This is a genomic window from Ligilactobacillus araffinosus DSM 20653 (genome assembly GCF_001435375.1).
Taxonomy (GTDB): domain Bacteria; phylum Bacillota; class Bacilli; order Lactobacillales; family Lactobacillaceae; genus Ligilactobacillus; species Ligilactobacillus araffinosus.
Window position 1 is genome coordinate 1 of sequence record NZ_AYYZ01000004.1, and the last position, 57671, is coordinate 57671.

Genomic DNA, 57671 nt, shown 5'->3' on the forward strand with positions numbered 1-57671 from the left:
TTCTGTTTCTGTTTCTGTTTCTGTTTCTGTTTCTGTTTCTGTTTCTGTTTCTGTTTTAGAATCGGCTGCCGGTTGAGCTTTGTCAAGTTCAGTATCTTGCGCTACTTTTTCTTCTGTCGAAGTTGTTACTGGTTGTTTTTCAGCAACTGGTTGTTCCGTTTCTTCTTTAACAATTTGAGTTGAGAAGTTTTCACCATCAGGTGATTCTTCAACTTTGATAGTTTCATCATCTGAAATTGATTGTTTTTCATCAGCAGCTTGATCTTGTTCAGTCGGTTCCAACGACTGGTCTTCATTTTCAGATTGGGCCTCATTTTCAATTTCATTCGTGGAAGATGACTCCTCGGCTTGTTCTGCTTGAGGCTTTTTGGCTTCATCTTTAACTTGATCAGTTGAATCCTCAACCTTTTCATCTTGTTTGACTTTTTCATCATCATCGCTGGTAAAACCAAACGCTTTCTTTAATTTATCAAATAATCCCATTCAGTCTCAATCCTTTCTAAATTACGTCCGCAAGCGATACGGAAACCATCTTAGAAACTCCAGATTCCTGCATCGTTACTCCATAAAGAACATCGGCTTGCATCATCGTTCCCTTCCGGTGAGTAATAACGATAAATTGCGTTTCATCATCAAAGTTCTTCAAGTATTGCGAATACCGGGCAACGTTAGCATCATCTAATGCGGCTTCTGCTTCATCAAGCACCGCAAACGGAACTGGACGAACTTTCAAAAGCGCAAACAACAAAGTGATCGCCGTCAATGACCGTTCACCCCCGGAAAGCAAACTTAGTCGTTGGGCTTTCTTACCCGGTGGCTGTGCGGTAATTTCAATTCCAGTATGTAAAAGATCATCCGGAGCAGTCAACGTTAAATACGCTTTTCCGCCACCAAAAATCTGTGGAAATAACGACGCAAAGGCCGTTGCAACCTGATCAAAGGTTTCTTTAAACCGGGTCTTAACTTCATTATCCATTTCATCCATACTCTGAACCAACGTTTCCTTCGCGTTGTTCAAGTCGTTTTGTTGCGTATTTAAGAATTCAAACCGTTCGTTGACCCGTTCAAATTCATCAATGGCACCCAAGTTAACTTCTCCAAGTTCGTCAATTCCCCGTTTCAAGAGTTTCAAATGGCGCTGAACCTCATTCAGATCCGTTTCTTGAGCTTCTTGAACCGCCTTTTCAAACGTCATTTCATACGTATCAGTCAATTCTTGAAGGTGCTGTTCAAGTTTCGTCGTTAACCGACCAAGCTGTAAACTCGCCTTGCGCTGATCATCATTTGATGCCTGTTGCAATTCATTTGCCCGCCGTAAGCGGCTTTCCGCATCAGCAACTTGATCATGCAGCTTATCCCGTTGAGCTCGCATTTGATTAACTTTTGCGGTGTATTCTGCATGTTGCTTTTCAATTTCAGCTTGCTTTCTGGCCAACTCATCTCCATGCATATCATTTAACGATTGCTGGCTTTGAATCCGTTCAAGGGATTGCTCTCCCTGATTAAGTGCCCGATTAAGCTGATTAATTTGCGTTTGATATTCATTAGCTTGCAACTGAGCATTGGTCAGCCGTTCATTCACAAGCAATAATCGTTGCTTAAATTCATTTAACTTCGCCGAACTTTCCTGTTGCGTCGACCGCGCATCTTCATTGAACCGCTTTTTATCATCTAATTCAGTCTGAAGTTCTGCAATTGACGTTGTTAATGATTCAACTTGCTTTTTCAATTCTGTTTGACGAGCAGCGGATTTTGTTCCATCCAAATCCTGTAATTGTCGTTGCAACCGTTCTTGACGATGATGCTGCTCATCAAACCGTTGCTGAATTGTAGCAAGGTTCTTTTGCATTGTCGTCAACTGCTGATGCAAATCGTTGACCTGCGTTGCATTTTGCTGATCCTTAGTAATTACATCCGCTAATTGTCGCTTAAGCTGCTTCCCATGTTCTTCAAGCTCGCTTAGTTTGGTCTGCATCGTCTTTAATTGCTCTTTTAAAATCGTGCTTTCCTGTTTCTTTTGAAGCAAACCATTGCGTTGAGTGCGGTTTGCGCCCCCGGTCATTGAGCCACCAGGATTTACAACTTCACCCTTTAACGTGACCAGTTTTACGCGGTGATTGACTGCTCGCGCAATCCGAGTTGCTGCATCAATATCCTTGACGATCAATGTCGTTCCAAGCAAATACTGGATCACATTTCGATTAGAAGCATTAAAGGTTACCAAATCACTTGCAATACCGATCATTCCGGAATCATTTTGAGCTTGTTGAAGCAGCCGTGAATCAATCGAGCGTGCCCGCATCGTCGTTTGCGGCAAAAATGTCGCCCGTCCTAATCGTTTCTGAGTTAAGAACCGGATTCCAGCCTTCGCTGCATTTTCATCCTTCACAATGATGTTTTGCAACTGACTTCCAAGAGTAGTTTCGATTGCTTGAGAATATTGTTGGTCAACGTTGATTGCTTCCGCAACCGAACCAACGATCCCCTGCAATTGGTTCCGCTGTTTCAAAATCTCACGAACCCCTTGGTAATAACCAGAGTAATTATGGGCAACGCTTTCTAATGCTTCAAGCCGCGCTTGGGCCTTTTGCATAATTTCACTTGCTTGATACCAGCTTTGCCGCTGCTGATCGATCTGCGCATTTAACTTTGTCCGCTTTTCGCGATACTCTTCAGCTTGGCATTCAGCCTTTTCAAGGTTGGCCTGCCACTCTGCCGTTTGCGCCTTGACCGTCGTTAATTGATCTTCAAGCGGCTTGGTTTCTCCTTGGACCGTTGCCAACTGATTTTGAACCTTGTTCAATTCTGCTTGACGTTGTGTTTCGCTTTGTTCCAACACTTGAATTTCATTTTCAGCTTGCATTTTTTGCTGAGTTTGCTGATTAATTTGATGAGTGATCTCAGCAATTGCCCGTTCAAGTTCTGCGGGTGCAAGTTTTTGATCCGCACTCAGGCTTTTAATTTGATGTTGCAGGTTTTGTTTTTCCTTCTTCAACTCTTCGATCCGCTTTTGAGCCGTTATCAGTTTTTCTTGAAGCGTTGCTCGATCCTGTTGATTTTCATCGATCTGTTTTGTCAAGCTTTCGATTTTTTCAATTTGAAATTGCCGTTGCTGTTCGGAAATATCCTTCTTGCCGGCAAGCCGCTCCCGTTGCTGAGTTAAAGTAACTAATTGTGTTTGAATTTGATCAAGCTGATTTTCAATCGTTTGCTGTTGCTCGTGCAATTGAGCTGTATTTTCTTCTTGATCAAGCGCCGCCTGTTTATACTTGGCTAGTAGTTCCTTAGCCTGCTTTAATTGCTGGTCAAGTTCAGCTTTTTGCTTCCGGCCCTGCTGAATTTCAAGCACCAGTTCGTTTAAGTGATAATAGTCAAACTGCTTCTTTTGTTCAACATAGTCCTTTGCAATGCTTGCCTGTTCTTCAAGGGGTTCCCGTTGGCGCTTCAATTCCGTTAAAATATCAACGACCCGGTCTAAATGATCCGCGGTCTCTTTTAATTCTTTTTCGGCTCGTTCCTTTTCTTTCTTATACTTCAAAACTCCGGCAGTTTCTTCAATCAAAACCCGGCGATCTTCAGGCTTACTATTAAAAATTGACTCAACTCTGCCTTGGGAAATAACCGAAAATGATTCCTTTCCCAAACCGGTATCCATGAAAAGGTTGACGATATCTTTTAATCGCACCTTTTTGCCATTTAAGAGAAATTCGCTTTCACCACTACGATAAATTCGGCGAGTAATTCGCAACTCATCTGGTTGGTCAGGCAAAAAACGGTCGGAATTATCAAATTCGATTTCAACCTCCGCCCGGTTCAATGGAGCACGGGTTGCCGAACCGGCAAAAATAACATCCGGCATTTTACTTCCCCGCAGGCTTTTGGCTGACTGTTCACCTAAAACCCACCGAAGCGATTCAATGATATTACTCTTTCCACTTCCGTTAGGACCAACAATTCCCGTAATTCCAGGCTGAAAGTCAATTTCAGTTTTATCTGCAAATGATTTAAAACCATTGATCGTTAATGATTTTAATTTCAACGCATTTCCTCCATCTCATCTACTTAACTTGGAATTTTTTCAACGCTTCAAAAGCTGCCGCTTGTTCAGCTGCTTTCTTCGTATGGCCAATTCCTTCACCAATTTCATTGCCGTTATACAAAACTTTCATCTTGTAAGTGCGATCGTTATCCGGTCCCTTACTCCAAATTTCTTGATATTGAATATCACATTGACCGTCTTTTTGTAAGTATTCTTGCAAAGCCGTCTTGTGATCAAAGAAGGTGTTGAACCATCCCATATCAAGTTTAGGAAAGACAACTTCACTGATAAACTTGACAACAGTTGGTTTGCCTTGGTCAAGATACAATGCCCCGATAAAAGCTTCAAAGATATCACATAGAAGTGATGGCCGTTGCCGCGCATTGTTTTTCTCTTCACCTTTTCCCAGTCGAATAAATTCATCAAAGTGGCATTCCTTGGCAAATTTACTAAAACTGTCTTCACAAACCATTGCTGCCCGCAAACGGGATAATTTTCCTTCCGGCATTTCAGGGAATCGCTTAAAAAGGTACTCTGAAACACAAAGCTGCATTACCGCATCCCCTAAAAATTCGGTTCGTTCATAGTAATCAAGTTTTTCTTTTGGATGTTCATTGACATATGATTTATGCGTAAATGCAGCATCATAATAATCCATGTTTTTAATCGTAATTCCATAGTTTTCTTTTAAATGTTGAGCTAAACCAATTATCATAATTTCTCCTTATCTTTTCTAATTATCGATAATTACTCCAATGATACATTATACCATATCAATGTCCGTTTCAAATTCAATCATCCAAGTACAAGAAAAGAGGTTGTGGTACTAATCACAACCTCTTTTCTAAATTATCTACTTCATATTTTCTTTGATGTATTGAACAGCATCACCAACAGTATTCAGCTTTTCCGCTTCTTCGTCAGGAATTTCAGCGCCAAATGCATCTTCCAAGTCAAGGATGAATTCAACAAAGTCAATTGAGTCAGCATCCAAGTCTTTCTTAAAGTTCAATTCGTTTGTAATTTTATCTTTTTCAATTTCAAAATGATCAGCCATAATGCCGGCAATCTTATCAAAAATTTCTTGTTCGCTCATGAACATCCCTCTTTTCTATTAATTTATGAAATATAATTTAACACTTTTAATTCAAATTTGAAAGAATTAATTTTGCTCTTCATCTTGCGTTTGAAATGCCGTTTTAAACTTACTCAATAAGTTTTCATTCAAAATTGTTCGAATCTGTTTCATTGTATAGTAAACCGTTTGAGCATCACTTGACCCATGAGCCTTAACAACAGGAGCTTTGACTCCAAGCAAAACCGCACCGCCATACCGTGATGGGTTGACCCGGTCCTTAATCTTCATCAAATTTGGCTTGAACATTAATGCGCCAAGTTTACCAAATAAATTTGCATCCTTCACACTATCCTTTACCAGGTGCATTACTGCTGAAGCAGTTCCTTCGATTGCTTTAAGAACGGCATTTCCAGTAAAGCCATCCGCAACCGCAACATCGCACACTCCATTCGTTAAATCCCGGGATTCAACATTGCCCACAAAATTCAATGACGGATCTTCACTAATCAATTGGTATGCGGCTTGCGTTAATTTACTTCCCTTATGGGGTTCGGTTCCGTTGTTCAAAAGTCCGATCCGGGGATTTTCAATTCCGCGAACCGTTTGAGCGTAGAACTTTCCCATCACGGCAAATTGATGCAAATATTCTGGCTTATTATCCGCATTGGCTCCGCTATCAAGCAGGTTAAATCCTCCTTGAGCTGATGAAACAACCGGTAACGTTGAAAGTAGACCTGGCCGTTCAACGCCCTTGATCCGTCCAATCAAAAGTAAGCCGGCAGCAAGCAATGCCCCCGTGTTCCCGCATGAAAACAAAGCATCTGCCTGCCCTTCCTTAACCGCCTTGGCAGCTAAAACCAATGACGATTGTTTCTTACGCCGAATCGCCTTTACTGGTTCATCATTCATGACGATTACCTCATCAGCCTGTTCAAAACTGATTCGGGTTTGATCCTTAACTAACGGCTTAATCTCGTCAACTTTTCCAAACAATACAAATTCCATATCTTCAAAGGCATCGCGAGCTTTTTCGACCCCTTCAACAACACTTTGTGGGGCGTTGTCGCCGCCCATCGCATCAACTGCAATTTTCATCTTCTAATCTCCTCCATTTCTAATCTAAATTATCACCGTGATTGCGATGATAATTTAAATAACGAATCAACGCTTGATTTTCTTCCTTTGTTTCAAAATCCGGTTCATTGATTATCCGATGAGCCTCTTCCTGGGCAATCTGCAAAATCTTTAAGTTCGCAACCGGATCGCCCACTTTAAATTCCGGCAATCCAGCCTGAGCAGTCCCAAGAACATCTCCTGGGCCCCGAAGTTCGAGATCACGTTGTGCAATTACAAACCCATCAGTCGTTGAGATCATCGTTTTCATTCGTTCCTTGCCATAATCACTATTCGGATCAGCAATCAAAAAACAATATGATTTACGTTGACCCCGACCGACCCGACCGCGCAGCTGGTGCAATTGCGCCAATCCAAACCGATCAGCATCAAGAATCATCATGATCGAAGCATTCGGCACATCGACCCCGACTTCAACAACCGTTGTTGAAACCAGAATATCATATTCATGATCTTTGAACTTTTGCATGACCAATTCCTTTTCATCCGGTTTCAAGCGACCATGCAACAGCCCAATTTTAAACCGGCCATTGAAATAATCTTGAAGCTTTTGGTAAACTTCCTCGGCATTTTGTAAATCTAACATTTCAGATTCTTCAATTAACGGGGACACAACGTATGCTTGAGCGCCGTCATTCAACTGTCGTTCCATGAATTTCAACGCTTCATTCATTTGTTTTTTTCGTAGCCACGCCGTTTCAATCGGCTGCCGACCTTGCGGTAATTCATCAATGAGCGAAACGTCCATTTCACCATATGTGGTAATCGCCAACGTCCGTGGAATCGGGGTTGCCGTCATTGCCAATACATCCGGGTTATGCCCTTTTTCGCGCAACTTTTTTCGTTGATTAACCCCAAAACGGTGTTGCTCATCTGTAATGACTAACCCTAAATTCTTAAAAACAACATCGTCCTGGATCAAAGCATGAGTTCCAACCACAATTTGAAGATCATTATTCGCCAAATGCTTCAACATTTCACGCCGGGCGGTTACCTTGCTAACCGTTGTTCCCGTCATTAAACCAACGTTAATCCCCAGTGGGGCAAACAACTTGCTTAATTTTTCAGCATGCTGCTGCGCCAAAATTTCGGTTGGCGCCATTAATGCGGTCTGATAACCTGCCGTTACCGCTGCATACATCGCAATGGCCGCAACAATTGTTTTCCCAGAACCAACATCTCCCTGTAATAGCCGATTCATTTTTAAAGGTTCGCGCATATTACGACAAATCTCGTTGACGACTCGTTTTTGCGCATTTGTTAACTCAAACGGTAATCGACCAATAAACTGTTTTAATTTTTGGTTGTCATAGTTGATCGTAATTCCTTGATTTTGACGATCTTCTTTTTTCAGCATCTGTAATCCAGCCTGAAAACGGAAAAATTCTTCAAAAATTGCGGATCGCCGGGCCAAATCAGCTTGCTTTTTATTTGTTGGAAAATGCATATCATGAATGATCTGCTGCCGCGGTTCTAACCGGTACTTATTGCGCAGCGAAAGCGGTACAAGGTCGCAAATTACATCATGATATTGATCATATGCAAGTTCAATCAGTTTTTGCACTTGATTAGCCTTCAATTCCTTTGAAGCCCGGTAAACGCCCTTAAAATCATTTTGCTGCCCAACTGGAATGATTTTCATTCCTGTAAAACTTTGACGTTTAGCATTATACCGACCATAAACTGCGAGTGAAGCTCCCAATTGAACCTTTGATTTCAAATACGGCTGGTTGAAAAAGGTTACCATGATCACTTGATGTTCCACTAACAAACGGAAATTTAATCGATTGCGACGTCGCCCAAACCGAATCACGGTCGGTTCCGAAGCCACCGTTCCCTTTAAGGTCACCTTTTCTTGTTCACTAATTTCAGATAGATCTTTAACTGCCAAATCATCATAACGAAACGGATAATCAGTAAGAAGGTCATCAATCGTTGAAATGCCGAGTTTATTCAATGCTACTGCCTTTTTAGGACCAACACCTTTTAACATTGTCACCGGATCATTTAAACTGCGCGCCATTCTGCTGATTTCTCCTTTCCGTTCCTGAATATGGAAGGAGGCTGTCCAATCGTCCAGCCTCCATTTGAATTTTTAAATTTTATTATTCAATCGAAATCAAATATGGGTAAATCGGTTGATCACCTTCATGGATTTCGATTTCATAATCTTCATCCCATGATTGAATCTCATCGGCAATTGCTTGAGCTTCGGCTTGATCAGCATCCGCACCGTAGATGATCGTGATCACTTCACTATCATCATCAAGCATTGCTTTCACCATCTCAAGCGTTGCTTTCTTACGATCCGGATCAGTTACCTTGATCGAACCATCAACAATTCCCATATAGTTATCTTTCTTGATTTCTTGACCATCAATTGTTGTATCCCGAACAGCAATCGTTACCTGTCCAGAAATCACATCATCAAGGGCTTCTTCCATTGTAGCCACATTTACATCGATATCTGCTTCCTTATTAAAGTTGATCATTGCGCTCAATCCTTGAGTAATTGAACGGGTATGAACAACCTTCACGTTTGCATCCGCAACATCGGCTGCCTGTTCGGCTGCCAAGAAAATATTCTTGTTGTTTGGTAAAACAATTACCTTGTCTTTGCCCGTCGCATTAATGGCATCAACAATGTCCTTTGTACTTGGATTCATCGTTTGTCCGCCTTGAATAATTTGGGTTACACCAACGCTGTGGAATAATTGAACAAGGCCATCACCTGAAGCAACGGCAATAATGCCATAATCACCGGCAATTTGATTGATTTCAGCCTGTTGTTCTTCTTCCGCTTCCTTATCCTGTTCAAGAATCGTTTCATGTTGAAGCCGCATGTTATCGACCTTAACCTTGATCAATGAACCGAATTTTTGACCATACGAAAGAACCTTACCAGGCTGTTCAGTATGCACGTGAACCTTAACCACTTCATCATCTGCAATTACTAAAAGTGAATTTCCAATTTCTGAAAGGTAACCACGGAAAGTATCATAATCAAACTTTTCATCAACTAATCGACCGGCACCTAATTTAACCATAATTTCAGTACAGTAACCGTATTGAATATCTTCCGTATTCAATTGACTCTGGACACTTTTATGGTGCTCAGCACTTACCATGTCATCCATATCAGCGGGAGTTGGATGATATTCTTGTTCATCACGCACATTTCCTGATAAAGCATCAAAGAATCCTTGGTAAACAAAAGTTAATCCTTGACCACCAGAATCAACAACGCCGACTTCTTTTAAGACTGGTAATAAATCAGGGGTCGTCTTCAATGCAGCTTCAGCGGCTTCATAAGCGGCCTTCATGACTTCCACACAGTCATCAGATGTCTTCGCCGTCTTCGTTGCAGCTTCAGCAGCTTTCCGAGCAACCGTTAAAATCGTTCCCTCCTGCGGTTTCATAACTGCTTTGTATGCCGTTTGAACCCCAGCAACAATTGCTTCCGCCAAATCTGCTGGTGTCAATTCTGCCTTTGCAGCCGCATTCTTGCTGAATCCGCGAAAGACTTGTGAAAGAATAACACCTGAATTTCCGCGGGCGCCCATCAGCAATCCCTTTGCAAGGGCTTGCGAAAGTTCACCAACACTTGATGATGTTGATTCTGAAACGTACTTTGCACCGCTTGCAAATGAAAGACTCATATTAGTTCCAGTGTCACCATCCGGAACTGGAAAGACATTTAATGAATTAATAAATTCCGCATTATTATTTAACCGATTTGAACTGACCGCAATCATCTTGCGGAATTCATTTTCAGTAATTTTTGAAATTTTCAACCTTCAAAATCCTCCTTGGTACCCACAAACGTTAATCTTCAATAACCTTTACGCCTTGAACGATTACGTTAACTGCCTTGGCTGTTACCCCAAGCATTGAGTCCAGATTATACTTAACTTTTTCTTGAACATTTCGGCAAACTTCTGAAATCTTCGTTCCGTAACCGACAATAATGTAAACATCAATTACAATTCCGTCGTCTGTTTGACGAACGACAACCCCTTTTGAGTAGTTATCACGTTTTAAAATTTCGTTTAAATTATCCCGAATTTGATTTTTACTTGCCATGCCGACAATTCCAAAAATTTCAGTTGCGGCTCCACCGACAACAGTTGCGATTACATCGTTACTAATATCAATTTTACCGAGTTGGTTTTGAATCTTCACTGCCATTCGAATTTGCCTCCTTATTTATGACAATAATCGTTATCGCCATTGTATCATACGCAATTTTGAAAAAAAAGCCAATTAAACACCATTCAGGATATTTAAATAAGCACTATACTATCATAGCACAAAAATCGATTTTAGCTGACAAGTTAATTTACTTTACAGAAAAATCTTGCAATCACACCTTATGTATGATAATTTAGTCTAGTGAATAAAGAATCTTTATTTTTAAGATCGAAAAGGTAAAGGAGGGAAATTAAAATGGCTAAAGATTTTGTAACAGGTCGGAAGACAACTTTCGGCAAAAAGCGTTCACACGCTTTGAATCAAACAAACCGTAGCTGGAAGCCAAACTTGCAAAAGGTTCGCATCTTAGTTGATGGTAAGCCAAAGAAGGTTTGGGTTTCTGCTCGTGCCTTGAAGTCAGGTAAGGTTACTCGTGTTTAATTAAAGACGAAAAAACAGGATGGACAATATTGTCCATCCTGTTTTTTACGTTTGATCACACCTTTTTTTAATCACAGCTTTGAATCGTCATTAAAATTCCCCGTTCAAAACTAAACGTCGCTCTTGGACCAACAAACTCATTACTTGAAAGTGCAACTGAGAAATCAAAATCCGTTCGTTGCAACTGATACTTTTCGTCTGGAAGCACCAACCCTTCAACCGCAGTTAGCGGAATAAACGCTAAATACTTCATTTGCGGATTCCGCTTAAGCTGATGGCATCCAGGCTTAAAAAAACGCATTTCATTCCACCGATCAATAATCGTAATTCGTTCAACTTGTTCTTGATACTCTGGTTTCAAAATAAAAAATAAGTTTGCCAACAGCTGATCCATACGCGCACCGGTTGCACCATAAAGATTAAGCTGGTCAATTGAATAATGAGCAAACAAATATCTTAATGCCAACTCCGTATCCGTGATGTCATCCTTTAGTGGACGATAAACCAATTGGTGACTTTGATTTTTTACTTGCAACCGTTCTTCATCCGTTGCCGTGTCAAAATCACCAATTGAAAGCATTGGGTTGATTTTGTGATCAATCAGTTCAACTGCGCCGTAATCAACCCCGCACCACCATTCATCTTTTTGTTCAAAAATCGATTGCGGCACGCATGCGAGTGGGCCACCAGTTAAAACATTTACCTTCATTGCAATCATTCCTTAATAACGCGGTTTGCGTTCCAAAATCATTTGATGGAATTGCAAGTAATTTTCATACCGTGACTTCAAAATTTCACCGTTCGCCACGGCTTCTTTGACCGCACAATGCGGTTCATTCACATGCAAACAACCACGATACTTGCATTGGTCACGATAGGCAACGAAATCCAAATAATAATTTGGCAGATCTTCCTTTGAAATTTCAAGTAAGTCAAATGACGAAAAACCCGGCGTATCCGCAATCAAATTGTGTTCAATTTCCATTAACGTTACCTTTCGGGTCGTATGTTTTCCCCGACTAAGAGCTTTTGAAATCTCACCGGTTTCCAATTTCAAATCCGGATTCAATTGATTCAGCAACGTTGATTTGCCGGCACCGGTCTGTCCCATTACAACGATCACTTGGTTTTGAAGATCACGCAGAAACTTTTGCGGAGCACCGTTGCTAGCAACTTCAACTGGATAATATTTTTGATAGTAATCAATCACCGGTTGCATGGTTGCCTGCTGATCTGAATCTAACAGATCCCACTTTGAAAAATACAAGAGCGGATCAATTTGATTCGCGGCTAACATAATCAGTTGCCGGTCTAATAGATTACTTGAAAAATCAGGTTCGATGCACGCCGAAACAACAATTGCATCATCAACGTTGGCAATCGGCGGCCGCACCAATCGATTCTTTCGCGGATCAATTTTTAATAAATAGCCTCCATCTTTTTCAACTTTAAATTCAACCCAGTCACCAACTAAAGGTGATTGTTTACGTTTGCGAAATACCCCGCGCGCTCGGGTTCGATATTCCGCTCCATCAGCGGTCACAACATCATAGTAACCGCTTAAAGATTGCCTGATTTGGCCTTTCAATAATCTTTATCCTTTCATTTAACTCTGACTTGTTTCGGAGTTATTATTCCCGTTTTCTGAATTATTATTCGGTCCAAGCGATAACGTTATGATCACCTGCGAACCAGCCTTAACGGTCGTATTCGCCTTTGGATCTTGTGAAATCACTTGTCCCTTTGGTACCGTATTTGAATACTGCTGTTCAAAAATAATCGTGATGTTATGTTCTTGAGCATAGTCAATTACACTTTTCTGTGTGTAGCCCGTTAAATCACGAATCTTAAACGTTTGGACCCCTTCACTGACTGTAAAGGTAACTGAAAGTTGATACAAACTAACCTTCATTGACGGATCGATACTTTGACTGACGATTTGACCTGTCGGATACTTATTCGAATACGTCGTTTCCTTATCTACAAGAACGCCCTTCGCCTTCAGTTTTTTCCGAACCTGATCAAAGTTTTGCCCAATATATGACCCAAATTTAGTTTTTAACGGACCTTTTGAAATCACAATGTTGATTTTCGAATTCCGGTTGACCGTCGTTTCGCGGGCCGGATCACTACTGATCGTTTGACCTTTCAAATATGAATTACTATATTCATATCGCTTTTTGCCAAGTTTAAGGTTATTACTCAACAAGACTTCCTGTGCTTCGCGAACACTCATTCCCCGTAAATCTGGAACTTGAACCTTCAATGACATCAGTAAAATCGTAATCACAACGATCACGCCAAGCGTCCCAATCAGAAAAGCAATCGGGTGGCGCCGATAAATTCGTTTTTTCTTTTGCTTCTTTGCTTTTTTCGTCTTGCGTGAACCGGTTGCCGGTCGCTGTTTTGACGATTCGGCTGATGGAATAACCAGCGTCTTCGTTTCGGCGTCATCTTCTGTTGGTACTTCCCATTTAGGTTCGTTTTTCCGTACCGGTAACAACGCCGTTTTTAGATCCCGCGCCATTGTTTCGGCATCCGGATAACGGTCTTTCAAATTTTTGGCTGTTGCATGCAAAATGACATTTTCCAACGCCTGCGGAACTTGGGGATTAATTTTCCGCGCTGACGGTAAGTTATCCCGGTAATGTTTAACCGCAATTGAAACCGCTGTTTGGCCTTCAAACGGAACCTTCCCCGTTAACAGTTCAAACAGGATAATTCCAAGCGAATAAATATCAGATTGTTTCGTAATGATTGACCCGCGGGCCTGTTCAGGTGAAATGTAATGAACAGATCCAATCATCGTATTAGTCTTCGTAATTGTGGCTGATTCCATTGCCGCAATTGAAATTCCGAAATCCGTGACCTTTACTTTGCCATAATTGTCAATCAAAATATTTTGTGGTTTCAAATCGCGGTGAATAATCCCGATTCGGTGGGCACTTTCCACCGCCGAAAGAATCTGTTCCATAATATCAACAACTTTTTCGCATGAAAGCGGATAGTGTTCTTTCAAGTACGTCTTCAAATCAGTTCCCTTTACGTACTCCATGATCAAATACGGCACACCATGATCATTGCCAAAATCATAGATTTGAACGATATGCGGATTATCAAGCTTCGTTAATGAATTGGCTTCTTTATGAAACCGTTCAACCGCCCGCGGATCATCTTGTAAATCAAGCCGTAGCATTTTAAGGGTAACCCGTCGTTTTTGAACCAGATCCTCGGCTTCATAAACATTTGCCATTCCACCTTCGCCAAGGGAACGAATGATGCGATAACGTTTACCAACTTCATATCCTATTCGCATTATTGTTCACCGCTTTCATCTGCTGCAATCAAAAGCGCAGTAATGTTATCATCGCCGCCGTTGACCCGTGCTTGAGTAATTAATTGCTGGCATTTTTCTTCAAGCGAGTCCGTAGTCGTTAAAATCGCTTTAATTTTAGCTTCCGCCACAAGTTTGGTAAGTCCATCAGTACACAGCAAAAATAAATCATCCGGTTCGACTCTCAACGCATAGTGATCCATTTGGGCATCATGATTGATCCCAAGGGTTTTAACGATCACATTTTTTTGCGGATGGTTAGCTGCTTCTTCCTTCGTGATTGCGCCCTGTTTGATCAATTCATTAACGAGCGAATGATCCCGTGAAATTTGCTGCAACTCATTCTTCCGCAACCGATATCCGCGGCTGTCTCCAATATTCGCAATGATACAATCCACCGAATCAATCAGAATCAAAACCAACGTTGCCCCCATGCCTTCAAGATCCGGATACTGCTTTCCCTTTTGAATCAAAAGGTCATTTTCAACTTGAACTTGTTTTTCCAACCATTGGTAAGCCTGCTCAATCGTTTCAAAAGACGACTCTTCAAACAAATAGCCAAGATGCTGAACAATCATTGCGGATGCAACATCTCCGCCACGATTACCACCAATTCCATCGGCAACTAGTCCTAAGGTAATTTGTTTTCGATTTTGATATAGTCCGACTGAGTCTTCATTAACTTTACGAACCTTGCCAATATCACTTAAAAATGAACTTTTCAAAACTGCACCTACTTTTTCATCAATGTAGCGATAAAGAATCCATCCGAGCCAAAATCATCTGGATAAATTGTTAATCCAAGCGCTGTTCGTTGATCCTTAACAGCTTTTTTAGTCTGCGTTTTAACCTGTTTAAAATCAGAATGTTTTTTCAAAAATTGATCAACCACCGTTTGATTTTCGGAAGGTAAGATTGTGCATGTACTGTATGTTAATTTTCCACCCGACTTTAACGTTGGTGCAACAGCGTCTAAAATCTGCAGCTGGATCTGTGCTAATTGCTGTGAGTCTTTTAATGTTTTTTCATAACGAACTTCTGGTTTCCGCCGCATCAATCCAATTCCAGAACACGGCGCATCAACTAAAATCTGATCAAACCGCGTATTTCCAAGTTCTCCGGTCTTTCGGGCATCTAACAATTGCGGGTGAACAACATTCGCGACACCCAGTCGTTCGGCATTGCGTTTAATCAACTTTAGTTTGTGTTGGTGAATATCAAGCGCAACAACGTTTCCTTGACCTGCCAACGCAGTTGCAATTTGCGTCGTTTTTCCTCCTGGAGCAGCACATGCATCCAAAATACTTTGGCCTGGTTGAACATCCATTGACTCAACCGCTAACATTGCACTTTCGTCCTGAATGATAAAGCTCCCCTGTTTAAATTCTGGCGTTCCTGCTAAAAAGCCTCTTTGCGCAACTAACCCATCAGCAGCAATTTCACTTGGAGATGTTGTGATTCCTTCCTTTTCAAGTTGGACTTGCAATTCAGAACTTTTGATCTTTCCTATGTTCACCCGCAAACTATCATGCGGAGTTTGGTTAACTGCCTGCGCAATTTGAACTGTTTTTTCAAGGCCCACCTTTGAAATCAATTGCTCAATAATCCATTGCGGAATACTTTCTTCAATTGATAACCGTTGAGCGGCTGTTAAATTATCAAAATTGCGCAATCCATTCCGTTTGATAGCATGCAAAACACCCGTCACAAATTTACGTGTCCCGACATGGCCCTTAACCTTTGCAATCTCAATCGTTTCATTAAAAATCGCATGATCCGGGACCTTATCTAAATACTGCATTTGGTAAATTGCTAGCAAAAGCAGCTCCCAGACCCATGGATCAACTTTCTTCTTATTTTTAATAAACGGTTCAAGCCAATATTCCAACGTTAACCGGTGCTGCAAGCAACCGTACACAAGCATAGTCAGTAAATTAGCATCGGCTCGCGACAATTGACTTTGTCGAATCACGTCATTTAACACAATGTTAGAATACGTACTGTGCTTTCGAATCCGCAAAAGCAGATCAAGGGCAAGAAAGCGCGGCGTCTGTTTAATCGTTTTCTTCATTGATCAATTCCTGCCCTGCTTTAATTCCTTGACCGACCCCATTCAAATATGCCGTAATATCCATTTGCGGTTTCCCAGCTGGTTGAATGCGATTGATTTGGTAAACTGTTCCGTCCGCTGCGGCAACTTTTAATTGATGTTTACCAACTTCAACAACGGTTCCCGCGGGAAGGTCTGTTTGTTCATTCAAAATAGTTACGTCCCAAATTTTTGTCCGCTTTCCCTTTAATGATTTGAAATATGCCCCCGGAGCTGGTCGAAGAGCGCGAACTTGCCAATCAATTTGATAAGCAGTTTGTTTCAAATGCAATTCTTCTTCTTCCGGACTGATCGTTGGTGAAAAGACAACTTCATCTTCATTTTGAGCAACCGGATGAACGTTGCCGGCAATTAAGTCAGGAAGAAGCTGCAATAACGTATCCCGTCCCAAATCGCTCATCTTTTCAAAAATTGATCCAGCATCATCGTTTGATGTGATCGGCATTTCAGCTTGCTTAAGAATATCACCGGCATCCATTTTCTTTACCATGTAAATAATTGAAACCCCGGTTTTTGAATCCCCGTTCATAATGGCGTGTTGAATCGGTGCTCCGCCGCGATACTTTGGCAAAAGTGACCCGTGAACATTCACTGCTGCAATTTTAGCCGCATTGATCAACTTCATCGGCAAAAATTGGCCAAACGCTGCCGTAACGATCAAATCTGGTTGAAGGTCAATTATCCGTTGACATTCCGAACTGCCTGAAATTTTTTCCGGTTGAAGGACCTCAATTCCATGGTCCAAAGCAACCTTCTTTACCGGCGTTGGCATTAAAATGTGTTTCCGTCCAACTCGCCGGTCTGGTTGAGTCACAACGGCTTTCACATCATATCCGGCATCGATCACGCCAGCTAAAATGTTGGCAGCAAAAGCCGGGGTTCCCATAAATACAATTGACGTCATTTATTTCACTCCTCAATTAAATAAAATTCATTGGATCGCGATCGATCACGATTTGCAATCCATTTCGTTCTTCTTTTTGACTTGTTAATAATAAATTTTGAAGATAATTTTCAAGTTGCGGTTCATTTTTATATTTAATGACTAACTGATAGTAATAGCGATTATTGATTCGCATAATTGACTGCGGGGTCGGTCCCAAAATCACGGCGTTTTGAGACAAATAATTCACGATCTCACCGCGAATTTGGAACATTTTTTGCGCCGCATCCGTTTCCTTCCGCGCACTTGCAGTAATTTGAACCGTATAGTAATACGGTGGGTATCCGCCTTGGTGTCGAACATGCATTTCCTTTGCAAAAAAATGCTCGTAATCCTGACGCCGCGCATACTGAATCGCATAATGATCCGGATTATACGTTTGAATTAAAACGTTTCCTTCTTTTTCGGCCCGGCCAGCACGTCCGCTTACCTGAGTTAAAAGTTGAAAGGTGCGTTCACTTGCCCGAAAATCTGGCAATCCAAGTGAAGTATCGGCATTCAATACCCCCACAAGCGTTACGTTCGGAAAATCCAGTCCTTTGGCAATCATTTGGGTACCAAGTAAAATGTCGGCATGATGCTTGCCAAATTCATCTAAGATTCGTTCATGTGCTCCTTTACGACGAGTCGTATCAACATCCATGCGTAAAATTCGGACATTTGGAAAAAGTTCAGTTAGTTCTTTTTCAACCCGCTGAGTTCCAGTTCCAAAATACCGGACGGCCTTGCTATGACAATTCGGACAAACTTGCGGAACCGGTTCTTCATGACCACAATAGTGACACTTCAATGAATTCGTATCTTTATGATATGTTAATGAAATATCACAATTCGGACATTTGATCACTTCGCCGCATTCGCGACACATTAAAAATGAAGAATATCCTCTCCGGTTTAACATTAAAACAACTTGTTCATTCAACGCAAGTTTTTTCTGAATCTCAGTTGCCAATTCTTGTGAAATATCAGTTGTCGGTGCATAACGGCCTGCTTGCCGCATATCAACCAATTGAACTTGCGGCAGAGCTTTCCCGTTAATTCGTTTCGTTAATCGCAACCATTGATAAACACCCTTTTGAGCGCGTGCTCGAGACTCAAGCGACGGCGTTGCGCTTCCAAGGACAACCGGACAATGATGATATTTTCCCCGCCATTGAGCAACATCGCGCGCGTGATACCGCGGCATATCCTCCTGTTTGTAACTTGTTTCATGCTCTTCATCCATGATGATGACGCCAAGGTTTTTGATCGGTGCAAAAATAGCTGAACGGGCGCCAACAACAACTTGGGCGTCCCCGTTTTCAATTCGGCGCCATTCATCATACCGTTCACCGTCGGACAATGCACTGTGTAAAAGAGCAACCTGATCACCAAATCGAGCCTTAAATTGGCGAACGATCTGCGGCGTTAACGAAATTTCCGGAACAAGCATTAAGGCTGATTTACCTTGCGCAAGCGCATGCTGAATGATTTGCAAATAAACTTCAGTTTTGCCGCTTCCCGTTACTCCTTCAAGTAAAAAGGTTGCTGCCTGAGCTTCGTTAATTGCCTGATCAACAGCATCCGTTGCATGGGCCTGTTCAGCAGTTAATTTTTTCGACGTTGACGGCTGAACCTGATCGACCTGATACGGATTACGGTACTTTTCAATTTGATAACGCGTGATCCATCCTTTTTCGGCAGCCGTTTTTAAGTCATTTGCAGTAAAATTATTTTCCCGAGTCACATCACTTTGAACAAATTCTTGTTCATGATTAGTAATCAAAAAATCAAGCAAACGTTTCTGTTTGACCGCATTTTTCCTTAACGTCTTCTTGACTGTCTGCAACTCTTTGACCGACATTTGGGCTTTAAATGCCCAAACGAACTTTGATTTTGCCCGATCATCAACGTGATAAACAATTTCAACTTGATTTGCCTTGCGCAATTTCTCAATTTGATTTAATTGAGTTGAAGCTAACTTCTGTGGATTAAATTCAATTTCGCTTTGCTCATTAAAAAGCGCAGCTAAAGCTGGATCTTTAATTTTCCCTGTCAGTTTAAGCGTTTTGCGGTAACTTGCCCGCATCGCATTCGGAAGCATGACTTGCAGACAGCGAATCTTAAATGCAAATGTCCGCTGTGTCAGCCAATCAGCCATCGCCATGGCTTCATCACTTAAAACCGGATTCAAATCAAGCACATCGATCACCGATTTTAATTGATGTTCACCTGAATATTCATCTGTCAACCCCGTCACAAATCCTTGAATTTTCCGATTTCCGTTGCCGAATTCAACCACAACGCGCATCCCGACTCGCAAGAAATCCTGAAACTTTTCTGGAATTTGATAAGTAAACGGATGGTTGGTCTGCATTGTCGGAACATCGACAATTACTTCTGCATATCGACTAATTTTAACCTTCCTCTTTTCTGATTAATTTCTGAATTTCATTTAATATTTTTTGAGCAAAAACTTTTTTTGAAGCTTTTGCAACTTTAATTGGTTCCCGATGCGGCTGCAAAATATAGCCTGCATTCTGATCACTTCCAAATCCAATATCATTGCGTGAAACATCATTGGCAACGATCATTTCAACCTTTTTATCTTCCAGTTCGGTCGTTGCATTTTGAAGCAAATGATCCGTTTCAGCAGCAAATCCAACTAAAATTTGCCGATGCTTTTGATTACCTAACATCCGCAATAGATTTGGATTTCGTTTCAGTGTCAACTGAACTTGCTGATTAGCATCTGCTTTAATTTTTTGATCATCCGACTGTTCAACATGATAGTCCGAAACCGCTGCTGCCATGATCAAGACATCATTTTGCGGAAATTCTTCCATTAATTTGGTTTGCAATTCCGCAAACGTTTGAATCCGGATTACCTTGATGTTCGTGGGTAAGTCAACCGTGACCATTCCGGCAATCAACGTTACATCTGCTCCTTGAAGGGCTGCATTTTCAGCAAGCGCGATTCCCATTTTGCCGCTTGAACGGTTTCCAATAAATCGTACCGGATCAATTGGCTCTTGGGTTCCACCGGCAGTTACCAGTACTTTGATTCCCCGAAACGGTTGATCGTTCATTTGATTTCCAATCCAGTCAAGGACCTGTTGTGGCTCTGGCATTCGCCCTTTTCCAGCATATCCTTCTGCTAAAAAGCCGGTCGCTGGTTCCATTACATGAATTCCATCGATTTTTAACTGATGAACGTTTCGTTGAACAGCAGGGTTATCCCACATTTCATCATTCATTGCCGGAACAATGAATTTATTCTTCGCCGTTGCAGTCAGCGCCGATGAGACTAGATCATCAGCAATTCCATTGGCCATTTTACCAATGATATCTGCCGTAGCCGGAATGACAATCGAAAGGTCTGCCCACCGCGCAATTTCAATATGTGGAATAAATTCACCGCGTTGCTCAGCGTTATTAAAATTTGTTAATACTGGATTCTTCGACACCGTCGCCATTGTCAACGGTGAAATGAAATTCGTTGCTGCCGTCGTCATTGCTACGCGGACTTCAGCTTTTGCCTTGATCAAAAGCCGGACAAAACTTGCAACCTTATAACTTGCAATCCCTCCGGTCACATAAACCGCAATTTTCTTACCTTCCAATGCCATTTCTTCACCCCATCATTCATTAATACAAGAAAAGAGGTCGGACACCATGTCACAACCTCCCATCATATTAATTTAAATTAAAAATTAGTTTTCGCCTTTAATTGTCAACTTGCCAGCTTCAACTTCTTCCAAAGCCTTACCAACATTTTTATCTGACTTATATTCGTCTTCATTTAACAATGGTAATGCGCCAGCATCTAATTCATGAGCACGTTTAGCTGCTAACATTACTAATGAATAACGTGAGTTAACATGTTCTAAAAGTTTATCGACAGATGGATATAAAATCATTTGACAGCATCTCCTTATTGTTGATCATCTAAGCCAAGTTGCTTCTTGTAATCAGGTAAGAACCGCTTTACACGCCAACGCTCAGCCCGAATGATCGTTTGAATCTTTTCTGCAGCCTTCGGGACTTCATCATTCACAACTGCATAATCATAATTCTGCATCATTTCAATTTCACCGACAGCCTTTTCCATTCGCTTGTCAATTGTTGCTAAATCATCCGTTCCCCGATTAATGATCCGTTGACGTAATTCCATTAAATCTGGTGGTGTTAAGAAAATAAACAACCCATCCGGAACCTTTTCCCGAACTTGCATTGCACCCTTAACTTCAATTTCAAGGAAAACATCCTTACCTTGATCTAACATTTCATTAACATATTTTAAAGGTGTTCCGTAATAGTTGTCAACATATTTAGCGTATTCCAACATTCCGCCATTTTCAATTTCCTTTTCAAATTCTTCCTTTGAAACAAAGAAATAATCTTTTCCATCAACTTCTCCGGGACGCTTCTTCCGGGTCGTCATTGAAACTGAATAGTGAAAAGTATTATCCTCACGTGAAAAGATTTCCTTCCGTACAGTTCCCTTTCCAACTCCTGATGGTCCTGAAAGAACAATTAACATTCCGCGTTTTGGCATTTTGAATCTCCTCTAGAAACAATTTTAATAACTATTATCCCCTTTAAACGCCTATTTTTCAAGTGATTTCCAAAGGTTTTCAAATTTCTAATGAAGATTTCATTTATTGCTGATCAATGAATTTGAAATACAATCATCTGAAGATAACAAAAAGACTGTGACATCCGTCACAGTCTTTAATTACTTTCAAATCAGTTTTAGTATAATTCAAGGTACTGATCGCGTTCCCATTGTGAAACGTCTTGCCGGTATGAATCCCACTCAAGGGTCTTGGCTTCAACGAAATTGTTAAAGAGGTGTTTACCCAGGGCTCCTTGAATTACTTCATCATTTTTCAATTCTTTCAGGGCATTGTGTAATGTTGATGGCAAATCTTTAATACCATTTTCACGCCGTTCTTCTTCATCCATTGCGTAAATGTTGCGGTCAACTGATGCAGCAGGCTCAATCTTATTCCGTAATCCGTCAAGACCCGCTTCTAAGATTGCAGCAATCGCCATGTATGGGTTAGCTGAAGGATCAACTGACCGTAATTCAAACCGCGTTCCCTGTTCACGTGCCATTGGAACCCGAATTAATGGTGAACGGTTACGACCAGACCATGCAACGTAAACTGGTGCTTCAAATCCCGGAACCAATCGTTTGTATGAGTTAACTGTTGGATTAGTAATCGCCGTGAAACTCCGGGCGTGTTTCAATAATCCGCCTAAGAAGTAATATGCCTTTTGGGATAACTTTTGATCACCGTTTTCATCGTAGAAGACATTACCATTCTTATCGAAAAGTGACATATTAATGTGCATTCCAGAACCGTTAACTTGAGCTAATGGTTTTGGCATGAATGTTGCATGCAAACCGTGTTTCCGGGCAACGGTCTTAACAACTAACTTAAAGGTTTGAATATTGTCACAAGCATGCAAAGCATCTTCATACTTAAAGTCAACTTCATGTTGTCCCGGAGCAACTTCGTGGTGAGATGCTTCAACGTCAAAACCCATGCGTTCAAGTTCAAGGACGATTTCGCGCCGGCAATTTTCACCCATATCAACCGGAGCGAAGTCAAAGTAACTACCGTTATCATTTAAATGCATTGTTGGCTTGCCAGTTTCAGGATCAAGCTTAAAAAGAAAGAATTCAGGTTCCGGACCGATATTAAAGTCGGTAAACCCTTCTGCTTTCATTTCATCTAAAACGCGCATTAAATTATTCCGCGGATCGCCCATGAATGGTTTGCGATCAGCTGTGTATACTTCACAAATGATCCGGGCAACCTTTCCGTGTTCGCTTCCCCATGGAAAAATCATCCAAGTCGATAAATCTGGATATAACCACATATCACTTTCTTCAATCCGGACAAAACCGTCAATTGAAGAACCATCAAACATTAATTTATTATCAAGCAATTTATCTAATTGACTAATTGGAACCTCAACGTTTTTAATTGTTCCGTAAAGATCAGTAAACATTAACCGTAAAAATTGAACATTTTCTTCTTTAGCCATCCGCCGAATATCGGCTTTAGTATAATCATGCTTAACCATTATTAATAGGCTCCTTTTAAAATTTATAAATTAGAGCGGTCGATTGTTACGAATCGAAGGTTTGCTATGCCGGTTAAGTCCACTAGCATTGACAAAGTCATTGCGCAAAATTTTCCGAACGGCATCATCAGATAACGATTGTGCCATCTTTTCACGACGTCGTTCTTCTTCGGCTGCCTTCTGAGCATAAATCTTTTTAATCGAAGCCATATTATACCCATCCGCAAGATAGTCTTTAATTTCAAGCAATTTATCAATATCGTTTAATGAATACATCCGCCGGTTTCCTTCATTTCGTTCAGGAATCACCAGTTCCTGTTCTTCATAATAACGAATTTGCCGGGCACTTAAGTCCGTAAGCTTCATTACCGTTCCAATTGGTAAAACGGCAAGGGAGCGACGTAGTTCCTTTTCTTTCATAACAACCCTCCTCTCATTGGTTCAATCATATCAATCTCGAAACTGTCTGTCAACGACTTATGTCACATTTTATAACATCTCACTTTTTATAGTACGTTTCGTTTACCGCATTTGTAATCGCAACCTTGACATGCGCGTATGAAAGCCCACCTTGGATATACAACGCATACGGTTCCCGCAGCGGACCATCACTTGATAATTCAATCGTTGAGCCTTCAACAAAACTTCCAGATGCCATAATAATTTCGTCTTCGTAATTATCCATTTCACTTGGAATTGGATCAACAAATGCATTTAACGGTGAATTATGCTGAATACTTGCACAGAATTTGATCATTGCTTCCCGTTCATGGAAAATGACCGTCTGAACAAGATCAGTCCGCGGAGCATTCCATTTTGGCGATACTTCTGCTCCCATCTTTTCAAGTAATGCCGCGGTAAAAATCGCTCCTTTAACCGCTTCTCCTGTTGTATGTGGAGCAAGGAAAAAACCACGGTAAAAATCTCGTTGATACCCATACGTTGCGCCTTCACCCTTTCCCGGGCCTGGGGCAAATAATCTTGATGATGCCCGCATGATCAAATCGTGCCGGCCAACTAAAAAGGCTCCTGATTTAGCAACCCCCGCACCAGCGTTTTTGTACATTGACCCGGCCATTAAATCCGCACCGTAAAACGTTGGTTCGTCCTTTTCGGTGAATTCACCATAACAATTATCGATAAAGATAATTGCTTTCGGAGCGATTTGCTTAACAAACTCAATCATCTTTTTAATTTCTGCAACCGTGAAACTATCCCGGGTCGCATATCCGCGTGAGCGTTGAATTGCAATGACCTTAATTGATTTGTCCTGATTTAACTTTTTCCCCACTGCATCGTAATCAATTTTGCCGTCTTTAAGCGGGGTATATGCAAACTTGATACCATATTCTTTCATTGATCCCGGATTGTCGCCAACAATTCCAATTACCTGTTGAATCGTATCATATGGCATTCCCGTCATATAATATAAGGTATCACCCGGCATTAACGATGCAAATAATGCCGTCGAAATTGCATGTGTTCCGGAAACCATTTGCGGCCGCACAAGCGCATCATCACATTTAAAATAATCGGCAAAAATATCTTCTAGCTTATCACGGCCAATATCATCATACCCATATCCCGTTGAACCAACAAGATCTTCTTCAGCAACATGATACTTGCGGTATAAATCCAAAATCCGTTGTTGATTATACAAAACCATTTCATCAACTGCCGCCAATTGTGGGGCAATCATTCGATCAACTTCAGCAACCTTTTGCTGTAAATCCTGAGGAAATTTTTCAATCCATTTTTCCATTATTTTTCTCCTTTAACCATTTTTCAACTAATTCAATAATTCGCGGATAATCCGTGTCAAAGTTTTGAATAAGATCAAACCAGTGAACATCCATTTTATTTCGAAACCACGTTAATTGTCTTTTAGCATAATGCCGCGAATTTTGTTTGACCTTCGCAATACATTCTTCAAGGGAAGCCTGATGTTCAAAATACGGATAAAATTCTTTGTAGCCAATTCCCTTTCCAGCCGGTAACTTGCTACCGCCATTTTCATACAGGTATCGGGCTTCATCAAGTACCCCCTCTTTGACCATCAAGTCAACACGGTCATTGATTCGTTCATATAATACTGCGCGTTCTGTATTTAAACCAATAACCAAAAAGTCATAGCTATTATTCGGATGATCGCTTTGAACGGAAAATTTCTTGCCGGTTTTTTCAAAAACTTCTAATGCCCGAATTACTCGTCGTTCGTTGGTGAATGGAATTTTAGCGGCTGCAACCGGATCAATTTGATCAAGCCGATCCCACAAGGCTTTCTGCCCATTTTCTTCGGCATACTGATGCAACTGATTTCGCAGATGATCATCTTGATATTGATCATTTCCAAAATGAAAGTCATCCACAAGCGATTGCAAATAAAAACCCGTCCCGCCAACAAGCATTGGCAATGCATCTTGAGCTGTAATTTTTGAAATTGCCTTTCTAGTACGAGCAATAAAATCAGCAACTGAAAAACGCTGGTCGATTGGAATCTCATCCAATAAATAATGCGAGATCCCCTGCATTTCTTCATTAGTGACCTTTGCCGTTCCAATATCTAACTTTTGATAAACCTGCATCGAATCGCCCGATACGACCTGACCGTTAAACTTTTGAGCCAGCTTAATTGATAACGTTGTTTTCCCCACTGCCGTGGGACCAACGATCATTAAAACCTTTTGCGCCACTTTTCCGCTCCTTTCCACTTGCTTCTCTTGTAATTGTATCATTCAAGTTAAATTTTAACAGTTTTGTCTAGCATTTTTTGACGATTTAATTCATAATGATAATATACCAGTAATTGAGGAGGAGTTTCCATGAAATCATTTGGTAAGGGATTCTTTACCGGAATCGTAACAACCGTTGGCGTTGTTGCCGGTGCCGTTTATGCATTTAAGAAAACAGTTGTTGAACCAATGGAAGAACGTGAAGCAATCTTAGAAGAACACCGTCGCCGTGCTCTTCGGAAGAGTCGTTCAGCTCACCAACGTTAGTTAAAGTAATAAAAAGGCTGGGATTTTGATCCCAGCCTTTTTTATTACTTAATTTTTCTTCTTCTTACCGTCCCACTTATTGTATCCGCCTTTAAGCACGAAAATCTTATCAAAGCCTTCTTTTTTCAACATAATCGCACATCGAAGTGCAAGGGCTTTTCCTTGTTCATATAAGTAAACTGGCATATCCTTCCGAATACCGCCAATATACATCTTAAATTGTGAAAATGGAATGTTCCGCGCACCTAAAATGTGACCAGCTTTAAATGAATCTTCTTCGCGAACATCAATAACTTGAGCATGGTGCATTGCCTTTTTGAATTCTTCATTATCGACGATCTTCGCTGCCCGTCGACTACGAACAAAAATTATAATTTGATTAATTACCATCCACAATAAAATGATAATTAAAATCATATCGACCCAAAATAAAACCGAGGGGGCTTTTCCTAAAAGCAATTCAATTAGCTCCTTTCAAAAAAACAAATAAGTTTAGTCTTTAAACTTCAATGCCAATGAAGCAGCACCAATTACGCCGGCTTCATTTCCTAATTGAGCTAACTTGATTTCAGTTGAACTCTTAACGGTTGGAAATGCATATTCGTTAAAGTAATTCTTAACTTGATCAAGTAAGAATTGACCAGCAGCTGAAACACCCCCGCCAATTACGATTGCACTTGGATTTAAGATACTGCCAAAGTTTGCGCAAGCTAAACCTAAGTAATTACATACCCGGTCAACAACCATTTTAGCCAACGGATCGTTTTCTTTAGCTAAATCAAAGACTAATTTTGATGTAACTTCTTCACCATCATCCGTTAATTGTTTAAGTTTTGAATTGCCAGCATATTCTTCAGCCATGTCACGAGCAACCCGAACAACCCCTGTTGCTGATGCATAAGCTTCAAGACAACCACGGTTTCCACATGTACATAAGTAACCGCCTGGGTGAACGTTCATGTGACCAACTTCACCACCAGCACCCATTCCGTGAACAAGTTTTCCGTTGGTAATGATTCCGCCGCCAACACCAGTTCCTAACGTAATGAAGACAACATCGTCAGCATTTTCGCCGGCACCTTTCCATCGTTCGCCAAGGGCTGCAACGTTTGCATCGTTATCAACTGCAAATTTGATGTTTGTGCCCTTTTCAATTTCTTCCTTAACGTTTTGAACAGTCTTCCAGTTCAAATTATATGCACCAACAACTGTTCCCTTTTCAAGGTCAACTGTGCCTGGAGTTCCCATTCCAATTCCGATGAATTGTTCTGGCTTCATTTCATACATTTCAAGATGATGATTGATTGATTCAATGATATCCGGAACGATGTGGCTCCCTTCATCCAAAATATTGGTTTCAATACTCCACCGTTGTTGAATTTCACCATTTTCAGTTGTAATTGCAAATTTGATTGTTGTCCCGCCAAGGTCAACCCCAATTAATTTTTTATCCATAATGCTCCTCCTAAATGTCTTTTTTCGCCGCTTCGCGCTTTTCTTCTTCGCGATGTTCTTTATCCAAAATAAGTTTGGCATTGAGGTACGTTTTTTGATCAACAACGCCGGCTTTATACAAATGGTCAAGCTCAATTGCCGCTAATTCAATATCCCACAGTCGTTTACCAACATAAATAAAAACCCCGAACTGCTTTAAAAATTGCTGAACGTCATAATAGTTTTTCAAAATAACATCCCCACCTTAAGCCGTAGCGGTATGCATTCCTCTGACAAAAATCATTGCAAACAGAAGAACTAAACCAGCCAAGGCCAGCCATCTTTTATGCATTTCAACTTTTCCAATTTGAGGAGCTCCCATAACATAGCCTAATAAGAAACCGCCTATTAAACCGCCAAGGTGTCCCCAAAGATCAATTGATCCGGTTAGGTCACTTAACAGATTCAAAACAACTAAAACTAAAAATTGCTTTGCAATCGTCCGAATATACGGGTCATCCCGAAATGATTCGCCAAGCATCAAGTATGCGCCAAACAAACCAAATAATGCCGTACTTGCGCCCGCTGAAATTGCTGGCGTAAATGCAAAGCTTGCAATGTTGCCGCAAATTCCGCTTACCAGATAAATAACTAAAAAACGCCATGGACCAAATAGATATTCGATCTGCATTCCTAAAAAGTAAAGGGTTACCATATTCAATACAATATGTTGAAACCCAATATGCAAAAACATTGGCGTAAATAACCGCCAAATCTGTCCCGCTGCAATTAACGCATTATCTTTCGCGCCAAATTCAATTAAAATATTTGGATTAGTTGAGCCGCCTGCAACCGTCATTAATAAATACATCACAATATTAATGACGATCAACAGAATTGTTATCTTTGGTCTTTTCTTGCTCATGCTTTTCCCTTTCAATCACAGTACTAATGACACCGATTACATCAGAACGTGATAAAAAACATCCCTTTTTTAAGGGGATGAGCGTCTTAAAAGAAAAACAACAGGGTTTAATTCCTGTTGTTATTTTGTTTCACGGTGTAAAGTCGCTTTACGACAACGTGGGCAATACTTCTTAAGTTCTAAGCGATCTGGATTGTGACGCTTATTCTTGTTTGTTAAGTATGTTTGTTCGCCACATTCTGTGCATTCTAATGTAATATTAACACGCATCGAAATACCCTCCAACTCTTCATATTCTGTCTAATAAGGTGTTTAAACCTTCAACGTTAATATAATATCATCTTTTAAAAGATATTGCTACCGTTTTTTACTAATTGTTAAGGAAAATTCCTTGACACGATTTCTAATCCAAAAAAGAAGGTGATCAATTCACCTTCTTTTTACCTAATATTGAATTAAAATCCATCACTTGACTGAACATCTTTCCAGTAAGCTGCATAAATCTGCTTAATTGCTTCCAAGTTAACTTTACTTTCAGTATTATTCGCCATTCCAGGGAACGCAACTGCAACAACGACTTGCGGATTATTATATGGAGCATAACTTACCCCACTTAACGTTTCAGTCGGATTATTCTTGTAATATGTTTGGGCTGTACCGGTTTTCCCGGCAATTTCAGGTTTAACACCATTCAGGTACTTCCCAGTAACATACAGATTATTACCATGCATTACAAGGTAGAGTCCCTTCTTGACAACATCCCATTGGGCGGCTGTTCCCGGAACAATATTCAAGATATTTGGCATAAATTGATAAATCGTCTTGCCCATCTTGCCATCTTTTCCGTTATCATGGATTGAATCTAAGACGTGCGGTTGTAATCGATAACCACCATTAGCAATGGTTGAGATGTACTGTGCCAACTGCAATGTTGTATATGAATCATAGTTCCCGAATGAAAGGTCAAGCGCCTTCCCAATATCAGCCTTGGTTGAAGGTCCTTCAAAACCAGCTGACTCTCCTGGAAGATCGATTCCGGTCTTAACTCCTAATCCAAATTGATTAAAGTTATCCCGCATCTTAGTGAAAATCGATGGCGACATACTTGCTAATGACATTCCAGGCGTATATTTGAGTCCGGCTTCAAGCATTGCAAGCTGCATCATATAAGTGTTTGATGAAACTTCCAAGGCTTCAGATGCTGTTAATGGCATGTTAGCCGAACCACTCTTGTTAAACCATGATGTCTTGGGTGCTGTTCCAGCTAACTTAATTGGTTGTTCTTCGAGGGTATTATTCGTTGGCGTAATTACCCCATCTTGAAGAGCTCCCATTACCATTGCACCCTTTACAACAGATCCCATGACAAAGGTCTGATTAATTGCGCCAATCGCATTATCAGTGATCTTTCCGGTTTGAATATCACGGCTTACTCCCGCAAGCGCATAAACCGCACCGGTATGAGGATTCATAACCACGGCATAGGCGCCTGGAACATATGGGTTTCCACCCGCAACGCTTTGAAGGGAGTTCTTCATGATATTTTGAACATCATTTTGGAACTGCGCATTGATCGTTAATTGAATATCATCCCCTGGCTTTCCGCCATATTGTTTGATTTCCTTCTTGATCTTATTATTCTGGGTTTCAACCTTAATGATCTCACTGTCGCCCTTCAAGGCATCTTCATATTGTGATTCAATGTAGCTTGAACCAACGCTGTCATTACGTGAATAGCCCTCTGCAAGCAAGATGTTCAATTTATCACTTGGCAAACCTTGCTTTTCAGTCGTTACCGTCCCCGCAATTTCCTTAATCGAATCACCGCCTGGATAACTGCGTGACCAACTAGTTCCAATCTTAACTCCTGGTAACTGTGATAAATGAGCTCCAACTTGAGCCATTTCAACGGCTGACACGCCATTAGCTTTCAACATTATGGTTGAAAGTGAATATGCGCCATCCATTTTATTGTACAAAACGGCGGCTTGTTGTTGCTGCTGGTTAAGGTTATTGACTAAACCATGATCCTTAACATACGCCATTTCTTGTTTATAAAGAGCTGAGCCGCTTAACGAATTCGCATCCTTAATATGTTTTTGAACTCTTTCTGCATTGGCTGTCCTTCCAAGGTAGTATGCCTGCTTCATATTATCCGTTAACTGCGAAGTATCAACACTGATATACTTTGTTAAGTTATTCGCAACGTCATACATTTCTTGTGAAGTAACTGAAAGCGGCTTCGTATACGTAATTGCCGTTGCTGCATCATTTGAAACCAACAATTTGCCTGAAGAATCATAGATCATTCCCCGCGGCATATCTTTAGTTTCGGTTTGCATATTACTGTTTGAAGCATCATAAACATATTTTTTCCCGTCAATAATTTGTAAATGAGCTAATTGAATAATCAATGCCGCAAAAAGTAAGAACACAATTACGAATAAAAAATTTAACCGAAACGGAATACTGTCTGCTTTATGTCCATTTCGATTACTCTTTGAGAATTTATGTTGTTTTTTAAAAATTTTCAAAAGATTTCACCGTCACTTAATTACTAAATCAATTAAAATAACATTGATTGAAATTCCTGCTTAATCAGCATATGATAATGCTGAACTGTACCTAATACATGGTATCACAAATTAGCAAATCGAACCATCTAAATAAAGTAATCAAATTATGGAATTTATGGAGAAATTATGAAGAAGACATTTATTAAAAACGATACTCTTTTTTTTGAAAATGGAAATTTAAAGATCAGTGAGCTAGTCAGCCTCCTAAAGGCGCTCCCCTTTGAAGTCCTTTTTATTGATTCTGCCGGTCGTATCAAAATGATCATTCATCCGCTCGATCCGGACTTAAAACTTAATCAACGAATTTCATCACATTTATTTTTTAAAACAATGCCTGCAACCTTTGATTTTCTTGAAAAATTAAAACACGGAAAAAATTCAAAAATTTCGCGGGCATTAAAAGTCAAAGATGAATATTACAATTTGACTTTCATCGCAATTTACGACGAGGTTCAAAATTATCTAGGTTGTCTGCAAATCAGTGAGAATATTACTGAAATCATTAAAAAATATCGATATGGTGGTTTTATTGAATCTGAATTTCAAAAATCGAAACAGTCAAGTCATTCTTTTCACTATCAAGATTCTTCATCTGAAGAATACCGCCAAGAAATCGAACAAGATTTAATTGATATTAATACTGATGATGACAGTGATGCAATCTCCGGCGCATCTGAATTATAAATTTGAGGGTTTATGATGAAAAAATATCAAACACATTTTAAAGCTTTAGGAACCAAAATTACGCTGACCGTTTTCAGTTCGTTTGATCAGCAAGTTTTCGCTCCCAGTAAGCAGTTAATTGATTATTATGAGAAACTATTTTCAATCTATCTTCCAGATTCTGAAATCAGTCGAATAAACAAAACCGCTGGTCAAAAAATGATTAAGGTTTCAACTCCAACCTTTGATCTCGTCACACTTGCCAAAAAGATCAGTCTTAAATCATGGGGATTTAATGCGACAATCGGTCCACTAGTTAAAGAATGGAACATTGGTTTCTATAATGCCCATCGGCCTTCTCAAGTTAAAATCGATCAATTATTGCATCAAATTGATCCACAAAAAATCATAATAAAAAAACCTAATTTAATTGGACTTCAACAAAATAAAATGCAGCTTGATCTTGGCGGAATTGCCAAGGGTTACATTGCCGACCGCCTAAAAGATCTTTGGCACGCTTGGGGAATAAAAACCGGAATTATTAACCTTGGTGGAAACCTTCTAACCATTGGTAATAGCCCCCTACATGCTGATCGAAAATGGCGAATTGGAATTCAAGATCCATGGAATCCACGTGGGAAAGCTCTGCGAGTAGTTCGAATGCCAGCATGTTCTGCGGTCACTTCCGGAATTTATGAACGAAATTTTACTGAAAATCACCACTTTTACCACCACATTCTTGATTCCCGGACTGGTTACCCATTAAAAACACCGTTAATGGGGGTAACTGTTTTTACTGATCAATCAGTTTGGGGAGAAATTGAATCAACGCGTTTGTTTTTTTACCCTGAAACTGCAATTGACGAATTAAAAAAAGACCGCCACTTTATGGCAGCCGTTTTTGTGTATCAAAATCACGAAATTCAAATTCTCAAATAAAGAGCGATTGTGACATAGGGCCACAACCGCTCTTGTTATTTATAAACAAATATTCGATAACTCTTCCCTCAAATTCAACATCTGCCCGAACGTAATATTATTTGAAAAGAAAATAAACGCCTGATTCGTTCGATAATTCGCAATAAAACAGCTTTGATAGCCATTAATTGAGCCGTCAGCGTGAATAATTCCATCTCCAAGGTAAACCCCATCATAATAATTATATGGGTTAGAAATGATATTACTTAATGGCACATATTTTCCCGCAACTAAACCGCTAATAAAGCTCCAGTAATCTTGCGCGCTGCTGAACACTTCTCCGGCACCCAGTTCACCAGACATTCCGGTTTTCAATTCTTCGAAATTTAAATGATTGTTTTGAGCATTTCCTGGCCCCTTTGCGTTCGTAATTTGTGATGCGTTCGTTACCTGATTATAAAACTTGATGTTTTTTAAATTATTTGGCTTGAAAAGATTCATTGATAAATACCTTTCATAACTTTGTCCCGTAACCTTCGAAATGATTCCGGCAAGCAGTGCATAATCACTGTTCGAATAGTTCCAAGCACCAGTTTTCCCCGTTGAATCAAGATTTCTTTGGGCAAATTTCATTTGGGCTTTTTGATTTTTCAATAAATCAGCTGGGCCACTTGTTCTATCTTTAATCCCTGAACGGTGAGTCAACAAATTTTCAATAGTGATCTTTGACGCATTGGGAATGGACGGATAAAATTGACTGATTTTTGTATTCAGCGATAATTCCCCTTCATCGATCAATTTTTGAATTGCAATTCCCGTATAAATCTTTTGCAATGACGCTATTGGATATAGCCCCGTTGCCGTAATCACATCATTTTGTTTCATTCCAGGCTGGTTACATTCAACAACGGTTGGATTCGTTCCCAAATCACCAAATAAAACGACTCCGTTGACTTTATTATTTTCTAAGAGACTGTTAACAGCATCGCGTTTAGCAGCCGATGAATTATTGACCATGGCCGCATTACAATGACCGAAATTCAAAAATAGAAATGCTAAAAGAATTCCGAAAATTACTTTCACAAAGAATTTGCGTTTCAAAGATAATCTTCCTTACCATTATTCTGATAGCTTCTATATTATAAAAAATGAGACTGTAACTCAAGTTACAGCCTCACCACTTTAATTTGCTTGATGAGTTTGCAAATATTGCTTTAATTTATTTCCCTGCATCATTTGCCAGCTCTTATTATAAAAAGAGTTGTCAATATGATATTCCGGCGTTGATTGATCATTTGATAAGAAGGGATCAACTGCTTGGTCCATCTTCAACCATCCCCGCCATCCAAGGTGAATTGTATCCTGCATAAAGTATGGTTCCTTCCCATTGTTAGTTAAATCAACAATGTTATTAAACCCTTGCTTCTGTAATTGATACTTGATCTTTTGGTTAAAGTCATTGATCATTGACATTCTTAAGCCAGTATACTTTGCCCACCGTGCATTAATTGGCGGAATAACAAATAAAACATTGGTATGATCCTTCGCAAATTGATTTAAAACTAATTGGAAATCACCAAATTCAGGTGATGAAACATAGTCAAATTTTGCTTGTTCGCCGTGTAATTTTGAAACCTGGCTCTTTAACCGATTATTCCAAAAGGCATTATCGACCCGGAATGGATTATTTGTCGTATTCTTTGCTCCTAATTGATAAGCTAGTGAATCCAACTTTTGATAGTTGTATTGCCGTGGCAACTTACTTGCTTCGCGATCAATTTTAGCAACCCGATCGTTCATTCCAATCGTTGAGAATAACTGATCTTCGTGAATCAATTCATTGTACTTCAAATCTAAGTATATTTTTTCAGCCTTATTCAACTTTTGACCAGCCGCTATCTGTAATAAGCACTGTTCAATCATCTTATCAGAATGCGATGACGGCATATCAAGCAAGCGTCGTGCAGCATAACGATCCATCAAAGTATCCTTGGCTGTCTTCAACCATGTTACAGCTTGTAAATTTGAATAATACAATGCAAAGGCATTTTTATTAATTCCGCGTTTAACAAACCATTGTGGTGAAATAATAAAGACAACCTTCTTGCCCTTAAGCTGATTATTGATCCCTTGCATTCCCCAAAATTGAGATAAGGATTGCGAACCCGCAGCCCCTAAAAGAAATGGCCGGTAATTTCGGTCATATTTTTGAGCCAAAACTGATGGGTGCATCGGATCCATCCGTGATAATTCGGATGAACCCATGAACGGAACATAACCCTCTTCAAGCGCTTTTTGCTTAACAACAGTTCCCTTAAAAACATTTGTTGATTGGGAAACAGCTGCTTTACGAATCGTTTTAGAATTAAAGCTTCGGAAATTAAAAGGTGAAACTAAAATCGCAATTAAGATTACAGCTGCACAAACAACTGGTCCAAAGATTTCAAACAGTTTCTTTTTTAATTTCATTATTTCATGCTTTCAACTTTCGCAATAATTTTGTTTGGTGTATCCCATTCAGAGCGGTCAAATTCTGAAACTGGCACATCAACGCCAAGTTGGTTTTGGAATTCAAGCAACAATTGAACTGTCCCCATTGAATCTAACAAACCTGTTTGGAAAATGTTAACATCTAAATCTTTCTTAACTTCATCGCTACCTGTAATATCAGCTAAAATGTCTAAAATTTGATCTTTCATTACTAAAACCTCACTTTTTAATTATTAATTAGTGTACAACAAATATTGTATTTAGGAATCCTGAGAAAATCAAGAGACTGAAGCACATCACGTTAAACGTTAAGAAAATCGCAAATGCTTCGGTAAACTTGTTGTGCGGGATCATCTCCCGGTGTTTCTTCTTGAACCGTTGCCATGCATCGCAAACAATCATTGCAATTGCTTGGAATAAACCATATGCAATGTAGTACCATGTCTCACCATGCCAGAAACCCATGATCAAGAACAATGTTAAGTAACCGATATTCGCCATCGCGATCCGGCTCTTTAACCATTTCTTCTTCATCATAAAGAAGACTAACCGCATATAAATATAGTCACGGAACCAGAATGAAAGTGTCATATGCCATCTATTCCAGAAATCCTTTACGTTGTATGAAATCCACGGTTTATTGAAGTTCATCGGGGTTTCAATTCCCATTACATAACTGGTTGCAACGGCAAACAGACTGTATCCGGCAAAGTCGAAGAACAAGTCCATCGCATAAACGTAACCATGTAAGAATACCCACACTGACCAGCCGCCGTGAGCAATCGCCAACGCATCAACCTTTGGCATTAGGTATTGGCCAAAGAAATATGCAAGCACAAACTTATACATAAATCCAAGGAAAAGATAGTGAACCGCTTTTTCAAGCATCCTAACGTACTTTTCACGATCCGGAATATTATCATAATCTTCTTTAAACCGACGGTACCGATCAATTGGTCCAGATGAAATAGTTGGGAAGAAAATGATAAATTGCAATGTTGTCCACGGATGAAATTCTTTAATCATTCCATCGCGAATTTCCATGATCATTCCAACAACTTTAAAGGTCAAATAACTGATTCCTAAGAAACCAAAAATTGATTCCTTATTAAAATCAAAAAGTGGTGTCAATTTAACGATCACTAATGGAACAATTGCTAAAATAACCGCCAAACAGAAAACCCATGATTTATTATGTTTCTGTCGATAATTAAAGTACCAGGCAATTAACAGCAATTCAAAGATTACATAGCCAATCAGTGCGATTCCTTGGTGCCACTTGACCCCGCCGAACGTAAGAACCAAAAACGCAATTGAAATTAACGTCTCATACGTTCGAAAACGCCGACCATACAACAATCCAATCATAATTGGAAGTAATCCAATTATTAGGAGAATGAAATATTCAGGATTTTGATAAGGTTGAATATTAATCATTCGTTATTAACCTCTTTCATTAATGATTTCCGGTCAATTTTTCCATTCGGAGTTAGCGGTAATGAATCAACGTAAACAAACCGTTGTGGCATCATATAAGCCATCATAATTTCTTGAAGCTCTTTCTTAATTGCCTGCGTTAATTCAAATTCATCTTCATAATTATTCTCTTCAGGAACAATATATGCAATTAATTGACTAACTTTATGATTTTTATCATATTTTGGAACGGTCGTTGCTTGAGAAATCAAACTAACCTGTCCTAAATGATGATCAACATCTTCCAACTCGATCCGGAAGCCGTGAACTTTAACTTGAAAATCTAGCCGACCCTTGTATAACAATTGACCATTTTCATCAAATTGCCCCAAATCACCTGTCCGGTATGCCGATGTTCCTTCGACTTCTAAGAATGCCCTGGCCGTTTTTTCAGGATTATTAATGTACCCTTTTGAAACGCTCGGACCGGCAATTACAATTTCACCTTCATCATGATCGCCAACCTGGTGAACATCATCATCGACTAAAACAATTCGTGTATCCGCTTTAGGTTTACCAATTGGCAGCCGCTTGTAGTTGGCTAAAATTTCATCAGTAATTTCCACTTGGGTAACCGCAACGGTTGTTTCAGTTGGTCCATATGTATTAAAAATCCGTGCATGCGGGAATCGTTTCTTCAAGTTTTCTGCTGTACTATGGGTTAATTCCTCACCGCAGAATAAGAAATGACTCAATTCCGGCATGTGTTTCTCATCAAACGTTGGTTGAAGTAAACAAATATCCATAAATGATGGAGTTGAGACCCATTCATTAACGTGAAGTTTAGGTAAAACTTCAAACAGTTCTTTAAAGTTATCAGTAGTCTTTTTAGGTAAAACTGCAAGTTTTCCCCCTGCTGTTAACGTTGGATATAAGTCCATAACTGAAAGATCAAATGAGTATGGAGCCTGTGAAAGGCAAATTCCATCGGCCTTAATTCCAAAATCATCAGAATGCATCCACTCAACATAACTCTTCAAATTATCATGGCTAATTTGAACACCTTTAGGTTTCCCGGTTGTCCCAGATGTAAAAATAATATAGAATGTATCGTCACCATCAACAAATGACGTTGAAGTAATTTCCTGAGAAAATTCACCATGCGTGTAAATATCATTTAATTCAGCCTTACTGATCGATTTCACTGTTGGCATTTCAGCTGGCAAGTCCTCAACTTGAATATATAATGCTGGTTTTCCAATCTCATTAATCGATTCCAACCGTGATAACGATGAATTTACATCTACCGGAACATATGAATGACCTGATTTAACAACTCCTAAAAAAGCTGCAATCATTTCAAAAGTTTGTCCTCCAAATACTACAATCGGTGCTTTTGCTGGCAAATTCATTTTTAAAATATAGTTTGCAAGCGCATCAGAATATTTCTTTAAATCACCATAAGTATTTTCCACCCCGAGGTAATCATAAGCAGCTTTATCTGGATGGTTAACTGCAAACTGGTCAATTTGAGCAATCAAATTTGCTTCCATCTCAACATCTCTCCTGTTTAAAATTCGTTATAAATAAAGTGTGGCTGTGTAAGTCCACTGTAACTGAACATGTATACTAGAGCAAACAAAACGACAAAGTAAAAGACAGTCCGTGCAATGAAACGGACCCAATCTTTTTGCCAAAATGCACGTAACTTCTCTTTCATTGCAATCCTCCTTGCTTCAACATTGCCACGATTATATCCTAAATGATTTAAAAAATAAACATATATCAATTGGGATAAATCAATCTTAATATTCCATTAAGCTTAACATGTCATAGCCCTTGATCTTATCGCGGCCATGAAGATCCTTTAATTCAATAATGAATGCACAGCCGACAACGATTCCGCCTAATTGTTCGACCAAGTCGATCGTTGCACTAATCGTGCCGCCAGTTGCCAAAAGATCATCGGTAACCAAAACTTTTTGACCCGGTTTGATTGCATCCTTGTGCATGTAAAGGGCTGATTTTCCATATTCTAGTGAATATTCAGCCTTAACAGTTTCCCGTGGCAATTTGCCTTTTTTCCGGGCAGGCGCAAATCCAACACCTAATTCAAATGCAACCGGGCAACCAACGATGAATCCCCGGGCTTCAGGTCCAACAATCATTTCAACTCCTTTATCGCGAGCAAACTGAACAATTTGATCAGTTGCTTGGTGATAAGCTTCACCATCGGCCATCAATGGTGAAATGTCACGGAATAATACACCTTTTTCAGGGTAATCTGGGATACTTGCCACATAATCATGTAAATCTAATGCCATTATGTTTCTCCTTAAATCAAAATACTTATATTGTTAAATCCAATCGCTTTAGCAAATCCGCTGTTTTTGCATTTAAAAATAATTGTTGAGCCTGTATTTGGGCAACGCGTGCTTGATAACGCTTTGTCTTGGTCAATTCAATTCGTTGATTGGATGGTGTTCCAGTTAACAGACCATTCTTAATTTTAACAAATTTAGCCTCAGAAAACACCTGAATCATGAAAACAAGTGATTCTTTGTCAAAATTCAAATAATTTGCTAACTTTTCTAAATCTTTTCTTAAATCAACATCATGGTGCGTACTTGTAAAACGATACAACTTTCCAAAATCCTGTCGGCTAGGCAGCGGTTTGGAAGCAATATTATGTTGCGTATAACATTTTAATACAATCTGCTTGACTTGCAACCTGTCAATTAAACTTTCAAATGCTGCAATTGATGGTGGGCAATCAACAATCACTAATGTATCGCCTGTAATTGGCACTTGATCATTTAGTGAAATCAATTTAATATTCGAGGCTACCTGAGCTGCAACCTGCTTCAATAATTTCACATTGAAAAAGCCGTATACGAATTCGGAATTAAATTTATTTGGCGAACTTATAAAACGTTGATCAATTACCTTTAACTTAAAGTCGTTAACTTCATTTCCAGTTTCATCCTTGAGATCGCAAATTTGAATCTGCGGAGTTGTCCGGCCTTGCCATCGATTTACCGTCAGCTCGCCGACAATTGCGATTCCGTCAAGGTGTTCAGCTTGCAATTGATGAATTTCAGCTGGCGAAGCGTTAAATTTTACCCCAGCTAAACTGCCATGTCCCGTTTGAAAATCGATTCGAAAATGTTGTCCTTGGTCACCCATGACTTTTAATTGCGGGTTTTGAATTCCGGTGATCTTAAATACCGGGCGCGGATTATCGCATCCGAATGGCGCCAATAAATTCAGTTCATTGATCAAATCAAGCGAAATTGACGCCGCCGGAAGTTCTTCATTGATTTCAAGCACTGGACGTTTATCACCTTTGAAGTGCTGGTTTTCCGCTTCTTGATCAGCAATCACTTGAAAACCGGCTAAATTATCTGGTTTAATCGAAAGGCCGCAAGCTTGCGCGTGCCCACCAAAACTTTCAAACAACTTTCGATGTGAATCAAACGCTTCAAAAAGATTGAATCCTTCAACTGAGCGCCCCGAACCTTTATACAGATTGTCTTCGGTTAACGTTAAAACAATCGTTGGCCGCTTCGTTTCTTCCGTGATTCGACTGGCAACGATTCCAAGAACCCCCTCATGCCAATTTTTTCCAGCAATTACGTTTACTAAATGCGATTGTCCAGTTTGGTTTAGAATCTGTTCGGCTTCTTTTGTGATCGTTGCAACTAATGTTTGCCGCTGCTGATTTAGATCGTGAGTATGCTGTGCTAACTGAGCAGCTTCAGTTTCATCAAGTGTTGTCAGTAATTTAACCCCCAACGAAGCATTCTCAAGTCTTCCAAGTGAATTCAACCGCGGAGCAATGGTAAAACCGATTGTGTCACTGTCAATTTCATCCGGTTTTGTTTTCGTAACTTCAAGCAACGCGCTTAATCCTGGACGCATTGTTGTCTTCAATTCTTCAATTCCAAATGAAACCAAATCACGGTTCTCATCCGTCAATGACATCACATCGGCAACCGTTCCAATTGCAACCAGATCAAGTTCTTCTTGAGGAATGTCATCAAGCAAAGCACATGCAACCTTAAATGCAACTCCGACCCCAGCAAGCCCTTTAAACGGATAATTTCCTTTCGGATGCATTGGATGCACGATTGCATATGCTGGTGGAAGTTTCGCTGGTAGTTCATGGTGATCCGTAATGATGACATCAATGCCCTTATCCATCAAATATTGAACTTCATCATACCCAGAAACCCCATTATCAACGGTAACCAATAATTGCATTCCCTGTTTTTCAAGGTTTTGATACTCTGATAAGTTCGGTCCATATCCATCCTTAAACCGATCCGGAACAAAATAATGAACATTTGCTCCCAATTGAAGTAAGGTTTCGTACATCACTGCCGTACTGGTAATTCCATCAGCATCATAATCGCCATAGATAAAAATTTTCTGATTTTCAATAATTGCCTGTTGAATCCGGTCAATTGCTTTTTCCATATCATAAAGCAAATACGGATCGTGAACATGCTGTCCTTGCGGCTCTAGAAAGTCTTTAATTTGATTTGCATTTTCCAAACCCCGCTGAGCTAAAATTTTAATTAACAACGGTGAATGATGTAAGGTTTGAGCAAGCTCATTGATCTGCCCATCATCAAGTTTAGAAACCGCCAATTTCCAATCATAATTTGAAGTAATCAAATCTTATTCCTCTTTGTTTTCTGATTTTCCTGCAACCTGTTCTTGTAAATCTTTTACCTGACTATTCAGATTTTTGATTTGTTTTTTGTGCTTAAATGATGAAGATACTGAGAACAGCATTGCAATGATCACCCCAATTAAAATTGAAATGATAATTAAAATCACCAGTGGAATTTTGACCTTTGCGACAAAAAAGTTTACTGAAACACTTTGCATATTTGAGATTGAAAAAATTGCCACAACCAATAGCAAGACAATAACTCCAATCAAACTTAATTTCTTTTTCAATCTAATCTCTCCTAAATATTAACCAACTTACTTTTGATTAAAGATTCCCGCTGCCAGAAAGTCGCCCAGTCGCGGAAACAACGCATAACCAACGTTTGCAATGTTGAAGAAAAACGGCAGATTGAGCTCCCGTTTCGCCGTTCCAATTGAGTGGACGATTTTTTCGGCAACCAATTCTGGATTTAAAACGATGCCATTGATTTTTTCTAAATAATTACCGCTTTCATCAGCTTTATCAAAGAATTTCGTTCGAATTGGTCCGGGATTAACCGTCATCACGCTAATTCCAAGCGGCTTCAATTCTAACCGTAAAGCATCTGAATAACCTAAAACAGCAGCTTTTGTTGCGGAATAAACGGATGATTTCGGCGTTGCGATTTTACCTGCCATTGAGGCAATGTTAATAATTGCACCGCGCTTCCGGGTTGCCATTTGTAAAGCGGTAAACTTCGATAAGTAAATCGTTCCTAAAACGTTGACCCGAAACATTTTTTCAGCAACTTGCATATCGAAATCAAGCGCATTTTGCATTAACCCAAAACCTGCATCGTTTACTAAAACATCAATTGGACCAACTTCATTTTCAATCTGGTAAACGACTTTTTCGATTCGTTCTGGATCAGCAACATCCATTTGAACGGCATATGCTTTCTTGCCGCGAAACTCAGCGCACGATTTCGCAACTTCTTTTAGCCGATCTAAATTCCGTGCGCACGCAACCACGATTGCGCCCTTTTGAGCTAACTGGTATGCAATTTGTTCACCAAGACCTGATGAAGCGCCAGTCACTAAAGCAATTCGATCTTCTAAATTTTTTAAATCACGGTATCCACTCATTATTTTTCCCTTCTTTCTGGAAAAGGAACATTATAGGTATCAAAGTCCCGAACAACCCGTGTATTTGGGAAAATCTCCCGGGCATCGGCCTGCAATTTCTTAACCATCGGTCCAACATACCGGGCTGAAATATGGGTCAATAACAATTTCTTAACGTGATCCCGCTGAGCAGTCTGAGCTGCTTGAATACATGTTGAATGGTAATAATTGCGCGCAAGTTTTGCTTCGCCCTTTCCAAAAGTACTTTCATGAACAAGGACATCCGCATTAAGGGCTAACTTATCAATTCCCGCCGTCTTCCGGGTATCACCTAAGATTGCAACTGTCCGGCCTTTCTTTGGCGCACCGATAAAGTCTTTACCGTTTAACTGTGTCCCATCGTCAAGCGTCACGATTTGGCCTGTTTTAATCTGACCGTAAATTGGGCCTGGGCGAACACCAACTTCCTGTAATTTTTCAACCATTAATTCGCCTGGATAATCTTTTTCTTCGACCCGATAGCCAATACATTTGATTCGATGATCAAGACCAGCATAAGAAACCTTAAACCGATCATTTTCGAAAAGAACGCCCTCTTCATCATCGAGTTCAATATATTGGATGGGATATGCTAAATGGGTTTGCGAAACCCGCATTGAAGTTTCAACAAACTGTTTGATGCCCCGCGGCCCGTAAATCGTCAACGGAGTTGCTGCTTCTGCTCCTTGAAATGAACGGCTGCTTAAAAAACCTGGAAGACCGAAAATATGATCACCATGAAGATGAGTAATAAAAATTTTCGTTACTTTCCGGGGACGAATTGTCGTTCGTAAAATCTGATGTTGAGTCCCTTCGCCAACATCAAAAAGCCAAACTTCATTAATTTCATCAAGCAATTTCAACGCAAGTGCCGTCACATTGCGGAATTTTGACGGTGATCCAGCACTGGTTCCTAAAAATTCAAGTTCCATGAAATCGACCCTATCTATTTTTTATTTCTCAAAAAAAATAATAGTCCACTATAATTAGTGAACTAATATACCGTTATCAATTTTACTATCATTCAATCTAAAATACAAAATGCATTTTAAAGTTAAATAAATGCCAAAACGACAAAATTCAAAATAAACAGAATGGTGCAGATCACAAGCATTGGATGAATTTCGTTAAATTTCTTTTTGCAGATCTTAATCAATAAGTAAAAGATAAAACCAGCAGCAATTCCGTATGAAATACTATAACAAATTGCCATGAAGACGGATGCGAAAAATGCCGGAATCGCATCTTCAAGATTTGACCAGTTAATATCTTTAAACGAGCTCATCATCATGATGCCAACAATAATCAATGCCGGAGCCGTTGCTTGGGTTGGAATAATTGCAATTACTGGTGCCAATAAACTGCTTAACGCAAACATTACGGCCGCAGTCAAACTTGTTAATCCGGTCCGCCCGCCGGCACCGATTCCAGATGCACTTTCAACAAAGGTCGTAACATTTGATGTTCCGCAAATTGCAGCAACAATTGAACCAGCAGCATCTGAAAATAATGATCGGTCCATCTTTGACTTAAATCCCTTACCGTTAAAGAATTCTTCTTCATCGGCTTGAGAGAAAATTCCTGACTTTTTCCCAGTTCCAATAAAGGTTCCAATCGTATCGAAAATATCGGTCAATGAGAACGCAAAAATTGTCATAATTGCTAACAATAAACGGCTTGGATGATCGAATAATGCCACCATTCCATGGGGACCAAATGCCGCCCCTATTGTTCCCCCAAGTTCTTTGAATGATTCAGCTAATGATGGCGCATTAGCAAGACTTAAATGTGTTACTCCAAATGGAATCCCAATTAACGTTGTTAAAATAATTCCAATCAAAATTCCGCCACGCACATTTTTGATCATCAAAAATGCCATGATCAACAATCCAATTAAGGCAACTAACGCACCTGATTGATTAAAATTGATCAATGCCGGGGTAATTCCGCTTCCAGAAACAATTGATTGAATTCCATGTGAAAAATGAGTTGTTGCTTGATTGAACGGATGATCGTTAACTGTTAAAATATCGCTTGAATCAGTGGTAAACTTAAGAAAACCTGCATTTTTAATTCCGATGTAGGCAACAAACATTCCAATTCCACCACTGATGGCGTGCTGCAAAACTTCAGGAATTGATTTGATGATCATCTTCCGAATCTTCGTCAAAGTGATCGTAACGTTGATCACTCCGCAAAGGAAAACCAGTGCCAAAGCCTCTTGCCAACTGAATCCGAGTTGTAAAACAACGGTATACGTAAAGAACGTTGCCAATCCCAGTCCGGGAGCTTGAACATACGGAACATTGGCAAATAAAGCCATGATCAGGGTACTAACAACTGATGCAATAATCGTTGCTAAAAAGATTCCTTGAGTCGGCATCCCGGTTTTGCCAAGGATGTTCGGTGCAACAAAAAGAATATACGACATTGCAAAAAAGGTCGTTAACCCCGCAGTAATTTCAGTTGAGACGCTTGTATTATTTTCTTTCAGTTTAAAAAAGCGTGTCATCAATCAATCCCTCTTTCAAAATAAATTACCTGCATTATAGCAGAAATTATTCGGAGTTAAAAGATAATCATCAATAAGAAATTATTTTTAATATAATTATTCAACTTATAACGAACAAAGGAGTTTAAAATGAGAATTCAAACATTTCAAGAAGCAACTCAGGGCCTCAATCCTCAATACCAATGTTATTGGGAAAACGAATTATGTTCAGTCGCAATCTCAGATTTTGATTTTAACAAGCAAGAAAACGTTCTTTATCTTTTGCCCTACCATGACCGTGCCCTTCAATTTAAAGTCCTGGAAATGATTGCGAATGCACTGAATGCCGACGTTAAGATTCTAATCAAAACAAAAAGCGGGAAAAAATTCCCGCTCTTTGGCTTTCGGATCGTTGACCAATCCAAAATCTTATTTTCATAAATTGATTATGCATAAAATTCAAAGACAAAATCATCGATGCGAACTAGATCCCCGTCTTTGGCTCCCCGTTCCCGAAGCGCGTCATCAACACCCATGCCCCGCAATTGCCGGGTAAACCGCAGTAAACTTTCATCGTGATCCAAATTCGTCATCTTAAAGAGCTTTTCAAGTTTATCACCTGAAAGAACCCAGGTTGCGTCCGAATCGCGCGAAATTGTAAATGCTGGAGTGTCCTCACCGTCATCAAATCGATATTCAGAATGGTTAGCAACCATTTCCTTTTCTGCCTTCGTTTCAAAGTGTGGCGTCTTATCTAATAAGTCCGCTGTTGCCTGCATCAAATCCTGCAACCCCTCATGGGTAATTGACGAAATCGCCATTACTTGTGGTGCTTGAACTAATGGAGCATAATCCTTTTCAATTTTTGCCTTAAACTTTGCTAAATTTTCAGCCGCATCCGGCATATCCATTTTCGAACCAACAATGATTTGCGGCCGTTTTAACAAATCCGGATCATATTTCTTCAATTCATCATTGATTTTTAAAAAGTCTTCGTAGGGATCGCGTTCTTCAACCCCTGACATATCAATCAAGTGCAAAATAACTCGTGTCCGTTCGACATGCCGCAAGAATTGGATTCCAAGGCCAATTCCTTGCGAAGCCCCTTCAATCAATCCTGGTAAATCAGCCATTACAAAATCGCGACCATCATCCAATTGAACCATCCCTAAGTTCGGAACCAGCGTTGTGAAATGATATTCAGCGATTTTGGGTTTCGCACTCGTAACCGTTGAAAGAAGTGTTGACTTTCCGACGGATGGAAATCCAACCAACCCAACATCGGCCAGAACCTTTAATTCCAAGTTCAAATTCCGTTCTTCACCCGGTTCGCCATTTTCAGCAATTTCAGGAGCCGGATTCTTCGGACTGGCAAAGTGAATATTTCCACGGCCGCCACGGCCACCGTGAGCAACGACCAATTCTTGATTATCCTCCGTTAAATCACCTAACACTTCGCCGGTATCAGCATCCGTGACCGTTGTTCCTTCGGGGACATCGATATACAGATTTTCAGCTGCGCGACCATACTTTCCCTTAATCATACCGTTTTGGCCCGCCTTAGCCTTGAAGATCCGGTGATACCGGAAATCCATCAAGGTTCGCAATCCCTTATTGACCTTTAAAATAATGCTTCCGCCATGACCACCGTCACCACCGGCCGGACCACCATTTGGAACATATTTTTCACGCCGGAAAGCAACCATTCCGTCGCCGCCTTTCCCGGCTTTAACTTGAATTTTAATTTGATCAACAAACATTGACATTGTATTTTTGTTCCTCTTTCTACGATTTATTTATCGATCCAGTCTTTCTAACTGGCATATTTTACTCGCTATAACTATATCAAGTTTTGATTAAAAATAAAAGCACGACCAGTTCGCCGTGCTTAATTATTGATTTTAATTACTAATTTTATTTGTCCGTCTTGCAATTGCTGGAAGAATCAATCCTAACGCAATCAAAATGATTGGAGTAATAACGTTCATCGCAATTTGGAACCACCATGAACTTGTTCCAAATGCGGCCATGTTAGCCTTTGGAACCATTCCCATAATACATGCAAATGCAGTGAAAACAAACGTCCAAATTCCAAATGCGTAGCCAACCGGTTTACTCTTCACGAATACATAGTCTGACTTGTACTTATCCATATACTTAACCAGCATAATGTATGCTAAGAATACCCAAAGATAACGCATTGGCATACAAATTGAATTTAAGTTCAACAGCCAGTTATACAAGTTTGACATTCCTTTGATTCCGAGAGCCGGAACAATGATCAAAATCGAAACTAAAACCGTAACCATCTTGTAGCCATTGATAAATACTCCATGTCTGTTCTTCTTCAAAAGAACCTTTGGAATAAAACGTTCGTCAGCCTCATCTAACAACATCCGCAATGGCGCATCGATTGAAACTGCCAAAGCAGTAGCTGAACCTAATGTATTAGTAATCGCAAAGATCCACATAAAGAGATTACCAACATGGTAATAACGTCCAAGAATTTGGAATGCTTCATATGCCCCGTTTGACATCAAGTCATTTGGAATATGATGAGCATTGATCACAATTCCCATTCCAATTGATCCTAAGATTGCTGACAAAGCAACAATAATTGCTAACACAAGCATGCCCTTTGGAAATTCACGGGATGCATTGTGTGTCTTGTTAACATATGGTGAAATTTTTTCACAACCACCGACCGCAAAAATCAGCATTGAAAGGGTCGTCAAGTATTGGAAACTAAACTTCGGAATGTAATCATGCAAATTGCCCATATTCGGCGTTGCAACACGCGTATGAAGAATAAATGGTGCACTGATTCCGAGAATGATGAACAGGAATGACATGATCAACAGCAAAATTCCTGCAATATTCCCTAATTTCTTCAGTGCATTTAATCCTTTAGTTGCAAGCCATACAAATCCTAAGAAGAGAACTAAACTAAGCAATTGAACAACAATCGGCTTGGTATCATTAACAAAAGTTCCGTTGCCACGAAAAAGCCAGCTTAAACTGATCATAATAATTTGCGGTTTTTGAGCCAAATATGGAACGTGAACGACCCAGTAAGTCCAGGCGGCTAAGTAAGCCCACTTACTTCCGAGCAATTCGTTGATCCATGAACTAACCCCTGCTCCTGAATTTTGAAATGCTGATCCCAACTGTCCAACCATTAAGGTATACGGGATAAAGTAAAGGAACATAATCAAAATCCATGAGAAAACAACGGTTAGTCCTTGATTAGCAAAGTTATTAACGACATTCGTGAATCCCCAAACAACGGTAAATGCCAGTAAGGCAATGTTATACCAGCGCAGTTTTGAGGACTGACTTGTATTTTCCAATGAAATTCACTCCGTCCATTGATTAGTTATCAAAATTGACGGTTAAAATTGTAGCATACATTTTTAATTTTTTCTAATCAATCGGGTGTCTTGCCGCCCTTCCTCAATCGAACCAGCACTTAAATGAATTGTTTGCGCAACCTTCTTTGAAATTCCCAATTTTTGAATTTCTTCAACCGATGCTTCGGTAATTTTTTTAATTGAATGGAAATTTCGCAAAAGTTTGGTCCGGGTTTTTGGCCCTACTCCTGGGATCTGTTCAAGCCGGGATGCCAATGAATTCTTGGAATGTAATTGTCGATGGTAAGTAATCGCAAACCGATGAACTTCATCCTGAATTCGCTGCAACAAATAGAAACCTTGACTTTTCGGATCAAGTTCAAGTTTGACCCCGTCTTGATTCATTAGATCCGCCGTTTTGTGGTGATTATTTTTGACCATTCCGGCAACCGGAATATCAATTCCAAGCTGGTTATGCAAAACATCAACGGCAGCGTCAATTTGAATTTCCGCCCCATCCATTAAGATCAAATCTGGAAGTTGTGCATGTTCCTTAAGCAGTCGACTGTACCGACGATAAATAACCTCCTGAGTACTTGCCGCTTCATCCGCGTGATCAACTGTCTTCAATTTATATTTGCGATATTCATTTTTATTCGGTTGACCATCAATAAAACAAACCATTGCCGAAACCAGATCCTGACCTTGGATATGCGAATGGTCAAATGCTTCGATCCGGTGACCATGAGGCAGCTTTAAGGCATCCATAATTTCATTCATCGCGCCGGTCGTCTTCCGATTATCGAGTTCAAGCAGCCGAAACTTCTCTTTAAGGACAAGCCGTGAATTTTTCTGTGCCATTTTCAATAAGTCTCGTTTCTGCCCCCGTTGCGGTGTTCGAACCGGAATGCCCAAAATATCACTTAAAATTTGATAATCGATATTTTGCGGAACAAGGACTTCATGCGGTTTAACAACGTTTTTTTGATTATAATATTGCAAAATAAACGAAGTAAACTCGGCTTCAGGTTCATCAATACAAGGGAAAAGGCGTTTGACCCGTTTCATCAATCGTGCCTGACGGATACAAAAGACTTGAATCGAGATCCAACCTTTATCCATGTAGTAAGCGAAAATATCGCGGGTCGTATAATCATTTGAAATGATTTTCTGCTTTTCAACGGTCATTGCAATGTAACGAATTTGATCGCGGTATTCTGCAGCCCGTTCAAATTCCATTTTGGACGATGCCTCTTCCATCTTTCGTTTCAATTCGTTTTTGATTGGAGCAACATTTCCGTTTAAAAATGACTTGATCTTCTCAATTTGAGCATCATACTTTTCTTTAGGAACTTCTTTAAAACACGCGCCTAAACACTGGCCCATATGATAATACAAACATGGCCGTTTCTGCGGGCCATTGCATCTTCGAAGCGGATATACCTTTTGAAGAAGCTGCAACGTTTCCTGAGCAGCGTAAACGTTTGGATACGGTCCAAAATAGTAACCGCCGTCTTTTTTAATCTTGCTTACAAGCTTCAATTGCGGATCACGCTCGTTGGTAATCTTAATGTACGGATAACCAGTTCCGCGTTTTAACTTCGTATTATAATACGGCTGATGCTTTTGAATCAGCGTAATTTCCAACAAAAAAGCTTCCTTATCAGTTGACGTAACGATTGTTTCAAAGTCCCGAATCTCTGAAACAAGTTGAGCTCTTTTCCCGACCTGTTTGCTTTTGAAATATGACCGCACCCGGTTCTTCAAATTTTTAGCTTTTCCAACATAGATAATATGTCCGTTGACGTCTTTCATCAGATAACATCCCGGTAAATCTGGAAGTAATTTTAATTTTCGTTCAATATGTTCCGTTGCCATTTTGATGGTCCCCCTTTCTTAGAATTGAAAACTTAAATAAAAACTGGTACCCTAAAGGAAAATGTAATAGAAAGAAGTCGAATTATGAGTTTAAAGATCAACCGGCAAACAAACCTTGAAAAATTATTTGATGAATTTGCAATTGATCCAACTAACACATCAAATAATAAACCGAAAGATCCTGAAAAGGACTCGCAAAATAAAAACGATTCCCAAAAGAAAGAAAAATAATATTTAAATGAGGCTGCGACCCACGTCGCAGCCTCATTGCGCTATTTCGTTGTTATTTCCACATAATCGGGTTCCAAAACAAACGGAGCTGCGACGCAAAACTAGGGAAGTTCGAAAATCTTCGAATCTGTGCTGACGCGATTCGTTCGCTTTTCTGCTTCCATCACACTCGTCTTTAACGTTTTGTCACATCTTCATTTTCACTAATTTTCGCTTTTAAATCCATTGGGATAACGCTTATTCAGCGTTTCAATATTTTCCTTCGCAACTTCGTCAAACGGAATTCCTGCCCATTCAGCGATTTGAGACAAGTACCAAAGAACGTCTCCCATTTCATGAGTTAATTGCTTTTTATCTAATTTTTGGCCCTTAAACGTATATGCCTTTACAAGGTCGATGACTTGGCCGCTTTCACCTGCTAACCCTAACGCGCAGTTAGTTAAAACCTGTTCTGTTCCGTAAAGGGTTCGGTTTGCTGCTTCTTGATACTCATTAAATTCCATTTGATTTTCCTTCCTTACATCGTATGCTTTTCAATCCAATCCCAAACTTCTTCTTTACCATAGCGGGTTTGAGATGAGAATAATTGTAATTGATCATCGCCGCTTAAATGCAATCCCTTGCGAATTTGGCTTTCGGCTTTATTCCATTTACTTTTCGGAACTTTATCGATCTTTGTTCCAACGACTAATAACGGCAATTCATAATAATGGATAAAGTTGATCATCTGCTGATCAAGCTTCGTTGGTGCATGCCGCGCATCAACAAGTGAAACAACCCCGCACGTTTCTTCGCGTTGAGCAAAGTAGGTTTCAATCATTTCAGCCCACTTTTCGCGGCTCTTTTGTGAAACCTTGGCGTATCCATATCCCGGAACATCAACAAAATATACTGTATCTTCGATCCGATAGAAATTCAACGTTTGTGTTTTCCCCGGCTGACTTGACGTATGGGCAAGCTTCTTCCGGTTGATCAATGTATTAATCAACGACGATTTGCCGACATTTGACCGGCCGGTTAATGTGATTTCCGGTAATCCATCTTTTGGATATTGATCTGGACGAACTGCACTAATCGTGAGTTCAACGTTATGCACATCCATGTGTTAATTCCTTTCTTCTGATAGTATCTGCTTTCCATTCTAGCATAGGAATTTAATCAATGGTAAAAAAATAGCACTTCAGTTCACACTGATGTGCCGCAAAAAGATTGAGGGCCATGGTCCCATCGATCTTTTTATTCTTCAATTTTAAAAAATTAGTTGTTCTTTACTTTAACAACTTCGCGATCACCATAGTAACCACAACTTGGGCATACACGGTGTGAACGACGTAATTCACCACAATTTGGGCATGCGCTCATACCAGGTACTGACAATTTGTAATTTGTCCGACGTAATCTCTTACGTGTCTTTGATGTTTTACGTGCTGGTACTGCCATCGAGAGCCACCTCCTTCAAAATAATCGACAAGAACAATTATACTTGCAAATCTTAAATTTGACAACTACTCATCCGAATTCTTCTGATTGTCGTTTTTGAAAAAATCTTTTAATTTTGCCATCCGCGGATCAATTTGATCTTTTCGGTGAGCGTTATTTTTCAACTGATCTTCTGTCAAAACGCCCCAGCTCTTCCCTTGAGGCATCTCACTGAATTCTGCATGTTGTTCTTTTTCACTCAGAACTTGCATTGGAATTTGAACAAGAATATTGTCAATAATTACATCTTCAAGTGTTAACACATCATTTTCAAGTACAATTACCACGTCTAAGTCATCAAATTGCGATAGATTGCTTTGATGATGACTGATGTAGTATTCTGAAAAATCAAAGTCGAGCGGAATTGTTACGGGTTCAAATGTCCGGGTTGACGGAACTTGAATTTTAGTTTTCACATTAAAGCTTCCTAAAATTCCCCGTTGATCAACCGTAAAGACGCCTTCAACTTGAACCGGAGTGGCCGAAATCAAATCATTCCGACGTTTCTTTAATGCTGCTTCCAAATCAAGGGTTGTATCAAACTCAATAGGCGTTTCCTTTGCCTGACGTAATTCGTTTAATGACCACTTCATTTTCTTGCCTCCTAATGCAACACATCGATTATACTTAGAATCCCAATCACTGTCAAGTTAATCTACTTGACAGTCATAACTGGAGCGTGTTTTAAATCCTGTTCATTCCCGCACACTGCTTGATAAACTTTTCCGGCGCGGTAATCAATTCTTAAAATTCCTTTTTTCTCATCTTGAGAAACATTTGTAATAATTGGATAATCACAGTTCTTTTTGGCTTCGTGCAAAACCGCTTGCCCTTTTTTAGAAAAACCTAACACCCGCAAATACGGCCGCGATTCAAATGAAGCAACATCATCCCAGGAAATATGCAATAACGTCATCGTTGCTAATCGGCTTAACCGAGTATACGTAAACCGTTTATTTTTAACCGCCTTAATCCATGAATCAAAATTGCCAGCGAATTCACTTCGCTGAGCCATCGCAATCATTCGGTATTGAATTCCTTCAGCCATTCCATAAATCTTCTCCAGCTCTTGTGCTGAATGCGTTAATAATTCCATTTTAAGATGCATCCAAAAATCATTCCATGATACTAACCGTTGCATTTTTAAATCATGTGCTGTTTGCTGCGGTACAAATTTTTCAAAATCTTGATTTTGACGATGCAAGGCTTCCCGGATCGCTGATGCGCTTGCAATCGTTCCCGCATCATTTAATTCAATGTCATGATAATTTGCATTCTTCCGTTGAATTGGATGAAGGTTAATGCCTGCCTTTAGCTTTAAATTAGCCTTCGCATATGCCAACCCTAACAAATCATTCGGTTGATCAACCGGATGACCAACTTTCTCAGTAACAACCTGTTGATAAGTTTTCGCAAAAGATTCGTGATACTGATTAAAATTCCCAATAATTTCTATTGCTTTATGTGCATCGTGCATAAAGTCAAATTCTGCGTGTTCCGCCCCAAAAAATAAATCCGTGACTCCCATCTGTGCAAGCGTCCAAACGCCATAATACGCAAACCGATCAGCCGGTTGAACAGCTGCCATTAAAGGCAATTCCATCACTAAATCCGCACCGTTCGCTAAACATTCAGCTGCACGATGCCATTTATCAATAATTGCTGGTTCTCCACGTTGCAAAAAATTTCCACTCATTGCAATTACCAATGGGGCATTGGGAAATTGTTTTTTTACTTGCCGAATCTGATAAAGATGACCGTTATGAAACGGATTGTATTCGGTAATTATTCCTATAGTACGTTGCATCGATTACTTGATCCACGCTGAAATATCGACGTCATTAGCATCTGCCCATAGCTTCTCCAGGTTATAAAATTTCCGGGTTTCAGCTTTAAATACATGAGCAACCACATCGCCAAGGTCAATTAAAACCCAACTTGCACCGTTTTTTCCTTCAACGTCAAGCACATCATAACCTTTTTCTTCGGCTTGTTCTTCAATATTTTCGGCAATTGCCTTGACTTGTCGGTCTGAGTCAGCTTGCATGATTACAAAATAATCCGCTAACAAACTGATGTTTTGAACATCTAATGCGATAATATCTTCTGCCCGCTTATTGTCGGCAGCTTCAACAACTGTTTTTAATAATTCCTTACTTTCATTCATTTAAATTCCACCTTTTCATTAATTTTCAGCATTCCACTGGTTATATGTTAAAATTGCAGCCGGATAAATCCTTTGATTATTTTCTAACAAATACTGCAATGTATGCTGGGTTTCATAACGCACCCCATCATCTAAATCAGCCAACGCCACTTCCCGTGCATAATTTACCCCTGGAAAATCACGTCCGGGTTCAATGTAATCAGCCACGTAAACAATCTTATCAAGCGTTGTCATTTGGACTGCACCAACTGTATGACGTCGAACCGCATTCAAGATTTCTTCATCCGTGATTTTTAATTCATCCTGAATGATTTCAGCGCCGACTTCCCCGTGCCAAATGAAATTGCCCCAGTTTAATAGGTCTGGATCCATCTTTTTAGCAATAATCATCCGTTTAAATTCTTCTGCCGTTCGTTCCTTGGCATAATCATGAATCAATCCGGCAACTGCTGCTTTTTCAACGTTCTCATGGTTAAGCTTTGCAAGTTGAATCGCAGTTTGTTCAACCCGTAAACAGTGTTCAAAGCGTGATTGCTTATTTAACGAGTTCTTTAATTTCTGAACTAATTCTGAACGCGAACCAGAATAATAGTGTTTTTGATATTCGATTTCAGTCAAAATATAAATTCTCCTCATTAATGTATTGTTCAACTGTATCCGGAACAAGATACTTGATCGAACAACCATTTCTGACTTTTTGCCGAATCAAAGTTGAACTGATCTCCGTCTCAGGAACGTCGACCCACAAGATTGGATATTGACTATGCTTATGAAATCCTGGGCGGCCAACGCCAACAAATTGAACAAGCTTGACCAGTTCGTCAATCTCCCGCCATTTCGGTAAATATTCTACCATATCGCCGCCAATTATAAAGTAATATTGATTTTCAGGATGTTGCTGAGTCAGAGCTTTCATCGTATCAATGCTATAACTGACCCCGCCGCGTTTGATTTCATAATCTTCGATTCCAAACTTTGGATTATCATCGACGCATAAATGCAGCATCTTGAGCCGATGACGCGCATCAATCGCATCTTTATGATCAATGTGCGGCGGAATGTTATCCGGCATGAACAACACCTGATCTAATCCCAACTGACTTTGAACCTGATCAGCAATCATTAAATGACCTAAATGCGGCGGATTAAACGTTCCGCCTAAAATTCCAATTCTTTTTTGCGGAGCATCAAATTCAACCTTGCTAAAAACTTGAACTTCAGGCGTGATTACCCGTTGCTTTTCCATTTCAAAGCCCCTCTTCTAAATCCGCGCAACTTCTTCAGAATAGTGACGGTGCTCCGGCTTCTGGGCCCGTTTAAACAAAACAAGCGTATGGCCGATCACTTGAACAACCTGAATATCAGAATTTTGTTCAATGTATTCCTGAACCTCGTCAGTTTCTAACAATGAGTTATTCAAAATATTAACTTTGATCAATTCGCGCTTTTCAAGGGCATTTTTAACCTGCTTTAGCCACTCTTTATCAATTCCATCCTTTCCGATTTGGAAAAGCGGCCGCATTGAATGGGCTTGGCTTCTTAAATACCGTTTTTGTTTTCCACGTAATTTCATTTTTTCACCTCTAAATCATTGCTTTTCGAATCGTGACGCCAACTCCCTCTGGGGCCCAACCGGCGATATTACTGTTCTTTGGTACCGTGACCCATCCAAGACCAGCAAACACAAGATCGCTTTTTTCCGTTGTCTTAAATTCATACCGAACAAGTTTCGGGAAAGTTGTTTCCAATTCTTTCTTTGTTGGTGGTTGCAATATCTCACCGGCATGCTTAGCGTAAAATTGATCTGCATTGGCCAGTTTTGTCCGGTGAACCTTTAAATTATTATCAAGGTAGATCGCAATACCATTTCGTTCTTTTGGTCCTTTAATAAAATCAAATCGTGCTAAAGCACTTAAAAAGAGCGTTTGACCTGCTTGTAACTGATATGTTTTGGGTTTGATTTCCTTTTGCGGCGTTGCAAGTCTTAATTCCTTGGGTGAAAGATAGTGCGCCATTTGATTTCGGTGAATGATCCCAGGTGTATCAATTAAAAAGTGCCCATCATCCAACGGAATTTCAATTCGATCTAAGGTTGTTCCAGGAAACTTCGATGTTGTAATCAATTCCTGAACCCCCGTCAACTGATTAATAATGCGATTGATCAAGGTTGACTTTCCAACGTTCGTGACCCCGACAATGTAAACATCACGGCCTTCACGATATTTTTCAATTGCAGCCAATAATTCATCAACTTGGCCGCCCTTCTTGGCACTCGTTAAGAAAACATCAATTGGACGCAACCCCGCTTTATTAGCAGATTGCCGCATCCAATCCTTGATCTTTGAACGCTTTAATGACCGCGGAAGCAAATCTTCCTTATTTCCAACCAATAAGATTGGATTATTGCCGACAAATCGTTGTAATCCCGGAATTAAAGAACCGGTAAAGTCAAAAATGTCAATTACATTAACGATCAATGCTTCTTTATCGCTTAATTGATTCAAGAAACGTAAAAAGTCATCATCGCTATAATCAACATCGGCAATTTCATTATAGTGTCTTAGTCGGAAACAACGTTGGCAATACACCTCATCTTTTTGTTTGTTTAACGCAGATTGCGGCGTATATCCAGCCTTATCCGGATTCATTGTTTGAATCACCGCACCGCATCCAATGCATCTTAATTCATCAGTCATCGAGATGGTTCCTCCATTGAATTTTAAAATTTTTTTTCTTCATTAATTGTGCTTGAATCTTACGTTCCATTAACCGGTTAATGCGCGTATTCCAAGCGTCCGTTTGCGTTAATGGCTTCACCAAAATACTACGAATATTCATCCGGTTGGCTGCTAAAACATCGGTCAGCATTTGATCGCCGACCATCACCACTTCATCTGGTTGAAGCTGATACTCTTTTAATGCCTTTTGGATTCCCGTTTTGAATGGCTTTAATGCCCGAGCAACAAACGGTAAATCAAAGCGTTGAACCGCTTTTTCCACTCGTTTATGGTTATTGTTTGAAACCACGATCACTGGAATTTGATTTGCTTTCATTTCATTTAACCATTGTCGAAGTTCTTGTGTCCCGCTTGGATTATTCCAGGCAATCAACGTATTATCCAAATCCGTTAAAATCGCCTTAATGCCATTTGCTTTAAGTTCGTCTGGCATAAGAGTATAAATCGATTCGATCATCCATGTAGGTTTAAATTGATTTAACATTCAATCGCTCCTATTTTTAATAATTCGATATTAAAAATTATAAAATAACAAAGAGGCTGCGACAAGCGTCACAGCCTCCATTATTTAAAAGATCAATTATTTTGCTAAAGCTTTCTTAGCTTCGTCAACAAGTGCCTTGAATGCATCTGCATCGCTAACAGCTAAGTCAGCAAGCATCTTGCGGTTAACTTCAATTTCAGCTAACTTCAAGCCGTGCATTAATTTGCTGTAGCTGATTCCGTTCATCCGAGCTGCAGCATT

60 protein-coding genes and 1 pseudogene (1 of these 61 running past the window's edge) are annotated in these 57671 nt (G+C 39.9%); 6 read left to right on the forward strand and 55 right to left on the reverse strand.

Annotated elements, in window-relative coordinates:
* From FC64_RS00500 to FC64_RS00535, 8 genes and pseudogenes are all read right to left on the reverse strand, one after another.
* Positions 1 to 483 (reverse strand): annotated as a pseudogene (locus FC64_RS00500) (hypothetical protein); the annotation flags it as partial.
* A gap of 16 nt (positions 484 to 499) precedes the next feature.
* Positions 500 to 4039 (reverse strand): chromosome segregation protein SMC, encoded by a 3540-nt coding sequence (gene smc / locus FC64_RS00505; protein WP_057906058.1) that lies wholly within the window; start codon positions 4037 to 4039, stop codon positions 500 to 502.
* Between the two features lie 19 nt (positions 4040 to 4058).
* On the reverse strand, positions 4059 to 4754 hold the full coding sequence (gene rnc / locus FC64_RS00510) for a ribonuclease III (RefSeq protein ID WP_057906059.1): 696 nt from the start codon (positions 4752 to 4754) through the stop codon (positions 4059 to 4061).
* A gap of 138 nt (positions 4755 to 4892) precedes the next feature.
* Positions 4893 to 5135 carry an acyl carrier protein gene (gene acpP, locus FC64_RS00515; RefSeq protein WP_057906060.1) on the reverse strand — a complete coding sequence of 81 codons (243 nt, stop codon included), beginning with the start codon at positions 5133 to 5135 and terminating at the stop codon, positions 4893 to 4895.
* Between the two features lie 66 nt (positions 5136 to 5201).
* Positions 5202 to 6212: a phosphate acyltransferase PlsX gene (gene plsX / locus FC64_RS00520; RefSeq protein WP_057906061.1), complete on the reverse strand. Its 1011-nt coding sequence runs from the start codon at positions 6210 to 6212 to the stop codon at positions 5202 to 5204.
* Between the two features lie 19 nt (positions 6213 to 6231).
* Complete coding sequence (recG, locus tag FC64_RS00525) at positions 6232 to 8283, reverse strand: ATP-dependent DNA helicase RecG (protein WP_268888284.1); 2052 nt, start codon at positions 8281 to 8283, stop codon at positions 6232 to 6234.
* Positions 8284 to 8356: 73 nt separating this feature from the next.
* Complete coding sequence (locus FC64_RS00530) at positions 8357 to 10045, reverse strand: DAK2 domain-containing protein (protein ID WP_057906063.1); 1689 nt, start codon at positions 10043 to 10045, stop codon at positions 8357 to 8359.
* 31 nt (positions 10046 to 10076) lie between these two features.
* On the reverse strand, positions 10077 to 10439 hold the full coding sequence (locus FC64_RS00535; protein WP_057827926.1) for an Asp23/Gls24 family envelope stress response protein: 363 nt from the start codon (positions 10437 to 10439) through the stop codon (positions 10077 to 10079).
* A 258-nt stretch (positions 10440 to 10697) separates the two neighbouring features.
* Here FC64_RS00535 and rpmB point away from each other — a divergent pair, with 258 nt between their 5' ends.
* The gene (gene rpmB, locus FC64_RS00540) at positions 10698 to 10883 is read left to right on the forward strand and encodes a 50S ribosomal protein L28 (RefSeq protein WP_004047397.1); all 186 of its coding nucleotides are present in this window, start codon (positions 10698 to 10700) and stop codon (positions 10881 to 10883) included.
* Positions 10884 to 10950: 67 nt separating this feature from the next.
* Here the strand turns inward: rpmB and FC64_RS00545 are convergent, their stop codons facing one another.
* The 14 genes from FC64_RS00545 to miaA form a co-directional block, all read right to left on the reverse strand.
* On the reverse strand, positions 10951 to 11592 hold the full coding sequence (locus FC64_RS00545) for a thiamine diphosphokinase (RefSeq protein ID WP_057906064.1): 642 nt from the start codon (positions 11590 to 11592) through the stop codon (positions 10951 to 10953).
* A 12-nt stretch (positions 11593 to 11604) separates the two neighbouring features.
* Positions 11605 to 12471 carry a ribosome small subunit-dependent GTPase A gene (gene rsgA / locus FC64_RS00550; protein ID WP_057906065.1) on the reverse strand — a complete coding sequence of 289 codons (867 nt, stop codon included), beginning with the start codon at positions 12469 to 12471 and terminating at the stop codon, positions 11605 to 11607.
* Between the two features lie 18 nt (positions 12472 to 12489).
* Positions 12490 to 14199 carry a Stk1 family PASTA domain-containing Ser/Thr kinase gene (pknB, locus tag FC64_RS00555; protein WP_057906066.1) on the reverse strand — a complete coding sequence of 570 codons (1710 nt, stop codon included), beginning with the start codon at positions 14197 to 14199 and terminating at the stop codon, positions 12490 to 12492.
* Positions 14199 to 14942: a Stp1/IreP family PP2C-type Ser/Thr phosphatase gene (locus tag FC64_RS00560; protein ID WP_057906067.1), complete on the reverse strand. Its 744-nt coding sequence runs from the start codon at positions 14940 to 14942 to the stop codon at positions 14199 to 14201. The genes pknB and FC64_RS00560 overlap by 1 nt, the downstream gene beginning before the upstream one ends.
* Before the next feature lie 8 nt (positions 14943 to 14950).
* Positions 14951 to 16288 (reverse strand): 16S rRNA (cytosine(967)-C(5))-methyltransferase RsmB, encoded by a 1338-nt coding sequence (gene rsmB, locus FC64_RS00565; RefSeq protein WP_057906068.1) that lies wholly within the window; start codon positions 16286 to 16288, stop codon positions 14951 to 14953.
* Positions 16272 to 17231 (reverse strand): methionyl-tRNA formyltransferase, encoded by a 960-nt coding sequence (gene fmt / locus FC64_RS00570; protein ID WP_057906069.1) that lies wholly within the window; start codon positions 17229 to 17231, stop codon positions 16272 to 16274. Before fmt ends, rsmB begins: the two co-directional genes overlap by 17 nt.
* A 16-nt stretch (positions 17232 to 17247) precedes the next feature.
* Positions 17248 to 19665 carry a primosomal protein N' gene (gene priA / locus FC64_RS00575; protein WP_057906070.1) on the reverse strand — a complete coding sequence of 806 codons (2418 nt, stop codon included), beginning with the start codon at positions 19663 to 19665 and terminating at the stop codon, positions 17248 to 17250.
* A 1-nt stretch (position 19666) separates the two neighbouring features.
* The gene (gene coaBC / locus FC64_RS00580) at positions 19667 to 20878 is read right to left on the reverse strand and encodes a bifunctional phosphopantothenoylcysteine decarboxylase/phosphopantothenate--cysteine ligase CoaBC (protein WP_057906071.1); all 1212 of its coding nucleotides are present in this window, start codon (positions 20876 to 20878) and stop codon (positions 19667 to 19669) included.
* A gap of 84 nt (positions 20879 to 20962) precedes the next feature.
* The gene (rpoZ, locus tag FC64_RS00585; protein ID WP_057827919.1) at positions 20963 to 21169 is read right to left on the reverse strand and encodes a DNA-directed RNA polymerase subunit omega; all 207 of its coding nucleotides are present in this window, start codon (positions 21167 to 21169) and stop codon (positions 20963 to 20965) included.
* 14 nt (positions 21170 to 21183) lie between these two features.
* Entirely contained in the window at positions 21184 to 21807 is a 624-nt protein-coding gene (gene gmk / locus FC64_RS00590; protein ID WP_057906072.1) for a guanylate kinase, read from the reverse strand.
* Between the two features lie 197 nt (positions 21808 to 22004).
* Entirely contained in the window at positions 22005 to 23348 is a 1344-nt protein-coding gene (glnA, locus tag FC64_RS00595; RefSeq protein WP_057906073.1) for a type I glutamate--ammonia ligase, read from the reverse strand.
* Between the two features lie 30 nt (positions 23349 to 23378).
* Positions 23379 to 23768 carry a MerR family transcriptional regulator gene (locus FC64_RS00600; RefSeq protein ID WP_057906074.1) on the reverse strand — a complete coding sequence of 130 codons (390 nt, stop codon included), beginning with the start codon at positions 23766 to 23768 and terminating at the stop codon, positions 23379 to 23381.
* A gap of 79 nt (positions 23769 to 23847) precedes the next feature.
* Positions 23848 to 25110 (reverse strand): methionine gamma-lyase family protein, encoded by a 1263-nt coding sequence (locus FC64_RS00605; RefSeq protein ID WP_057906075.1) that lies wholly within the window; start codon positions 25108 to 25110, stop codon positions 23848 to 23850.
* Positions 25094 to 26041 (reverse strand): tRNA (adenosine(37)-N6)-dimethylallyltransferase MiaA, encoded by a 948-nt coding sequence (gene miaA / locus FC64_RS00610; RefSeq protein WP_057906076.1) that lies wholly within the window; start codon positions 26039 to 26041, stop codon positions 25094 to 25096. Before miaA ends, FC64_RS00605 begins: the two co-directional genes overlap by 17 nt.
* A 129-nt stretch (positions 26042 to 26170) precedes the next feature.
* Here miaA and FC64_RS07270 point away from each other — a divergent pair, with 129 nt between their 5' ends.
* Positions 26171 to 26347: a DUF3042 family protein gene (locus FC64_RS07270; protein ID WP_064485250.1), complete on the forward strand. Its 177-nt coding sequence runs from the start codon at positions 26171 to 26173 to the stop codon at positions 26345 to 26347.
* A 48-nt stretch (positions 26348 to 26395) separates the two neighbouring features.
* Here FC64_RS07270 and FC64_RS00615 read toward each other — a convergent pair whose 3' ends face one another.
* The 6 genes from FC64_RS00615 to FC64_RS00640 form a co-directional block, all read right to left on the reverse strand.
* Positions 26396 to 26812 carry a rhodanese-like domain-containing protein gene (locus FC64_RS00615; protein ID WP_235804824.1) on the reverse strand — a complete coding sequence of 139 codons (417 nt, stop codon included), beginning with the start codon at positions 26810 to 26812 and terminating at the stop codon, positions 26396 to 26398.
* Between the two features lie 27 nt (positions 26813 to 26839).
* Positions 26840 to 27802 carry an ROK family glucokinase gene (locus FC64_RS00620; protein WP_057906077.1) on the reverse strand — a complete coding sequence of 321 codons (963 nt, stop codon included), beginning with the start codon at positions 27800 to 27802 and terminating at the stop codon, positions 26840 to 26842.
* 10 nt (positions 27803 to 27812) lie between these two features.
* Positions 27813 to 28031 (reverse strand): YqgQ family protein, encoded by a 219-nt coding sequence (locus FC64_RS00625; RefSeq protein WP_057906078.1) that lies wholly within the window; start codon positions 28029 to 28031, stop codon positions 27813 to 27815.
* Positions 28032 to 28046: 15 nt separating this feature from the next.
* On the reverse strand, positions 28047 to 28706 hold the full coding sequence (locus FC64_RS00630) for a rhomboid family intramembrane serine protease (RefSeq protein WP_057906079.1): 660 nt from the start codon (positions 28704 to 28706) through the stop codon (positions 28047 to 28049).
* A gap of 120 nt (positions 28707 to 28826) precedes the next feature.
* Entirely contained in the window at positions 28827 to 28976 is a 150-nt protein-coding gene (gene rpmG, locus FC64_RS00635) for a 50S ribosomal protein L33 (protein ID WP_057827910.1), read from the reverse strand.
* Between the two features lie 185 nt (positions 28977 to 29161).
* The gene (locus FC64_RS00640; RefSeq protein WP_081035585.1) at positions 29162 to 31240 is read right to left on the reverse strand and encodes a peptidoglycan D,D-transpeptidase FtsI family protein; all 2079 of its coding nucleotides are present in this window, start codon (positions 31238 to 31240) and stop codon (positions 29162 to 29164) included.
* 168 nt (positions 31241 to 31408) lie between these two features.
* On the opposite strand from FC64_RS00640, the gene FC64_RS00645 reads away from it, so the two are divergent.
* Positions 31409 to 31966, forward strand: coding sequence for a hypothetical protein (locus FC64_RS00645; protein ID WP_057906080.1), 558 nt, complete (start codon positions 31409 to 31411; stop codon positions 31964 to 31966).
* A gap of 15 nt (positions 31967 to 31981) precedes the next feature.
* Complete coding sequence (locus FC64_RS00650) at positions 31982 to 32884, forward strand: FAD:protein FMN transferase (protein WP_057906081.1); 903 nt, start codon at positions 31982 to 31984, stop codon at positions 32882 to 32884.
* Positions 32885 to 32923: 39 nt separating this feature from the next.
* On the opposite strand, the gene FC64_RS00655 is transcribed toward FC64_RS00650, so the two are convergent.
* The 12 genes from FC64_RS00655 to FC64_RS00710 all read right to left on the reverse strand — a co-directional run bounded on the left by FC64_RS00655 (position 32924) and on the right by FC64_RS00710 (position 45104).
* Positions 32924 to 33964, reverse strand: a complete 1041-nt coding sequence (locus FC64_RS00655; RefSeq protein ID WP_057906082.1) for a serine hydrolase domain-containing protein — start codon at positions 33962 to 33964, stop codon at positions 32924 to 32926.
* An 81-nt stretch (positions 33965 to 34045) separates the two neighbouring features.
* On the reverse strand, positions 34046 to 35332 hold the full coding sequence (gene dltD, locus FC64_RS00660; RefSeq protein ID WP_057906083.1) for a D-alanyl-lipoteichoic acid biosynthesis protein DltD: 1287 nt from the start codon (positions 35330 to 35332) through the stop codon (positions 34046 to 34048).
* Entirely contained in the window at positions 35332 to 35562 is a 231-nt protein-coding gene (gene dltC / locus FC64_RS00665) for a D-alanine--poly(phosphoribitol) ligase subunit 2 (RefSeq protein ID WP_057906084.1), read from the reverse strand. The genes dltD and dltC overlap by 1 nt, the downstream gene beginning before the upstream one ends.
* Positions 35563 to 35590: 28 nt before the next feature.
* On the reverse strand, positions 35591 to 36790 hold the full coding sequence (gene dltB, locus FC64_RS00670; RefSeq protein ID WP_057906085.1) for a D-alanyl-lipoteichoic acid biosynthesis protein DltB: 1200 nt from the start codon (positions 36788 to 36790) through the stop codon (positions 35591 to 35593).
* Positions 36787 to 38322, reverse strand: coding sequence for a D-alanine--poly(phosphoribitol) ligase subunit DltA (dltA, locus tag FC64_RS00675; protein ID WP_057906086.1), 1536 nt, complete (start codon positions 38320 to 38322; stop codon positions 36787 to 36789). The genes dltB and dltA overlap by 4 nt, the downstream gene beginning before the upstream one ends.
* Positions 38323 to 38339: 17 nt before the next feature.
* A complete protein-coding gene (locus tag FC64_RS00680; RefSeq protein ID WP_057827902.1) occupies positions 38340 to 38489 on the reverse strand; it encodes a teichoic acid D-Ala incorporation-associated protein DltX in 150 nt (49 codons plus the stop codon).
* An 85-nt stretch (positions 38490 to 38574) separates the two neighbouring features.
* Positions 38575 to 39093, reverse strand: coding sequence for an adenine phosphoribosyltransferase (locus FC64_RS00685; RefSeq protein ID WP_057906087.1), 519 nt, complete (start codon positions 39091 to 39093; stop codon positions 38575 to 38577).
* 25 nt (positions 39094 to 39118) lie between these two features.
* On the reverse strand, positions 39119 to 41449 hold the full coding sequence (recJ, locus tag FC64_RS00690) for a single-stranded-DNA-specific exonuclease RecJ (protein WP_057906088.1): 2331 nt from the start codon (positions 41447 to 41449) through the stop codon (positions 39119 to 39121).
* A 3-nt stretch (positions 41450 to 41452) separates the two neighbouring features.
* Positions 41453 to 41737 carry a lipopolysaccharide assembly protein LapA domain-containing protein gene (locus FC64_RS00695; protein WP_057827900.1) on the reverse strand — a complete coding sequence of 95 codons (285 nt, stop codon included), beginning with the start codon at positions 41735 to 41737 and terminating at the stop codon, positions 41453 to 41455.
* Between the two features lie 27 nt (positions 41738 to 41764).
* On the reverse strand, positions 41765 to 42574 hold the full coding sequence (locus FC64_RS00700; protein ID WP_057906089.1) for an SDR family NAD(P)-dependent oxidoreductase: 810 nt from the start codon (positions 42572 to 42574) through the stop codon (positions 41765 to 41767).
* A complete protein-coding gene (rnz, locus tag FC64_RS00705) occupies positions 42574 to 43524 on the reverse strand; it encodes a ribonuclease Z (RefSeq protein WP_057906090.1) in 951 nt (316 codons plus the stop codon). The genes FC64_RS00700 and rnz overlap by 1 nt, the downstream gene beginning before the upstream one ends.
* A gap of 122 nt (positions 43525 to 43646) precedes the next feature.
* The gene (locus FC64_RS00710) at positions 43647 to 45104 is read right to left on the reverse strand and encodes an NCS2 family permease (protein ID WP_057906091.1); all 1458 of its coding nucleotides are present in this window, start codon (positions 45102 to 45104) and stop codon (positions 43647 to 43649) included.
* A 129-nt stretch (positions 45105 to 45233) separates the two neighbouring features.
* Between FC64_RS00710 and FC64_RS00715 the strand changes: the two genes are divergently transcribed.
* Entirely contained in the window at positions 45234 to 45524 is a 291-nt protein-coding gene (locus FC64_RS00715; RefSeq protein WP_057906092.1) for a hypothetical protein, read from the forward strand.
* Between the two features lie 5 nt (positions 45525 to 45529).
* Here FC64_RS00715 and obgE read toward each other — a convergent pair whose 3' ends face one another.
* The 3 genes from obgE to uvrC all read right to left on the reverse strand — a co-directional run bounded on the left by obgE (position 45530) and on the right by uvrC (position 50311).
* Positions 45530 to 46843 (reverse strand): GTPase ObgE, encoded by a 1314-nt coding sequence (gene obgE, locus FC64_RS00720; protein ID WP_057906139.1) that lies wholly within the window; start codon positions 46841 to 46843, stop codon positions 45530 to 45532.
* 141 nt (positions 46844 to 46984) lie between these two features.
* On the reverse strand, positions 46985 to 48433 hold the full coding sequence (locus FC64_RS00725) for an amino acid permease (protein ID WP_057906093.1): 1449 nt from the start codon (positions 48431 to 48433) through the stop codon (positions 46985 to 46987).
* 63 nt (positions 48434 to 48496) lie between these two features.
* Positions 48497 to 50311 carry an excinuclease ABC subunit UvrC gene (gene uvrC / locus FC64_RS00730; protein ID WP_057906094.1) on the reverse strand — a complete coding sequence of 605 codons (1815 nt, stop codon included), beginning with the start codon at positions 50309 to 50311 and terminating at the stop codon, positions 48497 to 48499.
* Between the two features lie 84 nt (positions 50312 to 50395).
* Between uvrC and FC64_RS07360 the strand changes: the two genes are divergently transcribed.
* Complete coding sequence (locus FC64_RS07360) at positions 50396 to 50542, forward strand: SPJ_0845 family protein (protein ID WP_202987227.1); 147 nt, start codon at positions 50396 to 50398, stop codon at positions 50540 to 50542.
* 203 nt (positions 50543 to 50745) lie between these two features.
* On the opposite strand, the gene FC64_RS00735 is transcribed toward FC64_RS07360, so the two are convergent.
* The 12 genes from FC64_RS00735 to rplT form a co-directional block, all read right to left on the reverse strand.
* Positions 50746 to 51045: a nucleoside triphosphate pyrophosphohydrolase family protein gene (locus FC64_RS00735; RefSeq protein WP_057828090.1), complete on the reverse strand. Its 300-nt coding sequence runs from the start codon at positions 51043 to 51045 to the stop codon at positions 50746 to 50748.
* 14 nt (positions 51046 to 51059) lie between these two features.
* Positions 51060 to 51644, reverse strand: coding sequence for a ribosome biogenesis GTP-binding protein YihA/YsxC (gene yihA / locus FC64_RS00740; protein WP_057906095.1), 585 nt, complete (start codon positions 51642 to 51644; stop codon positions 51060 to 51062).
* A 155-nt stretch (positions 51645 to 51799) separates the two neighbouring features.
* Positions 51800 to 51982 carry a 50S ribosomal protein L32 gene (rpmF, locus tag FC64_RS07275; protein WP_081035587.1) on the reverse strand — a complete coding sequence of 61 codons (183 nt, stop codon included), beginning with the start codon at positions 51980 to 51982 and terminating at the stop codon, positions 51800 to 51802.
* Between the two features lie 65 nt (positions 51983 to 52047).
* Positions 52048 to 52614, reverse strand: a complete 567-nt coding sequence (locus FC64_RS00745) for a YceD family protein (protein ID WP_057906096.1) — start codon at positions 52612 to 52614, stop codon at positions 52048 to 52050.
* Positions 52615 to 52676: 62 nt separating this feature from the next.
* On the reverse strand, positions 52677 to 53828 hold the full coding sequence (locus tag FC64_RS00750) for a nucleotidyltransferase (protein WP_057906097.1): 1152 nt from the start codon (positions 53826 to 53828) through the stop codon (positions 52677 to 52679).
* A 3-nt stretch (positions 53829 to 53831) separates the two neighbouring features.
* Entirely contained in the window at positions 53832 to 54188 is a 357-nt protein-coding gene (rsfS, locus tag FC64_RS00755; RefSeq protein ID WP_057906098.1) for a ribosome silencing factor, read from the reverse strand.
* An 18-nt stretch (positions 54189 to 54206) separates the two neighbouring features.
* Complete coding sequence (gene yqeK, locus FC64_RS00760; protein WP_420805055.1) at positions 54207 to 54806, reverse strand: bis(5'-nucleosyl)-tetraphosphatase (symmetrical) YqeK; 600 nt, start codon at positions 54804 to 54806, stop codon at positions 54207 to 54209.
* Positions 54799 to 55434, reverse strand: coding sequence for a nicotinate-nucleotide adenylyltransferase (locus FC64_RS00765; protein ID WP_057906100.1), 636 nt, complete (start codon positions 55432 to 55434; stop codon positions 54799 to 54801). Before FC64_RS00765 ends, yqeK begins: the two co-directional genes overlap by 8 nt.
* Before the next feature lie 15 nt (positions 55435 to 55449).
* Positions 55450 to 55761 carry a ribosome assembly RNA-binding protein YhbY gene (yhbY, locus tag FC64_RS00770; protein WP_057827888.1) on the reverse strand — a complete coding sequence of 104 codons (312 nt, stop codon included), beginning with the start codon at positions 55759 to 55761 and terminating at the stop codon, positions 55450 to 55452.
* Positions 55762 to 55771: 10 nt separating this feature from the next.
* Positions 55772 to 56884: a ribosome biogenesis GTPase YqeH gene (yqeH, locus tag FC64_RS00775; protein ID WP_057906101.1), complete on the reverse strand. Its 1113-nt coding sequence runs from the start codon at positions 56882 to 56884 to the stop codon at positions 55772 to 55774.
* Positions 56877 to 57410, reverse strand: a complete 534-nt coding sequence (locus FC64_RS00780; protein ID WP_057906102.1) for a YqeG family HAD IIIA-type phosphatase — start codon at positions 57408 to 57410, stop codon at positions 56877 to 56879. Before FC64_RS00780 ends, yqeH begins: the two co-directional genes overlap by 8 nt.
* Before the next feature lie 96 nt (positions 57411 to 57506).
* Positions 57507 to 57671: the 3' end of a 50S ribosomal protein L20 gene (rplT, locus tag FC64_RS00785; protein ID WP_057827885.1), read on the reverse strand. Its footprint extends 195 nt past the window's final position; 165 of the gene's 360 nt are visible here — the last part of the coding sequence; the start codon falls outside the window, past its right edge; it ends in the stop codon at positions 57507 to 57509.

What these genes read in the sequence shown, in the direction of transcription:
- rnc (WP_057906059.1), bottom strand. Translation starts at nt 4,754, where the DNA reads ATGATAATTGGTTTAGCTCAACATTTAAAAGAAAACTATGGAATTACG.
- acpP (WP_057906060.1), bottom strand. Translation starts at nt 5,135, where the DNA reads ATGAGCGAACAAGAAATTTTTGATAAGATTGCCGGCATTATGGCTGAT.
- plsX (WP_057906061.1), bottom strand. Translation starts at nt 6,212, where the DNA reads ATGAAAATTGCAGTTGATGCGATGGGCGGCGACAACGCCCCACAAAGT.
- FC64_RS00535 (WP_057827926.1), bottom strand. Translation starts at nt 10,439, where the DNA reads ATGGCAGTGAAGATTCAAAACCAACTCGGTAAAATTGATATTAGTAAC.
- rpmB (WP_004047397.1), top strand. Translation starts at nt 10,698, where the DNA reads ATGGCTAAAGATTTTGTAACAGGTCGGAAGACAACTTTCGGCAAAAAG.
- FC64_RS00545 (WP_057906064.1), bottom strand. Translation starts at nt 11,592, where the DNA reads ATGAAGGTAAATGTTTTAACTGGTGGCCCACTCGCATGCGTGCCGCAA.
- pknB (WP_057906066.1), bottom strand. Translation starts at nt 14,199, where the DNA reads ATGCGAATAGGATATGAAGTTGGTAAACGTTATCGCATCATTCGTTCC.
- rsmB (WP_057906068.1), bottom strand. Translation starts at nt 16,288, where the DNA reads ATGAAGAAAACGATTAAACAGACGCCGCGCTTTCTTGCCCTTGATCTG.
- fmt (WP_057906069.1), bottom strand. Translation starts at nt 17,231, where the DNA reads ATGACGTCAATTGTATTTATGGGAACCCCGGCTTTTGCTGCCAACATT.
- coaBC (WP_057906071.1), bottom strand. Translation starts at nt 20,878, where the DNA reads ATGGCATTGGAAGGTAAGAAAATTGCGGTTTATGTGACCGGAGGGATT.
- rpoZ (WP_057827919.1), bottom strand. Translation starts at nt 21,169, where the DNA reads ATGATTTTATATCCATCTGTCGATAAACTTTTAGAACATGTTAACTCA.
- gmk (WP_057906072.1), bottom strand. Translation starts at nt 21,807, where the DNA reads ATGCCAAAACGCGGAATGTTAATTGTTCTTTCAGGACCATCAGGAGTT.
- glnA (WP_057906073.1), bottom strand. Translation starts at nt 23,348, where the DNA reads ATGGTTAAGCATGATTATACTAAAGCCGATATTCGGCGGATGGCTAAA.
- FC64_RS00600 (WP_057906074.1), bottom strand. Translation starts at nt 23,768, where the DNA reads ATGAAAGAAAAGGAACTACGTCGCTCCCTTGCCGTTTTACCAATTGGA.
- FC64_RS00605 (WP_057906075.1), bottom strand. Translation starts at nt 25,110, where the DNA reads ATGGAAAAATGGATTGAAAAATTTCCTCAGGATTTACAGCAAAAGGTT.
- FC64_RS07270 (WP_064485250.1), top strand. Translation starts at nt 26,171, where the DNA reads ATGAAATCATTTGGTAAGGGATTCTTTACCGGAATCGTAACAACCGTT.
- FC64_RS00620 (WP_057906077.1), bottom strand. Translation starts at nt 27,802, where the DNA reads ATGGATAAAAAATTAATTGGGGTTGACCTTGGCGGGACAACAATCAAA.
- FC64_RS00630 (WP_057906079.1), bottom strand. Translation starts at nt 28,706, where the DNA reads ATGAGCAAGAAAAGACCAAAGATAACAATTCTGTTGATCGTCATTAAT.
- rpmG (WP_057827910.1), bottom strand. Translation starts at nt 28,976, where the DNA reads ATGCGTGTTAATATTACATTAGAATGCACAGAATGTGGCGAACAAACA.
- FC64_RS00645 (WP_057906080.1), top strand. Translation starts at nt 31,409, where the DNA reads ATGAAGAAGACATTTATTAAAAACGATACTCTTTTTTTTGAAAATGGA.
- FC64_RS00650 (WP_057906081.1), top strand. Translation starts at nt 31,982, where the DNA reads ATGAAAAAATATCAAACACATTTTAAAGCTTTAGGAACCAAAATTACG.
- dltD (WP_057906083.1), bottom strand. Translation starts at nt 35,332, where the DNA reads ATGAAATTAAAAAAGAAACTGTTTGAAATCTTTGGACCAGTTGTTTGT.
- dltC (WP_057906084.1), bottom strand. Translation starts at nt 35,562, where the DNA reads ATGAAAGATCAAATTTTAGACATTTTAGCTGATATTACAGGTAGCGAT.
- dltB (WP_057906085.1), bottom strand. Translation starts at nt 36,790, where the DNA reads ATGATTAATATTCAACCTTATCAAAATCCTGAATATTTCATTCTCCTA.
- dltA (WP_057906086.1), bottom strand. Translation starts at nt 38,322, where the DNA reads ATGGAAGCAAATTTGATTGCTCAAATTGACCAGTTTGCAGTTAACCAT.
- FC64_RS00680 (WP_057827902.1), bottom strand. Translation starts at nt 38,489, where the DNA reads ATGAAAGAGAAGTTACGTGCATTTTGGCAAAAAGATTGGGTCCGTTTC.
- FC64_RS00685 (WP_057906087.1), bottom strand. Translation starts at nt 39,093, where the DNA reads ATGGCATTAGATTTACATGATTATGTGGCAAGTATCCCAGATTACCCT.
- FC64_RS00700 (WP_057906089.1), bottom strand. Translation starts at nt 42,574, where the DNA reads ATGAGTGGATACCGTGATTTAAAAAATTTAGAAGATCGAATTGCTTTA.
- rnz (WP_057906090.1), bottom strand. Translation starts at nt 43,524, where the DNA reads ATGGAACTTGAATTTTTAGGAACCAGTGCTGGATCACCGTCAAAATTC.
- FC64_RS00710 (WP_057906091.1), bottom strand. Translation starts at nt 45,104, where the DNA reads ATGACACGCTTTTTTAAACTGAAAGAAAATAATACAAGCGTCTCAACT.
- FC64_RS00715 (WP_057906092.1), top strand. Translation starts at nt 45,234, where the DNA reads ATGAGAATTCAAACATTTCAAGAAGCAACTCAGGGCCTCAATCCTCAA.
- obgE (WP_057906139.1), bottom strand. Translation starts at nt 46,843, where the DNA reads ATGTTTGTTGATCAAATTAAAATTCAAGTTAAAGCCGGGAAAGGCGGC.
- uvrC (WP_057906094.1), bottom strand. Translation starts at nt 50,311, where the DNA reads ATGGCAACGGAACATATTGAACGAAAATTAAAATTACTTCCAGATTTA.
- FC64_RS07360 (WP_202987227.1), top strand. Translation starts at nt 50,396, where the DNA reads ATGAGTTTAAAGATCAACCGGCAAACAAACCTTGAAAAATTATTTGAT.
- FC64_RS00735 (WP_057828090.1), bottom strand. Translation starts at nt 51,045, where the DNA reads ATGGAATTTAATGAGTATCAAGAAGCAGCAAACCGAACCCTTTACGGA.
- yihA (WP_057906095.1), bottom strand. Translation starts at nt 51,644, where the DNA reads ATGGATGTGCATAACGTTGAACTCACGATTAGTGCAGTTCGTCCAGAT.
- rpmF (WP_081035587.1), bottom strand. Translation starts at nt 51,982, where the DNA reads ATGGCAGTACCAGCACGTAAAACATCAAAGACACGTAAGAGATTACGT.
- FC64_RS00745 (WP_057906096.1), bottom strand. Translation starts at nt 52,614, where the DNA reads ATGAAGTGGTCATTAAACGAATTACGTCAGGCAAAGGAAACGCCTATT.
- FC64_RS00750 (WP_057906097.1), bottom strand. Translation starts at nt 53,828, where the DNA reads ATGCAACGTACTATAGGAATAATTACCGAATACAATCCGTTTCATAAC.
- rsfS (WP_057906098.1), bottom strand. Translation starts at nt 54,188, where the DNA reads ATGAATGAAAGTAAGGAATTATTAAAAACAGTTGTTGAAGCTGCCGAC.
- FC64_RS00765 (WP_057906100.1), bottom strand. Translation starts at nt 55,434, where the DNA reads ATGGAAAAGCAACGGGTAATCACGCCTGAAGTTCAAGTTTTTAGCAAG.
- yhbY (WP_057827888.1), bottom strand. Translation starts at nt 55,761, where the DNA reads ATGAAATTACGTGGAAAACAAAAACGGTATTTAAGAAGCCAAGCCCAT.
- yqeH (WP_057906101.1), bottom strand. Translation starts at nt 56,884, where the DNA reads ATGACTGATGAATTAAGATGCATTGGATGCGGTGCGGTGATTCAAACA.
- FC64_RS00780 (WP_057906102.1), bottom strand. Translation starts at nt 57,410, where the DNA reads ATGTTAAATCAATTTAAACCTACATGGATGATCGAATCGATTTATACT.